The following is a 57,671-nucleotide window of genomic DNA, read 5'->3' as shown; positions in this document are numbered from 1 at the left end:
AAGAGCTAGCTACTTATTTTTATAAGATAAACAAATTCAATGGTAATAAAAATAGAGATTTTATAAAAGAAAACTATTCATGGGAAAAGTTAGCTATTGGATTAATTAATGAATAGCTTAGTAAAAATTAGAAATCTAAAAAATTATATAAATTCAGGACTGATACAAATACTATCTTTCTTAATATCTGGAATAATTCAAATATTAGTCTTGTATGTTATTGCCAAATACTTCCCTCCAAATGCAGTTGGATTAATAAGCATTATATCAATTATTAATATGTTTTGCCTAGGTCTTGCTGAGTCAGGTGTTCTAAATTATGTGTTATATAAAAAGAATATTGATAAATATATTTTTTCATCAGTACAGTTTCTGGTTTTAAGTATTTCATTTTTTTTATTTTTAACATTAACACTAATAACTTCATTCTTGAATATTGTTCTTATATATAAAATATCATTAATTATTAGTTATCTTTGTTTTCCATTATTATCTTTAGGTACTATTCAGTATTCCATACTAATTAGAGATTATAAGTTTAAAAAAATATTTTTAATAGAACTATTTTTTAGAGCTAGTCAACTTATTTCAATAATTTCTCTTATTTTAATAAAAATAGATTTCATGCTAATCTATTCTGTTTCTTTTTTTATATCCTATGTTGTAAGATTAATTAGCATAAAAACTTTTACCTTTAGAAATAACTACATTACAAGTAAGATAAAATATCTAAACATTAATATTATTAAAGAGTTTAAAAATTATTATTTCAGCCAATTCGGTAGTAATGCCATAAATACTATAAGTTCAAAAATAGATGAAATAATAGTTGGAGCTTATTTTAATCTAACATTATTGGGTAACTATTTTATAATAAAGCAATTTTCCATTCAGCTACTTTCCGCATTCTTTCAATTATGTAGAAGACTGTTAATGCCAATTTTAAGGAAACACACTGAAAGGCTAAAAAATATATTTATAAAACAATTAATGGGTATATTTATCATAATATTATTGATAAATATACTCACATTCTTCGTATATAATATCTTTGATTATTTAAATTACACTATATCCTTTATTAATATAAAATTATTCTCTGTTTTATTTTTAATCTTTTCAATAAAATCTCTTTCAGCTAATTATCAATGCGCATATTTTCAACTAATTGGAAAACCATTTAAAGAATTGAATTGGAACTTAATTCAAGTAACACTAACAACAATTTCTTTATTTTTTCTCTCGCACTATAGTTTAATCAATAATCTAAACCAGCTTATTACCTTCCTTTTTTTATTAAACTCTATACTATATTTGTATAGTAATTATTTTTTTAGAGTTGCAATTAATTTAAAATTTTTATTATTAAGTTTATTCTCTTATGCTATATTTTTATTTATCTTCATAAATTTAATCATCTTAATGTAACAGCTTATCATGAAAAAAATATTGAACTTTATTAAATTATCATTTTTATTTTATTATCATAAAGTAATTTACACCTTTAATAAAAAAAAAGGTATAAACGAAAACTCAGATTTTATTATAAGTTTAACATCATTCGATAAAAGAATAAAACACCTTCATTTAGTAGTTGAAAGCCTATTAAGACAAAATTACAAACCCAAGAAAATATACTTATGGCTTTCATCGATAGATATAAAAAACAAAAACAGTTTGAATAAATTAAGAAAGCTAGAATCAAGAGGATTATCTATTAAACTTGTTGATGAAAATATAAAATCTTACAAAAAACTTATTTATACATATGATGAAGTAATAAAAAAAGGGAAAAATATCAATTATATAATAACTGCTGATGATGATATTTTTTATCCTCCATATTGGAGTCAAAAATTAATAAATAAATCGAAAAAAGAACTATGTGTATCATGCTATAGAGGACACAACCTAAAGTATATTAATGATTCTTTTAATTATGAATATTCTATGAATAACAATACAAGTTTAAATAATCCATCATGGTCATTATTGCCTACAGGATGTTCGGGTGTGTGCTATCCAATTAATTCATTAAATGAATTTTTAATGGATTATAAATTTCTTGAGCTATCTCCAAATGGGGATGATATTTGGTTTAAAGCAGTTACTCTTAGTAGTGGATTTAAATCATGTCGTATCGAAGAAAGTAATATACACTTTCCTCCTCTCATAACAAGTTTCGGATCAGGTTTATATGAAGAAAATGTCAAACAAGGAATGAATAATTCTAAATTGAATAAAACATTTGAATACTTTATTTCTAATAAGAAAATAAAAAATTTGAGTTATTTTAAATGAAAGAGATATTTTAATATGAAAATCACCATCTCCGGTACCGGCTATGTCGGTCTATCTAACGGAATACTTCTTTCCCAACACAACAAAGTTGTTGCGTTAGATATCAATAAAGAAAAAGTTGAATTACTTAACAACAAAATCTCGCCAATTACAGACAAAGAAATTGAAGAGTTTTTAGCAACCAAAACGCTCGACTTTACAGCAACATTAAATAAAGAATTCGCTTATAAAGATGCCGAATTCGTTATCATTGCTACACCAACCGATTATGATCCTAAAACGAACTATTTCAACACCTCTTCTGTAGAGTCTGTCATTCGTGATGTTTTAGAATATAATCCAAATACCACAATGATTATTAAATCAACTATTCCTGTTGGTTTTACTAAAGAGATGAGAGAGAAATATAATACGAACAATATTATTTTCTCCCCTGAGTTCTTACGTGAAGGTCGTGCGCTTTACGATAATTTATACCCTTCTCGTATTGTGATTGGCGAACAATCAGAAAGAGCACAAAAATTTGCTGATCTTTTACAACAAGGTGCATTAAAGAAAGATATTGATGTTCTTTTTACTGATTCCACAGAAGCCGAAGCGATTAAATTATTTGCTAATACTTATCTAGCACTGCGTGTTGCTTTCTTTAATGAGCTAGATAGCTATGCCGAATCTTATGGCCTAAATGCAAAACAAATTATTGAAGGTGTCTGCTTAGATCCACGTATTGGTAATCACTATAACAATCCATCATTCGGTTACGGCGGTTACTGCTTACCAAAAGATACTAAGCAACTCTTAGCAAACTACGACTCTGTACCTAATAATATTATTAGTGCAATCGTGGAAGCAAACCGCACTCGTAAAGATTTTATTGCAGACTCTATTATTGCAAAATCGCCAAAAATCGTCGGTGTTTATCGCTTAATTATGAAATCAGGTTCTGATAATTTCCGCTCATCATCAATCCAAGGCATTATGAAACGCATTAAAGCCAAAGGGATTGAAGTGGTAATTTATGAGCCAGAAATGAAAGAAGAAACCTTCTTTAACTCAAAATTAGTTCGTGATTTAAATGAGTTTAAAGCAATGTCTGATATCATTATTACCAATAGAATGTCATCAGCACTAAACGATGTTGAAGAAAAAGTTTATACTCGTGACCTCTTTGGTAATGATTAATGAATAATGAAATTTTTTCTATTATAATGCCTGCATATAATGCAGAAAAAACTATATTTTATAGTATTGAGTCTATACTGAACCAGACTTATTCAAATTTTAAAATTTATATTATAAATGATAATTCTTGCGATAAGACTGAAAATATAATTCTTTCTTTTTCAGATGAAAGAATTATATATATTAAAAATAAAAAGAACATGGGTGTTTCTTTATCTAGAAATATTGGAATAAAATTATCTAAAGGTAAGTTTATTGCATTTTTAGATAGTGATGATCTCTGGGTTCCTAATAAGTTAGAAGAGCAATATAAGAAACTAATTAATGGCTGGGATGTTGTTTGTTCCAATTACACAACCTTTGATGAAACAAATCAAATAAAGCATAGAGTCTCTCCTGAAATAATCAATTACTCTGATATGCTTTTATCTAACTTTATTGGCAATCTTACTGGAGCTTATAATAAGGATAACATAGGAAAAGTTTATCAAAAAAATAAAGGTCACGAAGATTATATCATGTGGCTAGATATTTTAAAGAAAAGTAAAAAAGCATACTGTATCCAAAAACCACTAGCTAAATATAGAATATCTGAAAAATCCTTATCAGGAAATAAATTAAAAGCAATGCAATGGCAATGGTCTATCTATCGAAATGAATTAAATTTATCTTTTATAAAATCATCTTATTATTTTATTAATTACATTTATAATGCTTTAAAGAAGAGAAAATAGCTATGCTAACAATCATCGGTGGTTCAGGTTTTATTGGCACACGCCTTTCAGATCAATTAACTAAAGAAAATATTGAATTTAAAATTGTAGATATTGCTAAAAGTGAAAAATATCCTGAAAAATGGGTATTTGGTGATGTAACAAAACCAGAGACATTACTTGAACCATTAAAGGGTTCTGATGTTATTATCAACTTAGCAGCACAACATAAAGATAATGTTCATCCTATTAGTTTATATTATGAAGTTAATGTAGATGGAGCTAAAAATGTTTGTGATGTTGCTGAACAGTTAAATATTAAACATATCGTATTTACTTCATCTGTTGCTGTATATGGATTTGTTGAAAAAGAAACGGGTGAAGATGGTGAGTTTCATCCATTTAACGATTATGGTAAATCTAAACTTGATGCAGAACATCAATATGAAGCATGGTATAAGAAAAACCCTTCAAATACTTTAGTAGTGATCAGACCAACGGTTGTTTTTGGTGAAGGAAATAGAGGCAACGTTTATAATTTATTCCGTCAAATAGCGTCGGGTAAATTTTTAATGGTGGGTTCAGGTAATAATAAAAAATCTATGGCTTATGTAGAAAACATCGCTGCTTTCTTAAAATTTGCTACTAAAATAGAATCTGGCCATCATATATTTAATTATATTGATAAACCTGATTTTACTATGAATGAATTGACAGATATCATTTATACAGCTTTAGATAAACGACATACCCACATTAAAGTTCCTTATGCTATTGGATTACTTGGTGGATATTGTTTTGATATTCTTTCTAAAGTTACAGGTAAAGAATTCCCTGTAAGCAGTATTCGAATCAAAAAATTCTGTGCTCGCACTCAATTTAAATCAAATAGTATTACTAATACTGATTTTAAAGCGCCAGTTACTCTTGAGCAAGGTATTGCTAACACAGTTAAAAATGAATTTTTATAATAGATTAATTTTAAATAGTCTTTATATTAACAAATAATTAAAATACACCCTACACTTCTCTACTTATTTTCTAATAAAAAATTAATTTTATATTAATTTAATAAGTATATGATCCTTATGATTGCTAAATATACTATACCTTTACTAAAGAGTGAGAATTAACACTAAAATATTTATTTTTATTCTAGTATAGTGAAATTATATAAATACATATACTTTAGATAAGAGAAACCATGAAAATCACCATCTCCGGTACCGGCTATGTCGGTCTATCTAACGGAATACTTCTTTCCCAACACAACAAAGTTGTTGCGTTAGATATCAATAAAGAAAAAGTTGAATTACTTAACAAAAAAATCTCTCCAATTACAGATAAAGAAATTGAAGAGTTTTTAGCAACCAAAACGCTCGACTTTACGGCAACACTAGATAAAGAGTTCGCTTATAAAGATGCGGATTTTGTTATCATTGCCACACCAACCGATTACGACCCTAAAACAAACTACTTTAATACCTCTTCAGTAGAGTCTGTTATTCGTGATGTTTTAGAATATAATCCAAACACGACAATGATTATAAAATCAACCATTCCTGTTGGTTTTACGAAAGAAATGAGAGAGAAATATAATACAGATAATATTATTTTCTCCCCTGAATTCTTACGTGAAGGTCGTGCACTTTACGATAATTTATATCCATCTCGTATTGTGATTGGTGAACAATCAGAAAGAGCACAAAAGTTTGCAGACCTTTTACAACAAGGCGCACTGAAAAAAGATATTGATGTTCTGTTCACTGACTCCACAGAAGCAGAAGCCATCAAATTATTTGCTAATACTTATTTAGCACTACGTGTTGCTTACTTTAATGAGCTTGATAGCTATGCAGAATCTTACGGTTTGAACTCAAAACAAATCATCGAGGGCGTCTGTTTAGATCCGCGTATTGGTAACCATTATAATAATCCATCGTTTGGTTATGGTGGTTACTGCTTACCAAAAGACACTAAACAACTATTAGCAAACTATGATTCTGTTCCTAATAATATTATTAGTGCAATCGTTGAAGCTAACCGCACACGTAAAGATTTTATTGCAGACTCAATTATCGCTAGATCACCAAAAGTCGTAGGTGTTTATCGTTTAATTATGAAGTCCGGTTCTGATAACTTCCGCTCTTCGTCTATCCAAGGCATTATGAAACGCATTAAAGCCAAAGGCATTGAAGTGGTGATTTATGAGCCTGAAATGAAAGAAGAAACCTTCTTTAACTCAAGATTAGTTCGTGATTTAAATGAGTTTAAATCAATCTCTGATGTGATTATTACCAATAGAATGTCATCAGTGCTAAACGACGTAGAAGAAAAAGTTTATACTCGTGACCTCTTTGGTAACGACTAAATCTATTTCATATGCTCAATATCGTCTTATTTGAACCCGAAATTCCACCGAATACGGGTAATATTATTCGCCTGTGTGCTAACACAGGCTTTCATCTTCATCTAATCCAACCATTGGGTTTTACTTGGGATGATAAACGTCTACGCCGTGCAGGGCTTGATTACCGTGAATTTGCTGATATTAAACAGCATCACGATTACTATGCTTTTTTAGAAAGTGAAGGTTTAAACCCTGATAATGCACAATCACCAACAGGTGCACGTGTATTTGCGTTAACGACAAAAGGTACACCAGCACATAGTAATGTGAGCTATCAAGATGGAGATTATCTCCTTTTTGGACCTGAAACTCGTGGTTTACCGCCTTACGTGTTGGATAATATGCCGACTCAGCAGAAAATCAGAGTTCCAATGCTTGCTGATAGCCGTAGTATGAACCTATCAAATACTGTAGCGGTTGTGGTTTTTGAAGCATGGCGTCAACTTGGTTATCCTGGTGCATTACTAAGAGACTGAAATGCAAAAAGCGCTGATCATAAATAATGACTAGCGCTTTTTTAATTTCAAATGACTAAAAATCTAACTTATTACTCTGACAGTTGTCTGATCTCAGCAACAACTTTAGTAATATACCTACACCCTTCCCCCACATCCTTTAATACCAATGCGTGAGCACCAATCACTGCATTATCACCTATCTCTATCTCTCCGCCGATAATCGAAGAATTACAGCCAATATAAACATGGTTGCCAACTCTAATATCTGCTTTGCCATCTTTTTCTTTTACTCCAATGGTGACACCTTGCATTAACGTCACGTTCTCACCTAATTGGCAGTAATTGGTCAGTACGATCCCTATGGGATGTGGTAATGAAAGACCTTTACCTATGCGTGTTCTTAGTGAAATATCGTTGCAGTACTTGCGATTATTTTTAGCGCCAATACGAATGCCAAGTTTTTTGAGAAAACGACTTTTAGAGAAATAAAAGAATTGGGCGACACGCCACCAAAATAGATAACGTGAACGTTGGCAGAAAAAGACGCGATGAAATAGTCTCACCCAACTAAAAGGCTTGTTATCACCGATATATTCAGCATGTAAACAAGCCTTCAGCTCAGAGAGTGTAACTTCAGTTAATGCCATTAAATGCCATCACCACATTCAAAACCGGGCACCACACCATTAAAGTGTTGATCCATATCGAGTGAAGGCTTGTCACTCGTTGGCTTACCGACAATGCGGGCAGGAACTCCTGCAACAGTGGTATGAGCAGGAACTTCATGTAATACCACAGAGCCAGCACCAATTTTGGCACCACGGCCAATCTCAATATTGCCGAGTATTTTAGCACCCGCTCCAATCATTACACCTTCGCGTACTTTAGGGTGACGATCACCACAAGTTTTACCTGTACCCCCTAAAGTCACAGATTGTAAAATAGAAACATCGTTCTCAACAATCGCAGTTTCACCAATCACAATGCCCGTTGCGTGATCAAGCATAATACCGTGACCAATACGTGCAGCAGGGTGAATATCGACACCAAAGGTCACAGAAATTTGATTTTGCAGATAAACGGCAAGCGCTTTACGATCTTGGTTCCATAACCAATGGGCTATACGATAAGCTTGTAAGGCATGAAAACCTTTTAGATAAAGCAGAGGTGTAGAGTATTTATCAACAGCGGGATCGCGTAAACGAACGGCTGAAATATCATAAGCTGCTGATTCAATCATAGAGTTATCACTACGATAGGCTTCTTCAACAATCTCACGAACAGCAATCGCAGGCATAGTCTGAGTTGCCAGCTTGTTCGCCAGCATATAGCTTAAGGCACTGCCTAAGTTTTCATGCTTGAGTAATGTCGCATGGAAGAAACTCGCCAAAATCGGCTCGCAATCTGCCAAACATCTTGCTTCATCTTTAATATGATCCCAGACTCTTTTTAGTTCTTCTAGCGACATACTCACTCTCATTCTTTTTACATTGAAGCCTAAGTAAAAACTTAGGCTTCTTATGTTTAAAACAGAAATAAATAACTATCTAAAATAGACTTAGAAAAGATTGCTGTCTATCTCATCTTTCGTTGCACGGCCTAATAAAGATAATGCCGCTTCTTTGGCATCTTTATGCTGGTATAAAATTTGGTAGATCTGCTCTGTGATAGGCATTTCAACACCAACTTGTTCTGCTAATGCGCGAACTTCTTTAGTATTGCGATAACCTTCAACGACTTGCCCAATTTTTTCTTGAGCGGTATCGACATCAAAACCTTGGCCTAGCATCATACCAAATCGACGATTACGAGATTGGTTATCAGTACAGGTTAAAACTAAATCACCTAAACCCGCCATTCCCATAAACGTTGCCGCATCTGCACCTAATGCTTTACCTAAACGGCTCATTTCGGCAAGTCCACGGGTGATCAGCGCTGTACGCGCATTCGCACCAAAACCCATACCATCAGACATACCCGCACCAATCGCAATCACGTTTTTTACTGCACCACCTAATTGCACACCGATAAAATCAGGATTTTTATAAACACGGAAACTTTTGCCACAATGGAAAAGCTGTTGAAGCTCTTCAGAGAACGTATTATCCGTTGATGCCACAGAAATCGCAGTGGGTAAACCAGCGGCAAGCTCTTTAGCAAAAGTAGGGCCTGATAAAACTGCTAGCGGGATTTCATTACCTAATACTTCACGCGCTACATCTTGCAACAAGCGACCAGTATGAGCCTCAAGTCCTTTTGTCGCCCAAACAACACGTGCATCCTGACGTAAAAAGGGTTTGATCTGTTGTAATACATCACCAAAAACATGGCTTGGGATCACAACAAGAATATTACGGCTGGCTTCAATGGTTTTTTGCAAAGAAGCTTCCATGTATAAACTATCAGGAAAGGAAACATCGGGCAGAAATGCCTGATTACAGCGTGCTTGTTCTAACGCTGCAACATGCTCAGGATCATGACCCCAAAGTACGACGTCATGACCATTGCGCGCTAAGGTAATCGCTAAAGCGGTGCCGTATGAACCGGCACCGATAACTGTCATAGAAGCGTTCATTAAGCTTCTTCAGCCCCTTCATTAGCAGCATCAGTTTGTTGCTGTTGTAAATAGTTCATAAACAACGCATCAAAGTTAACAGGTGCTAAGTTCAGTTGTGGGAAAGTACCACGGCTAACTAAGTTAGTGATACATTCACGAGCGTAAGGGAACAGAACGTTAGGGCAATATGCACCTAAGCAATGTGCCAGTTGAGTGCCTTCGATACCTTCAACGGTAAAGATACCTGCTTGTTGAACTTCACACAGGAATGCAGTTTCGTTATCCATTGTTGCGGTTACAGTAACGCGCAGAATAACTTCATATACGTTTTCAGCTAAAGTATTAGAAGAAGTATCCAGATCTAATTTAACTTCTGGTTGCCACTCTTTTTGGAAAACTTGTGGGGCATTAGGCGCTTCAAAAGAGATATCTTTTGTATAGATACGTTGAATTTGAAAAGTCATCTCTTGGTTTTGCTGTTCTGACATAATAATCTTACCTTTTTATATCCTTATTAATTGAATAGCAGTAAGTATAGAACTCAATCTGCCCGCTCGTTACTTTTTACCTTTAGCCAGTGGTAAATTCTCACCACTCCAGCCTGAAAGACCATCTTTTAAGATAAAGACTTTTTCAAAACCGAGTTTAATTAGGCTTTCTGCAGGTTTTGCACCTTCAATACCTGATGGTGACACAACAATAACTGGCTGTGATTTATATTTCTCCAGCTCAGCAATATTATTATTTTTGATTTCAGAAGGCGTTAAATTGATAGAATCAATGATGTGTCCTTTACGGAATTCATCACGGCTACGGATATCAACACACACCGCATTCTCTTTGTTTATCAAAGAAATCGCTTCTGTACGGGAAATATTTTTCGTCTTAGAAAAAAGCCCTTTAAAGGTCAATACAATGACCGCCACCAGCAACGCTACCCAAACAAAGCTTAACAGGGTGTGCCGGTTGAAAAATTGCATTACTTCTTGCAGCATAGGATGCAATCACTCTCGTTGGTTAAAAATAGTATCAAAGAGCCAAAGTATACCTTTGTCATGGCTCAATTACAGCCTATTCCTGCTTTTCTCTTTCTATTTTTGCGGAAAGTTTCTCAACAATCATTTTTTTTATTGACGGATTTATGTACCATTAGTGTCGGTTCCGTGAAAAATGATGAATTGAAAAGGCCTTACCTTTTTACTCTACAGGATCCCTCTTAAGGCAAGCTATTAATAAATCAGCATCCCTAATTGGCTACTTACGTATAAAATCTCCCATATTACGTAAGATTTATACCTGTCTGAGATACAACAACTATCTGTTATTTATTTAAAAGTATTGAGAACACGAGCATGTCGCAAACAAATCAAGTGCCTAAAATTGGATTCGTTTCATTAGGTTGTCCTAAAAATTTAGTGGACTCTGAACGTATCCTAACCGAACTGCGTACAGAAGGTTATCAAGTTGTTCCTACCTATAATGATGCTGATTTAGTCATCGTCAACACCTGTGGGTTTATTGACAGCGCAGTACAAGAATCGCTAGAAGCGATTGGTGAAGCACTCGATGAAAATGGTAAAGTTATTGTTACTGGCTGTTTAGGTGCAAAAGAGAACCAAATTCGTGAAGTGCACCCTAAAGTACTTGAGATCACAGGGCCCCATAGTTATGAACAAGTTTTATCTCATATTCACCACTATGTGCCAAAACCTGATCACAACCCTTTTCTCAGCCTTGTTCCTGAACAGGGTGTAAAATTAACGCCTCGTCATTATGCGTATTTAAAAATCTCTGAAGGTTGTAATCACCGTTGTACTTTCTGCATCATCCCATCAATGCGAGGTGATTTAGACAGTCGTCCAATTGGTGAAGTCTTAGGTGAAGCTAAAAGATTAGTTAATGCAGGAGTAAAAGAGTTACTTGTTATCTCTCAAGATACTTCTGCTTATGGTGTTGATACTAAACATCAAACAGGTTTTTGGGATGGAATGCCTGTCAAAACCAGTATGGTCAGTTTATGTGAACAACTGGCAAAATTAGGTATTTGGGTTCGCTTACATTATGTTTATCCATATCCACATGTTGATGATGTCATTCCTTTAATGGCAGAAGGTAAAATTCTACCTTATTTGGATATTCCGCTTCAGCATGCCAGCCCTAAGATTTTAAAACTGATGAAACGCCCAGGTGCTGTTGAGCGTACATTAGAGCGAGTAAAACGCTGGCGTGAAATTTGCCCTGAATTAACCTTACGTTCTACCTTTATTGTTGGTTTCCCGGGTGAAACAGAAGAAGATTTCCAAATGCTATTGGATTTCCTCAGCGAAGCTCGCCTTGATCGCGTAGGTTGCTTTAAATACAGCCCTGTTGATGGTGCGAAAGCAAATGAATTAGCCGATCAAGTACCTGAAGAAGTGAAAGAAGAGCGTTATCATCGCTTTATGCAATTACAGCAGCAAATTTCGACTGAACGCCTGCAAGAGAAAATCGGCAAAGTGTTGCTTGTTATGATTGATGAAGTGGATGAGGAAGGTGCAATTGGTCGTAGTATGGCCGATGCACCTGAAATTGATGGTGCTGTTTACCTCAATGAGCAATTTGATGTAGAACCAGGACAAATCGTTCGTGTTCTTATTGAACATGCAGACGAATATGATCTTTGGGGCACTATCGTCGAATAATCTCTCTCGTGGACAGCGTGATATTCTATTGCGCTGTCACACAGGATCTCTCTTTTTTACTCTCTCCTATTATTATTGCTTTATAATCTCTTATTAATTGAATAGATTACCTGTTAGGTATTATCTGAAATTTCGGCTTTATTTCGTGTTAACTGGTCAGTTGTTTGGTGGCATGGAATAATCTTACAAACTGTTATGAAAGGTACGTTGGTCAGATGGCAAAGAAAATGGATCTTCAAAAAAAAACACATCCGTCTTATCGTGTATTTTCTTTACCGTTAATCACGTTGCTTATTAGCACCTCTCTTTTTTCTGCCCCTCCTGTTTTTGCTAACACAATAACGGATAACCGCAATCAGCTAAAAGATCTACAAACCACGATTGCAGAAAAAGAAAAACAGGTTCAAGAACAACAAAAACAACGCACGGCCCTTCTTAGTCAATTAAAAACACAAGAAACTCAAATTTCTAGTGCAGGTCGTGCTGTGCATGAAACCCAAAATCGCCTACAAACATTAGGTAAAGAGATAAAAACCATTACCGCAAATATTGCTCGCTTACAAAAACAGTATCAGTCACAACAAGAGTTATTAGCGCGTCAAATGGATGCTGCGTATCGTCAAGGTAAACACCAAGGTATTGAGCTCTTATTTCGTGGTGAAGAAGGCCAGCGTGAAGAGCGTATTTTAGCGTATTACAGCTATATTAATGATGCTCGCAAAGAAACAATGGCAGAGCTTGCTCAAACATCAAAAGAGCTTGAGGCAGAAAAAGCAGCGCAACAAGCAAAACAGAACGAGCAAAAGCAGGTTCTCACTAAACAACAGCAAGAAAAACAAAAGCTTGATAACGCATTAGCTGCTCGACAAAAAACGCTGACCCAACTTGAATCAACCTTAAAAGCAGATCAGAAAAACTTAGCCACCATGCGAGCTAATGAAGCTCAATTAAGAAATAAAATTGCTCAAGCTGAGCGAGAAGCCAAAGCACGAGCAGAGCGTGAAGCACGAGAAGCAGCACGCATTGCAGCCAAACAACGAGAAGCCCAACAGCGTGGTTCAACCTATAAACCAACAGCTGAAGAGCAGTCATTAATGTCACGTACTGGTGGTTTAGGTAAACCTGCGGGACAAGCTATTTGGCCTATTAGGGGCTCTTTATTACACCGTTTTGGTGAGTCTATTTCTGGCTCTGGCGAATTACGCTGGAAAGGAATTGTGATACCAGCAGCACAAGGTACGGAAGTAAAAGCCATTGCTGATGGCCGTGTATTATTAGCAGATTGGCTTCAAGGTTATGGCTTGGTCGTCGTGGTTGAACATGGTAAAGGTGATATGAGCCTTTATGGTTATAACCAAAGCGCTTTAGTGAATGTTGGTCAACAGGTTAAAGCAGGCCAATCTATCGCTTTAGTTGGTAACAGTGGTGGACAAGAGCGTTCAGCACTCTATTTTGAAATTAGACGTCAAGGAAAAGCAGTAAACCCTGTTCCTTGGCTTGGGAGGTAGGTTTGAAATTACTTGGCACATTACAACGCAAGCGCTCTTTTCTACTTAGTTTAATGTTGCTAAGTCTGGTTGTAAGTACACCTGCATTTGCAGCCAAATTAGCCATTGTGATTGATGATTTTGGTTATCGTAAAAAAGAAGATAACCAAATTTTACAGCTTCCTACTGCGGTTTCTATCGCTATTTTGCCTGATTCGCCTCATGGAAAAGAAGTGGCGACTAAAGCCCATGCACAAGGGCGTGAAATTCTGATCCATATGCCAATGGCGCCAATTAGTAAACAACCTCTAGAGCGCGATACCCTAAAACCGTCAATGGATCAGAACGAAATTAATCGTATTATTCAACATGCTATTAGTAATGTTCCTTACGCTGTCGGTATGAATAACCATATGGGCAGTGCGATGACATCGGATAGACAAGCAATGGATAGGGTTATTAAAGCGCTTAATCACTCTAATCTCTATTTTTTAGATAGCGTGACCATCGGTAATACACAAGCTGCTATTGCCGCTAAAGCCGCAGGAGTTCCTTCTTTGCGTCGCCATGTTTTTCTCGATAACGTACAAACTGAAGCAGAAACTCGCCAACAACTTGCCCGCGCTATTGCTTTAGCTCGGAAAAATGGCTCTGCCATTGCTATCGGACATCCTCATCCCTCAACGGTTAGAGCATTACAGCAACAGTTACCTTTACTACCTGCTGATATTCAACTAGTCGCACCAAGTGCGCTACTAAAACCACAGATAGAAAAACCAATACAACCAGAGCCGCCAAAAGTTGTCCCGCCAACAGAGCAACCGAAAGAGCCAAAACCTGCATCTTGGTTAAAGCCAGCGCAAGAAGCGATTATTTCGATGAAAAAAAGTACGCTAATTAATACATTATCCAGTGGATTTAGCTCATCAGAAAAAAAGAAATTACCCGACATATCTGATCCTAATGGAATTGGTGAAGTTGAAAACTAATGCAATAAAAAAGAGCCTTAAAAGGCTCTTTTTTACTTAAAGATCACGCATTACTGCCAATCTAAAATAACTTTACCTGATTGACCTGAACGCATGATATCAAAACCTTTTTGGAATTCATCAATTGGAAATTGATGAGTAATAATTGGAGAGAGATCAAGGCCGGACTGAATAAGTGCAGCCATTTTATACCATGTTTCAAACATCTCACGTCCATAGATACCTTTAATAAACAAACCTTTAAAGATAACTTGTCCCCAATCAATTGCCATATCAGAAGGAGGAATACCCAACAGCGCAATACGACCGCCATGATTCATGGTATTAAGCATGGTACGAAACGCAGGTGGCGCGCCTGACATTTCTAATCCCACATCAAAACCTTCTGTCATCCCCAATTCTTTCATAACATCCATTAGGTTTTCTTTGCTGACATTCACGGCTCTGGTAACACCCATTTTTTTCGCGAGATCAAGACGATATTCATTAACATCGGTGATCACCACATGACGAGCCCCAACATGTTTACAAATTGCAGCAGCCATAATCCCAATAGGGCCAGCGCCTGAAACCAGAACATCTTCACCCACTAAATCAAAAGATAACGCGGTATGCACGGCATTACCAAAGGGATCAAAAATAGCCGCTAATTCATCAGGAATATTGTCTGGGATTTTAAACGCATTAAAGGCAGGGATAACCAAATATTCAGCAAAACAGCCTGGGCGATTTACACCTACACCAATGGTATTGCGACATAAATGAGTACGACCGCCACGACAATTACGGCAATGACCGCAAGTGATATGCCCTTCACCCGAGACACGATCACCAATATTAAAGCCTTTCACTTCTTGCCCTATCGCAACAATTTCGCCGATATACTCATGGCCTACAACCATAGGAACAGGAATTGTTTTTTGTGACCACTCATCCCAGTTATAAATATGAACATCAGTGCCACAAATTGCTGTTTTGCGAATTTTGATCATCACATCGTTATGACCAAGCTCAGGCACTGGAACATCGGTCATCCAGATACCTTCTTGTGCTTTTAATTTTGACAATGCTTTCATAGAGTAACCTTATGCAATCACATTAAGTTCTTTGCCAATTTTGATAAATGCCGCCACTGCACTCTCAATTTGTTCAGTAGTGTGTGCTGCTGACATTTGTGTACGAATACGTGCTTGCCCTTGAGGTACAACAGGATAGAAAAATCCTGTGACATAAATCCCTTCATCAAGTAAGCGTGTTGCAAATTCTTGGGCTAATTTAGCCTCTCCTAACATAACGGGGATAATGGCATGATCTGCGCCCGCCAATGTAAAACCCGCCGCACTCATTTTTTCACGGAAAAGTGAAGCGTTACGCCATAAACGAGCACGAATTTCATCACCTGATTTCAGCATATCTAAAACAGCAATAGAGGCCGAAACAATCGCAGGCGCTAACGAGTTAGAGAATAAATAAGGGCGAGAACGCTGACGCAACCACTCAACCACTTCTTTACGCGCTGCGGTATACCCACCAGAAGCACCACCTAACGCCTTACCTAAGGTACCTGTGATAATGTCGACTCTGCCCATCACATCACAATACTCATGAGTTCCGCGACCTTGTGCCCCCACAAAGCCTACAGCATGAGAATCATCGACCATAACAAGGGCACCAAATTCATCGGCTAAATCACAGATAGATTTTAGGTCTGCAATCACACCATCCATTGAAAATACACCATCTGTCGCGATCATAATGTGGCGAGCATTATCTGCTTTGGCTTTTTCAAGTTGAACGCGTAGCTCTGCCATATCGTTATTGGCATAGCGATAACGTTTAGCTTTACATAAACGCACACCATCAATAATAGAGGCATGATTTAAAGCATCAGAAATAATGGCATCTTCAGGGCCCATTAATGTTTCAAATAATCCACCATTCGCATCAAAGCAAGATGAATACAGAATGGCATCTTCCATTCCTAAAAATTCAGCAATTTTATTTTCTAATGTTTTATGTGAATCTTGAGTACCACAGATAAAACGTACAGAAGCCATACCAAATCCGTGGCTGTCCATACCTGCTTTTGCAGCTTCAATTAATTTTGGATGATTAGCGAGGCCTAAATAGTTATTAGCACAGAAGTTAATAACATGGCTTCCATCAGCAACTGCGATATCTGCGCTTTGTGAAGAAGTGATGATGCGCTCATTTTTAAAGAGGCCATCTTGACGAGTTTGTTCTAGTTGTTGATTAATTTGTTGGTAAAAAGTGGGAGTAGACATACTTTCTCCTAAGACAGCAATTCGAAAAGAGACAACTTAAATAGTTTGACTATAATATAGTCAGCATTGTTTCTTATTTTATGCCTTTGTTCTATTAAAAACGACAAATGTAAATAAATAATGTTATTTGTGTAATTAAGATCACTAATACGTTCTGCTTTTTTCGAGAATTTCAGTCTGTTGTTCCATGATGAATGCTACCGTTAAGGCTGTTCAGTGTTATTATAGACCTAGAGCTAATTTTTAGATTTTATATGAAGGGGTAGCCACATGATTATCGTCACTGGCGGTGCGGGTTTTATCGGCAGCAATATTGTTAAAGCATTAAATGATGAAGGTTATACTGATATCTTAGTTGTTGATAACCTTAAAGATGGTACCAAATTTGTGAATTTGGTTGATCTAAATATCACTGATTACATGGATAAAGAAGATTTTATTGCAAGCATTGTTGCTGGTGATGATTTCGGTGATATTGATGCGGTTTTCCATGAAGGTGCTTGCTCTTCTACGACTGAGTGGGATGGCAAATATATGATGGATAACAACTATCAATATTCTAAAGAGCTACTTCATTTTTGTCTTGAACGCCAAATTCCTTTCTTATATGCCTCTTCTGCTGCAACTTATGGTGGTCGTACAGATAACTTTATCGAAGATAGAAAATATGAAGCGCCTTTAAATGTCTACGGCTATTCAAAATTCTTATTCGATGAATATGTACGCCAGATTTTACCTGAAGCAGATTCAATGATTTGTGGCTTCCGTTATTTTAATGTTTATGGCCCCCGTGAAGGACATAAAGGTGGTATGGCGAGTGTTGCATTCCATTTAAATAACCAAGTCAATGCGGGTCAAAATCCAAAATTATTTGAAGGTAGCGAAACCTTCCAACGCGACTTTATTTACGTTGGAGATGTGGCTGCGGTTAATTTATGGTTCTGGCGCAATAATGTATCAGGTATTTTTAACTGTGGTACAGGTCGAGCTGAATCATTCCAAGCTGTTGCCGATGCTGTTATTGCTCATCATAAAGATAAAGATCTCTCTATCGAACATATTGAGTTCCCTGAGAAATTGAAAGGTCGTTACCAAGCCTTTACTCAAGCTGACCTGACAAATTTACGTAAAGCAGGTTATTCCGCACCTTTTAAAACAGTTGCTGAAGGCGTAGAGCTTTATATGCAATGGTTAAATCAAGGTAAGTAATCACTGTTTATGAAAATCTTTGTGGTAGGGCCTTCATGGGTCGGGGATATGATGATGTCCCAAAGTCTTTATCGTACATTGAAAGCATTACATCCTGCGGCAACGATTGATGTGATGGCACCTGCTTGGTGCCGTCCATTACTCGAAAAAATGCCAGAAGTTGATAATGCAATCCCGATGCCATTAGGTCATGGGGCTTTAGCCATTGGTGAACGTCGCCGTTTAGGAAAACAATTAAAAGAGAATGGTTACACACACGCTTACGTATTACCTAACTCGTTAAAATCTGCCTTAGTCCCTTTCTTTGCAGATATTCCTAAGCGCACTGGTTGGCGTGGAGAGATGCGTTATGGTCTATTAAATGATTTGCGACCTTTAAATAAAGATGCATTTCCTTTGATGGTTGAACGCTATGTTGCGCTCGCTTATGACAAGCAAAAAGTCCAAAAAGCGACTGATTTACCGCAACCTTTGTTATGGCCTAAGTTATCAGTTACCGAAAATGATATTGCTACCACATTAAGTCAATTTTCATTATCGACTCAACGCCCTGCTATTGGTTTTTGCCCTGGAGCTGAATTTGGCCCCGCAAAACGTTGGCCTCATTATCATTACGCCGCTTTAGCACAGAAACTGATTGAGCAAGGTTATCAGATCTTCTTGTTTGGCTCTAAAAAAGATAAAGAAGCAGGCGAAGAGATAAAACAAACCTTAACGCCAGAAGCACGTGAAGCCTGTTTTAATCTTGCTGGCGAAACCAGTCTTGAGCAGGCAGTTAATTTGATTGCATCTTGTAAAGCTGTGGTCAGTAATGACTCTGGTTTAATGCATGTTGCTGCCGCGTTAGAGCGTCCGTTAGTGGCGCTTTATGGCCCAAGTAGCCCTGACTTTACACCACCGTTATCACATAAAGCACGCGTGATCCGTTTAATTACGGGTTATCACAAAGTGCGTAAAGGGGATGCTGAACAAGGCTATCACCAAAGCTTAATCGATATTCAGCCAGAGAAGGTTTTTGCTGAATTAGCAAATTTACTGTCAACGGAGCCATCAGCGTGAAGCGGGTATTAATTGTTAAAACCTCTTCTATGGGCGATGTGTTACATACATTGCCAGCATTAACTGATGCAATAAATGTTTATCCTGATATTCGTTTTGATTGGGCCGTCGAAGAAGGTTTTGCACAGATCCCAAGCTGGCATCAAGCCGTTGATAGAGTTATTCCTGTAGCAATACGCCGTTGGCGAAAAAACTGGTTTAGTGCACCTATTCGTGCTGAGCGCGCACAATTTCGTCACGCTATTCAAAACCATCACTATGATGCCGTTATTGATGCACAAGGTTTACTAAAAAGTGCATTTTTGGTTACTCGATACGCCAAAGGCACTAAGCACGGTTATTCTCGTCAATGTTCCCGAGAGCCTTTAGCGAGTTTCTTTTACGATATTCGCCACAATGTCAGTAAAGAGATGCACGCCGTTGAGCGAATTCGTCAACTGTTTGCTTTAAGCTTAAATTATCCGACCCCACAATCTCAGGGTGATTATGGAATTGCACAGCATTTCCTCTCACTGCCATCCTTTGATAAACGCCCTTATTTAGTCTTTTTACACGCAACTACGCGTGATGAGAAACATTGGCCAGAATCCCATTGGCGAGAGTTAATTGCACTGCTTGCAGATTCCGGAGTACGCATTAAATTACCTTGGGGTGCAGAGCATGAGCATCAACGTGCAATACGTTTAGCAAGAGATTTTGACTATGTTGATGTGTTACCGAAGATGTCACTAGCCCAAGTGGCTCAGGTTATTGCTGGAGCTAAAAGCGTCGTTTCTGTGGATACGGGATTAAGCCATTTAACGGCTGCATTAGATAAACCCAATATCACTTTATTTGGCCCTACCGATCCCGGCTTAATTGGCGGTTACGGTAAAGCCCAAACGGCTGTAAAAGCAGAAGGTGGGGATATTGGGGAGATAAGCGCGCAAAAAATACTCAACATTCTCGATATTTAGCCTTATTAAACCCTAAAAGTTATTAGTCTTTTAGGGTTTGATTAACCGCACTAAAGACTTCATCAACCGAAATAAGATCCATTGATGCTTGTATTCCCTCATCTGGGTTAGGTCTCTTATTGATAATGGTATGCAAATGAAGATCTTGATAAGGCCCTGTCCATTTAGGGTTTGCTGTCGCAAATAAACTTACTGTCGGGCGTTGTAGTGTGATCGCTAAATGTAGAGGCCCTGTATCCCCTGTGACTAATACATCCATTATCTTTATTTGACTTAACAAATCAGGCAATGAAGTTTTACCCACTAGATTTTCAATATTGTTATGATATTTTTTTGGCAACAATACAAAAAACTCTTCTGGTAATTCTAATTCTCTGGGTGAACCAATTAACTTAATCTGTATTGATGGTTTACTCTCAATAAGCTTTTGCGCTAATTCAACAAAATATTTTACTGGCCATCTACGTTCTTGCGTTGATGCCCCCATCTGAAATCCAACAATATGATAGTGTCCTTTATCTAATTGTTCTATTTCACAAGGAATTTCCATTCTTGTATCAGAACTATCTATTCCTAAATAACGAATAATATTAAGTTTACTTTGGACAACATGACAATTAGGAGGTTGATACTCAGCAATAATCCATTTCTGAAACCATTTAGGAATAACATGAAAAGTATTACGCAATATATACTGACAACCTGCCACTACTGCAAACAGCACATCATAAGGAAGATGAGAATGGAGAATAACCGCTAATTCAGGTTTATATTTTTTAGCCTGTAAAGCAATAGGAAGTAGATTTTTTATCTTATTATCCCAATAAACTACGCTATCTATTTGGTCATAGTTTTCAACTAATAACCTATTCTTCTCACTTGAAACCAATGTAATATGTGCATCAGGATAGTGAGCTCGGATCGCTCTTATTGCTGGGGTATTAAACATAAAATCTCCCAGCGCGGTCGTAGAAAAAATAAGAATACTGTTAAATTGAATATCAGATGAAAATGTATCCGTTTTTTTCATCTTGCCAAAAAGTGGGTTATAAATATTTAGGAAGTTATGTACCCATTTTAATTTCTTCAACTTCATCTTATTTTGCCTGTACTTGATTTTGATAATACTCAGCTAACGTCATTCCATGCACTTTATCTGATAAGAAGCTAAATAAAGTTTCTAAGTCGTTATATAACCCTTCAATATCTTTTTCGGTACGAAAGGTTGGACTACCACCCGGCATAAATTCAGAGGAGTGCAACATAAATTCAATATGAGAGTGACCTTGAGCTAAAGATTTTTCAGCAACATCAATCATCTGTTGAGCATTGCCACCTTTAGGGCGGAGCCAATTCACTGAAGGCGCACGTTGCTTACCTCTCAATTTATCGTAGCCTTGCTTAATTTTATTCATAAAAGGTGAGTGCTTATATTGGATACTCATTGGCACTTCTAGCAACGAAGAATTACCTGGTTTAGTGATATCCTGCAAGTCCATAAAATAAGCATGACTTGGAAAATCGGTGTAATTTGTTCCACCGGATTGTGCGGGATCACCTTTAGTAAATCGCCAATCCACTTTAGGTGTCACAGAACAATCGACTTGGTAACCAAACTCAACCAAAAGTTGTGCATAAGTTTCGTTAAAAGCCCAACGACCCGCACGATGACTTAACATTTTGGTTTGCAGTTTATCTTCAAGTAACTGTGTCATTAATGCGATTTTCTCTCGCATTTGATCTTTGGGATATTCAATTAAATAAGGCTGATAATGTAAATCGTTGTCCGTTAAAGGTGTAATTGGTGGGCTATTCCAAGCATGTAAGTGCATACCAATTTCGCCCGTATTACGTGCAATAACATCACGAGCAAACTCAATATAGGCATCATCCATAACCATTTCATAGTTTGTTAACCAAACAGGTTTAAAATTAAAGCGCTCACAAAGTTGCTGAAAACGGGGAAGAAAGTGCGTATTTCGAGTGGTAATATCACGTTCATTTTCCCAAAGATTATCGCCTTCGGTATCTAATGTGATAATAAATGCTGGTTTAGTCATGCATTCCCCGCCAACTGATGGATTATAGGTTCATAATTGAATAAATTATTCTATGTTACGCAGTAGGAAACATCTATTCAATCAATATAAATACAGTATGGTAGATGCATTCCGTGGATTTGTTTACAATTAGAGTATCTCATTCAAGCTAAAGTAATTATGACAAATATAAATCAATCATTTAATAGAATACTGGTTATTAAACTCCAACATCATGGAGATATGTTATTAACGACACCCGTTATATGCTCATTAAAATCAGCTTATCCTAATGCGATGATTGATGTTTTATTATACAAAGAAACATTACCTATGCTTGAGCACAACCCATTAATCAATAATATTTTTTATCTTGATCGTAATTGGAAACATCAAGGTAAGTTGACTCGATTAAAAAAAGAGTGGGAACTTGGCCGAACATTACAAAAACAGCAGTACGACTTAGTGGTAAACTTAGCTGATCAATGGAAAGCAGCCATTTTTGCTTTACTTACCAAAGCAAAAACACGTTTAGGCTTTGAATTTGAAAAGCGTAAAGACAGCCAATTTTGGCAAACGTGCCATAACATCATTATTTCTACAGCAGATCATGGACAACTGCACACTGTTGAACAAAATCTGAGTATCCTGACACCACTTAATATTCCTATTATTTCGGATGTTATGATGGCTTATAGCGAAGCAGACAAACAGTGGTTAACTGAGACTATTGAAAAATATCATCTCCCTAAAAACTATATCGTTATACAACCAACATCTCGCTGGTTTTTCAAATGCTGGAATGAGGATAAAATGGCGACTTTGATTACACAACTTCAGCAAAGCCATTATTCTGTTGTTTTAACCTCAGGCCCAGAGAAAAAAGAATTGGAGATGATAGAAACTATTTTGGCACAATGTCCAAATAAAGAAGCTATAACGGTCTTAGCAGGCCAAACCTCTTTATCTCAATTAGCGGTATTAATTGATAATGCAGGGCTTTTTATTGGTGTTGATTCTGTTGCAATGCATATGGCTGCAGCATTAAAAACCCCTTTAGTTGCTCTTTTTGGTCCTTCTAAACTTGAGCATTGGCATCCTTGGCAAGCGATAGGCGAAACAATATGGGCTGGTGATTATGACGATATTCCACACCCAGATCATATAAAAACAGACACTCAACAACGCTATCTTTCCGCTATTCCTGTTGATGTAGTTTACAACACAGCTATAAGGCACTTATCTTAATGAATCACCCATTACGACTCGCCATTGTTCGACAAAAGTATCGTCCTGATGGTGGTGCTGAGCGCTTTATTGCCCGTGCATTAGATGCATTATCAAACGATGATCTTGAACTCAATGTGATCACTCGAGAATGGCAAGGTGATACCAATCCAGATTGGCATATTCACTTATGTAACCCACGAAAGTTAGGCAGAATTAGTCGAGAGTCAGGCTTCGCTAAGGCGGCAAGAGCGTGTTGGCAAGAAAATCATTTTGATATTGTTCAAAGTCATGAACGTATCGCAGGTTGTGATATTTTTCGGGCAGGTGATGGTGTGCACCGCCGATGGTTATTACAACGTCAACGAATATTGCCAAATTGGAAAGGTCGCTGGTTATTTTATGATAGATACCATCGCTATGTTATGAATGCAGAAAAGCAAATGTATGCTGATCCTGCATTAAAACAAGTTATTTGTAACTCACAGATGGTTAAAAATGAAATTATTGAGGATTTTGGCCTATCTGCCGATAAAATATCTGTTATTTATAACGCAATTGATCATAATGCTTTCGTACCTGCGACAAATTCTCAAAAATACGCATTAAAAACACAATATAATATTCCACAAGATGTGCCTTGCTTTATTTATGTAGGATCTGGCTTTGAACGTAAAGGATTAGCAGCTGCTATTTCAGCAATAGCAAAAACATCGGCTATATTGTTAGTTGTTGGAAGTGATAAAAATCAGCGAAGATACGAACAATTCGCGACACAATTAGGTTGTGAGCAACGTATTTTCTTTTTAGGTATGCAGAAAAAAACACTCGATTTTTATCAAATAGCGGATGCATTGTTGCTTCCTACTCTTTACGATCCTTTCCCTAATGTTATTCTTGAGGCATTATCGTGCGGTTTACCGGTGATCACCTCAACAACTTGTGGTGGCGCGGAATTTATTCAAAATGGTAAAAATGGATTTGTTTGTGATGCATTAGATATTTCAGCATTAACTGATGCAATTGTGCAGATCCCCCAAAATACAGCGTGGACTGAAATGTCACAGGTAGCGAGAGAGACTATCCTTCCCTATACGCCACAACGATTATCAGGCGAGCTTATTTCACTTTATAAACGGATATTAGCCTTGTGAGTCAACAACATATACTTTTTATTATTGATGGATTACCCGGTGGTGGCGCTGAAAATGTTACACTCAGGCTAGCCAACGGTTTTCATCAGGCTGGATACCAAGTCACATTGTTATCCTTACATAATAAATTAGCGTATGAACTACCTGATTTTATTGATTATATTGTTGATCATGATGACTATCGTGGTATCTTCAGAAAATTAACCGAAATACCTCGTAGAGCAAAATCACTTGATAATGTACTTATAAAGCTTTTTGCTAAGAAAGGACGTCCTGCGCTTGTTCTTTCTAATCTACACAAAACAGACCGTATTGTTTGCCGATCCAAACAACTAAAAAGCTGTAATGTTTGGTACTGTATTCATGGCATTTACTCTCAATCTTATCTTGGGAATAAATCTGGCTTTTCATATTGGTTGAAAAAAACCAAAATTCAGCGTGTTTATAAAGATAAAAATCTCGTTTGTGTATCTAACGCTGTTAAAGATGACTTAATAAATACAATTGACATTCGTGCTCACCAACTAAAGACCATCTATAACCCTTTTAATATTGAAGAAATACAGCAAAGAGCCACCCTTCCGAATGTATTTACTCAGCAAGAGTATATTTTACATGTTGGACGATTACATGAAGTTAAAAGGCAAGACAGATTAATTGAAGCCTTTGCGAAAGCGGATTTGCCTTGCCAATTAATCCTTTTAGGTGAAGGAACACCTGCCATTAAACAAAAATTAGAAGCACAAATAAAACAACTCAATCTAACACAGAAGGTTGTACTTGCTGGCTTTATCTCTAATCCGCTCCCTGCCATCAAAGATGCGAAGGTAGTCGCATTAAGTTCTGATAGCGAAGGACTTCCTACTGTATTAATTGAAGCTTTAATTTGTGGAACTCCTATCGTCAGTACTCAATGCCCAGGTGGAGTCAGCGAAATTATGACTGACGCGCTTTCTGATTATCTTTCTACAATGGATAGTGATTCTCTCGCTGAGAAACTTCGTTTCGCGTATTATTCACCACCTCAAATATTGCCATCATCCTATGCAAAATTTGAACTAAACCATATTTTAAAGCAGTATATCGCTTTAATTCCTTAATCCGCGCCTACTTGTTTTACACACTTTCTACCACACAGTGTGATACTATAAGCGTTCGTCCAGATAAGTGAATTTGATAGCATGTTGTTGCGTTTATATCAGGTACTTCTTTACCTTATTCAACCTCTGATTTGGTTACGTCTTTTATTACGTAGCCGTAAAGCACCCGCCTACCGTAAACGGTGGGGAGAGCGCTATGGCTTTTGCAAAGGCAAAGTTGTGCCTCAAGGGATATTATTACATTCCGTTTCTGTCGGTGAAACACTCGCCGCCGTGCCACTTGTTCGCGCCCTTCGCCATCACTATCCCGATTTGCCTATAACAGTCACAACCATGACACCAACAGGCTCAGAACGTGTACGTTCTGCATTTGGTGATGATGTTTACCATGTCTATCTTCCTTATGATTTACCGGGTTCAGTTAATCGTTTTCTTAAAGCGGTTGATCCGAAATTGGTGATCATTATGGAAACCGAACTATGGCCTAATCTGATTTCAAAACTGCATCAACGAAAAATCCCATTGATTATCGCCAATGCACGTTTATCAGAACGCTCTGCGGCGGGTTATCAGAAATTAGGTAGTTTCGTTAAAACAATGCTCCAAAAAATCACCTTAATTGCGGCTCAAAACCAAGAAGATGGTGAGCGTTTTATTGAATTAGGGCTTAAACGTTCACATTTACATGTAACAGGCAGTCTAAAATTTGATATTTCTGTCACCCCTGAGTTAGCAGCAAGAGCCGTTGCTTTGCGTCGCCAATGGGCTGCTCATCGCCCCGTTTGGATTGCAACCAGTACCCATGAAGGTGAAGAAACCATTATCTTAGAGACACATAAAAAGCTACTGACACAATTTCCACAGCTTTTGTTAATTTTAGTTCCTCGACACCCAGAGCGTTTCCCTAAAGCGGAGCAATTAACACGCGAAGCAGCGTTAAAGTATACCTTACGCAGTACTGATGCTGTTCCTGATGCACAGACCCAAGTCGTGATAGGTGATACCATGGGCGAATTGATGTTGCTCTATGGTATTGCTGATCTGGCTTTTGTAGGGGGAAGTTTAGTCGAACGTGGTGGTCATAATCCTTTAGAGGCCGCAGCTCATGCTATCCCGGTTATTATGGGGCCTCATACTTTTAATTTTAAAAATATCTGTGCCAAGCTCGATCAAGCTGAAGGGTTAATTACTGTTACAGACAGTGAATCGATGGCAACTGCTATTGCTTCATTGCTTAATGATGAAGATTATCGCCGTTACTATGGTCGTCATGCTGTTGAAGTGCTTCATGAAAACCAAGGTGCATTGTTGCGTTTACTCACCCTACTTTCACCTTACCTTCCCCCTCGGAGTCACTGATGAGCCAATGCAAGCGCCTTTCTGTCGTGATGATCAGTAAAAATGCTGCTGATGTCATTGGTGAATGTTTAGACTCCGTACAATGGGCTGATGAAATCATTGTATTAGATTCAGGTAGCCAAGATAACACCTGTCGTATTGCGGCAGAAAAAGGGGCAAAAGTCTTTGTAAATAGTGAATGGCCGGGATTTGGTAAACAACGCCAATTGGCACAGCAATATGCCACGGGTGATTATATTTTTATGATTGATAGTGATGAACGTATCACACCTGAACTCAAAACTAGTATCCTGGCGGTATTGCAACAACCTGAAGAAAATGTGGTCTATAACTGTGCTCGCCGTAACTTATTTATGGGCCGATTTATGAAACACAGTGGTTGGTATCCCGATAAAGTGACCCGTTTATATGCTCGTGAACGTTATCAATATAACAATAATTTAGTTCATGAATCGTTAGAAACACAGGGCGCAACAGTCAAAACATTGCAAGGCGATCTCTTGCATCTTACCTGTCGTGATTTAATGGAATTTCAGCAAAAACAGCTAAAATATGCCACCGAATGGGCTAAAGAGCGCCATCAACAAGGTAAAAAAACCAGTTATGGCTCCATCTTAACTCATACGTTAGGTGCCTTTTTTAAGACTTGGTTGTTAAGAATGGGCTTTTTAGACGGGAAACAGGGATTAGTACTGGCATTTGTTAATGCACAGTATACCTTTAATAAATACGCTTCTTTATGGGAACTCAGCCAGAAGACGACCAATCATGAAAAATAAAGCTATCTACCCCGGAACCTTTGATCCTATCACTTATGGCCATATTGATATATTAACTCGTGCAGCAGGTATGTTTGATACCGTTTTATTAGCCATTGCTGATAGTGCCCGTAAAAATCCGATGTTTACCTTAGAAGAGAGAGTTAATTTAGCCAGAGAGGTGACGAGCCATTTACCGAATGTTGAAGTGGTGGGTTTTAGTGAGCTGATGGCAAATTTTGCCAAACAGCAACAAGCCACTATTTTAATTCGTGGCGTTCGTAGCGTTTCTGACTTTGAATATGAATGGCAACTTGCCAATATGAACCGTCACTTTGCACCTGATCTTGATAGTGTTTTTTTACTGCCTTCTCAAAATCTTTCCTTTGTTTCTTCATCTTTAATTAAAGATGTGGCGCGCCATGACGGTGATGTTTCTACATTTTTACCTGAAGTGGTAACCGCAGCAATGCTGAAAAAGTTAGGTAAAATTTAGCTCTCATTCTCACTATGTTGGCAATGTCGGCAGAAAAAGGTGCTACGTTGCCCTTGTTTAATACTTTCAATCAGTTGTCCGCAAATCAAACAAGGTTTATCTTTACGCCCATAAACAAAGAGTTCTTGAGCAAAATATCCCGGCTTGCCATCAGACTGTAAGAAGTCTTTTAGTGTTGTACCACCTTGCTCAATGGAGCGCATCAATACTCGTTTAATCGCAGTCACCAGTACCGTACACTCTTCTTGCGTTAAGCTATTGGCTTTTCTATCAGGCATAATGCCCGATGAAAATAGCGCCTCGTTAGCATAAATATTACCAACACCAACAACTAATTTATTATCCATTAACCACGGTTTAATGGCTGTTTTTTTATTTTTTGACTGCTGATATAGATATTCTGCGTTAAATTCATCAGAAAGTGGCTCTGGCCCTAAATGGGCTAATACAGAACTAGTTGCTAAATCTTCACACCACAGCCAAGCACCAAAGCGTCGTGGATCGGTATAACGCAATACTTTGCCATCACGAAAAATTAAATCGATATGATCATGTTTCTCTTCAGGTTGTTCTTCTAATAGAATACGAACACTCCCTGACATTCCTAAATGGATAATAATCCACCCTGTATTAAGTTCTATTAACAAGTACTTAGCGCGACGCTTTACACTTAAAATAGGCTCATCCAGTAAAGTCTTTATTTTCTCTGACACAGGCCAACGTAATTTACTATTGCGCACAATGGCATAGTGCAACACATTGCCCACAAGATGAGGTTCAATACCTCGGCGACTGGTTTCAACTTCTGGCAATTCAGGCACAGGTGGCTCCATTATTATCAGATAAGAGATACAGCGATAACATCATTTTTATTGTATGATCAGCATCCCCAAAAGTAGAAAGGACGATAGCAGATTATTATGATGTTGTTTAAAGACTATAGTAAAAAATCCCTTTGGAATTTATCCATTATTGGGCTTTACATTATATTGATCTACTTACCGGATATCACCCGTTATAAAAATATTGTGATGGGACTAATCGGTGCAACAGCACTGTGGTATCTGGTACGTGATTTTAAAACTATCTGTAAAATTTTTAAAAATAATCTGGCCTTCTCGCTACTGTTTTTATTACTGACTATTGGTTATTCCATACTAATCTCAGTTGATCCAAATATCAGCATCAAAGAGATTAATAAACCCATTTTAAATGGCTTACTGCTTTTTGCTATTACCTTTCCGATTGTATTATATAAAGAAAAACCAACTGATATTGCCAAAATGGTGATGGTAGCTTTTGTGATTGGGTTGTTGGTAATTATGGCTAAGGAACTGGTGCAGTATTATTTAGAATATTCAAAAGGGATCTCACCATTTACAACTACTAGTCAGAAAATACATCGAGAAATATCTTATTCTTTACTATTTTATTTCTCTATCATTTTAAGTTTATGGTCATTGAAAAGTACTCATATTACATTAAATTTATTTTTTACTTTTATTCTTATTTTATTCCTATTTCTAATACTTGGAACTTTGGCTAGAGGAGCATGGATCACATTTATTTTTATAACAGGAATAATATTAATAACAAATAAACAATGGTGTATTATAACACTAAGTCTTATCACCTGTATTTCAGGTTTTTTTATTATAACTAAAATAGAGCCAAACAAATTTATAGATAAAAAACTACAATATAAATTAACACAAACTAATAGCGGATTTCGTTTTGATAATGGCACCCAAGGCTCAGCGTTAGATCTTATTTTTGAACAACCGATAAAAGGCTATGGCTATGGTAATCAGCTTTACCATAATGTCTATAATGAGCGCGTTAAAGATTATCCAAAATGGAAATTTAAAAAATCCATTGGTCCCCATAACGTCTTTTTAGCTTTTTGGTTTGCTGGCGGTATTTTGGGGTTATTTAGTATTCTTTATTTTTGCTCTTCGATAATTGCCCAAGGTATCCAATTAATAAGAAAAAACCAAGGGGTTATTCGTCAAGCTTCTCTGGTATTACTGATGTCATTTTTAGGAGTCTATGTACTGCGAGGATTATTTGAGAATGCCTATATCAATCAGGTGGGTATTTTAGTGGGATTAATGTTGGCATTACGCCACTCACTACTAAATTATCAATCAATAACGTCATTAGATAAACAATAATAGGTTACTTAATTAACTTTTCTATTGTTTTCAATATAATCTCTGCCCGCTTATCCCAGTTATAATAGTTTTCAACCAGAGAGCGGGCATGGGTTGTTTTTTCTTTGGCTCGCTGCGGGTTTTCTCTTAGCTGTATTATCTGTTTTGCAAAACTCTGCGCATCACCACTATCGGCAAAACTCACCGCTTTCTCATCCACAACATCACGAATTGAAGGAAAATCTGAAATTACTACAGGCTTTTCCATCGCCATATATTCAAATAACTTAAGTGGTGAAGTGTAACGACTTCCAATACTCGTTAATGTAAGCGGAAGTACACAGATATCGTGTTGACCAATTGCTTCAAAGCGTTTTTTGGGATCAATAAACCCCAAGAAATTTACTTTATCTTTTACATCCATTTCTTGAGCTAATAAGGTTAACCCTTCAATCTGTTCAGGTGTACCACCCGCAATATTAAGCCTTGCATTATCAAGGTATTTCATTGCTCGCATCATGGTTGGGATACCTTTCCATTTATGCAAGCTCCCTAAATACAATACCTCAGTAAAGCTTTTCTCAGATATTGGTGATTTAACTTGGTAATCAGCCACTGCATGTAAATCCACACCATCAGGAACGACAGTTATTGGTGTAACAACTTGATACTGTGAAACAATATCATCTCTTAATAATGAAGTAAGAACAAAAATCCCAGTCGCTTGGCTATAAACTAATTTCTCCATTTTTAATAGCTTATGGTATTTTGCACGATTCTTTTTTTTCTCAAATGAATGAGACTCAGCAAAAGATTGAGCAAAAATTTCATGGCTTTCAAAAAAGAGGGGGATTTCTGGATAATTTTCACAAAGATAACACGCTAGCTTTAAGTTACGGGTAAACAACGCATCCACATCATTTTGCTTTATCCAACGAGCAATTTGTAATGAGAAAAGTTTTTGTGAATTAAATGGAAAATACCATTTACGTCGAATATCTCTTAAAGCAACTAAACTCGCATTAGTGTGAATTGAACGACCTAATATATCGCTATCTTGATATTGTCCTTTTGGTGTGACTAAAGTGACTTCTGCACCCGCTCGAGCAAATGCATCCACATTTTGCAAGATTTGCAAGGAAGCAACACGTAAGTCAGGCACCGGGTAAGGATCAAGATAGGCAATCTTCATTATTATGACGCCAATGCCTGTAATAAACGTTGCGCAGAATGTTGCCAAGTATAACGCGTCTCTATACGCAAACGTGCATTCTCACCCATGGCTTTTCCTCTATCGGGTAATTGGCGAAGATGATTAATCGCCATTACAATTTCATCTGCATTGCCAGGGGCTACCAACAATCCCGCAGTGCCTTCATTACCGACAACTTCAGGGATCCCCCCGATATGGCTCGCAATCACTGGTTTGGCGCATGCCATCGCTTCTGCAATCGTAATACCGAAGGCTTCATCTCCAGTACTCGGGAAAATACCCACATCACTTGCCGCATAAAATTCCGGTAATACGTTATGCTCGACAGGCTGATGAAAAATGACTTGCTCTGCAACACCTTTAGAAATCGCTTTCTTTTTTAATCGTTCAAGATCATCACCTGCACCGATAATCAGAAGTTTAACATCTTCACCTTTTAACTGCTCTATGGCATCAATTGCGACACTCAAGCCTTTCCAACCCACTAACCGCCCAGCAAATGAGAGTAAAAAAGTAGACTCATTGATCCCTAATTGCTCACGCAACGAGGTAGTCATAGGTTTAAATTTTTCAATATCCACACCATTATAAATCACACTAGGGAATTGTTTAAAATGATGTTGGATTTGCCAAGCATTAAAGTGACTACATGCAACCCATGCCGAAATCTTTTTACCTAACCTACGATCGCCTTTGAAAAAACTGGTGCCCCCACTCATATAACAAAAACGCGTTGGAGATGATTTAGGCATCATAGATGGCCAAAAAAAGTCAAAAGGCTTCGTTAAAATAACCCAATCAAAATTTTGACTGATAACATCTTTTTTAGCGTGTCGTGCAAAAGTGTAGCGCTCAACAATACGACGAAAACGTCCACCAAGATCAATCACTTTATCTCTTGGTGTATAAGGGTAAGTGTGAATTTGTATTTGGCGTCCTGCCAGATTGTGTCGGATATCGCCATTGCCACCATAAAGATGAACTTCATGCCCAGCATCATGCAATTGCTTAGCCAGTTCCCAAACCGCTGTTTGGATCCCGCCATAAGACATGGTGATTGTGACATCAATTATACCGATCTTCATGGATTACTTTTTCACCTTCATTCCATTCATGATATTACTCACTGCATTCCACACATTCTCAACTGAGATTTCAGCCATATTATCTTCACGGCGTGCTTTTTCTAATGGTGTAGGGTGTTGGATAACCTGACAACAAGAATGTTGTATAGGGGCTAAATAGCACCCGGGATGATAGCTATGATATAGCGCCACCATCGGGATATCTAAAGCACCGGCTAAATGTGTAGGACCAGTATCAACACCAACATAAAGCGATAAATTTGCCATAATTGCCGCATTTTGACGCATTGAAACACGCCCTGCTAAGGCTAAACATCGCTCTTCACCTATTTTTTTAGCTAAATCAACAGATAATTGCGCACTTTCCTTACCACCTAATAGCAAAAAATACGTACTCGCGTCATGGGTAATAATCTGCTTTGCTAATTGCAGAAAGTTCTCCACTGGCCAATCTCGATAGGCTTTAGCGGGAAAGCTTTGTAACTGAAAACCAATAATATTCTTATTAATTAATGAATTACCTTTCAAAAACTGTTGTGCAAAAGTCACTTCTTCCTCACTGATAAAGTAACGTAATTGCCAACAACTCGGATAAATCCCTAATGCATTAATTAATAAGGCACGCTCTTTTTGTGCAACCATCGGCGACTTGGGGCGCGCAACCCAAGTCGTATTGCCTTGCTGCTCAGATATGTCAGCAAAAGCAACGGTATGATGAGATTGGCGACGAGCATAGTTCACTAATTCACGATCATTACCGTATACCAAAGCCAAATCATAAGGTTTGTTCGGTAACCAACCTGACCAAACAGCGCGCTTTTTAGAAAAATGTCTAACACTATTAATATCAGGATTATGCTCAAGAATGCATGCACTACGCTTATGTGCAAATACATCAATATGAGCATTGGGCCAACGCTGTTTTAAGGCATGAATAACGGGGGTGATAAGTAATGTATCACCAAAACGCGCTACCGCTATAACCAATATATTTTTTGGATCCATATGCTTTTTATTTGGCTTAAATGATACATTTACTTCTCAGACTATACACTAAAAAGTATTACAAATATTCATCAATAAGATGAATACACCAAGTTGATAATAGAGATAATCGTTTCAAAACTTTATTATCAGCATTAATCATACTGACTTATTTTTATCGTTGATTGCCTGAATAAAGATCCTTTCCATCTTATCTAACATATTATCCAAACCAAATCGTGAAACAGCGTGTTCAAGCGCTGCTTTTCCCATCTGCTCACGTAATTCATCTGAGCGCATTAATTTGGCTAAATGACTTGTTAATGTTTCTTGTACCTGTGGTACTAATGTAAATCCTGTTTTACCATCAATAACGGCTTCGCTAATCGCGCCAACCGTAGTCGATACAACAGGCAAACCACACGCCATTGCCTGCATAATACCTTGCGGCACACCTTCATTACCAAAAGATGGTAACGCAAAGAGATCCATTGCATTTAAACAATCAGGCACATCATTACGATTACCAAGGAAGAAAATGCTTTGTTCTAATTCTGCCTCTTTAACCATCGGTTCTAAATTTTTACGTTGAGGCCCATCACCAACAAAAATTAATTGCCAATCAGGAAACCGCTGATGTAATGATTTCCATGCTTCTACTAAATATTTATGTCCTTTCCACACTCGCATAGTTGCAACAATACCTAATGTCGGTTTATTCGGTATTCCAATTTTTTCTCTAGCTTGTTGTTTGTTTTGTGGATAAAAACGTTGCAGATCAATTCCCGTAGGCACTGATGTCATTTTTTCTAATGGAAATTTATTATGCTGATGGAGAGTCTGGCGTAATTTTTCCCCTGTTGTCACAACATGGGTACTGGACGAAAGATAAAGCCATCGAGTTGGTAATGAACGTGAAACATCTGTAGAAACATGGCGAGTTCGAACGACCACAGGAGAATGACGTAATGTGGCACAAGAAGCAGCGACTAACCATGCATCAGTGGAACTATGAGTATTGATAACATCAAATTGGTGGCGATGTAATTTCAGCCATTGGCGAAGTGCTTTTAATGCTGAACCACGTTTTTTTTCAATGGGTAAAGTGAAAACCTCAATACCATAATCAGGCGCGGCCTTGGCAATTTTGGATGTAGGGCAACACACTAATGCAACTCGATGCCCTCTGCGGATCATACCTTGAGATTCCGTCAGTATACGGATTTCCTGACCACCCCATCCACAAGATGATTCTGTATGTAATATTGATAATACTGACTTACTCATCCGCAATCCATTTATCTGATGATTTAAAAAGAGCCATAGTATAACTAAAGAGTAAGCTAAGATCACAATAGCTTTACTTTGTTATACTTAGCAGGCTCCAGATAACAAAAAACCCGACACTAAGGTCGGGTTTTTTAAGAAAACTAAAATTATTTAATTTTAGCTTCTTTATAAAGCACATGTTGACGAACAACTGGATCGAATTTTTTCATTTCCAGTTTTTCTGGCATAGTGCGTTTGTTCTTCGTAGTGGTATAGAAGTGACCTGTACCAGCAGAAGAAACGAGTTTAATTTTCTCGCGAATACCTTTAGCCATTTTTCAGCTCCTTAGAACTTCTCACCACGGGCACGTAAATCTGCTAATACAGATTCGATGCCTTTCTTATCAATCACACGCATACCTTTAGCAGATACACGCAGAGTTACGAAACGTTTCTCAGACTCAACCCAGAAACGGTGAGAGTGCAGGTTTGGCAGAAAACGGCGTTTAGTCGCGTTTAATGCGTGAGAGCGGTTGTTTCCACTCACAGGACGCTTGCCGGTAACTTGGCAGACTCGGGACATGTCTATTCTCCAAAAATCTAATCAGCTCGAGCTTTAATATCAGGTTTGACCGCCTCGTCAGGCTTTGGAGCCCATCTCAGCAACTTTTAACGATTGAAAAACTGTGTAAACACCTCAGAAAAAACTTGCTGAGATAGGCTCTTCTCGCCAAACCCAAGATCCTCAAAGGTGGCGTAGTATACGCCCAATGGCCTCAACGCTCAAGACCCGTACAAATAAAGATTGACAATAATTACAAAAATATTTGCTACAACCAACCTCGTTCTGCGAAAGAAACACAATTATCATGCCCTATCACAAGGTGATCGAGTACATTTACACCCACTAATTGGCAAGCAGTAAAAATTTTTTCTGTTATTACTTTATCTGCGAGACTTGGTTCGCAAATACCAGAAGGGTGATTATGAGCAAGAATGATAGATGTTGCATTCTTTTTTATTGATTGACGGACAATTTCTCTAGGATGAACCTCTACTCTGTTAATTGTTCCTTTAAACATCTCTTCAAATGCAATCAATTGATTTTGATTATCGAGAAACAGTACCACAAACACTTCTCTGTCTCGCCAATGCAATAATTTTTGTAAGTAATACTTTGTATCTTCTGAAGAAGATAATACATTTTTATACATAAATTGTGTTGTAGAAAAGCGCTGTGCCATTTCATTAATCGCTTGTAGCTGGGTAAACTTTCCTACACCAACACCTTTAAAACGCCCTAAGGTTTCATAATCAGCATTAATAACATGATAAAGAGAACCACACTCTTTCAGTAAAAACGCTGCCAGTTCTAATACAGATTTTTCATAAGTGCCTGTGCGTAAAAAGAGCGCCAATAACTCAATATCAGTGAGTGATTCAACGCCATAAAGTAATAATTTTTCTCTAGGTAAAAGTTCACTAACCGATTGATTTTCCATCCGTGGACTCCTTAATTAAGTAAAGGCAGTGGTATTAATGATCTATTTTATCTATTTACATAAACATTAGGATTTAGGTGAAACATCACTCATCATTAAATGCTAATCGTAAAACAACTGTTGTTTTATACAGTTAATTTACTATAAACTGCTAATCTTGTATAAAAAAGACACATATAAAATTTATGCGAGATGAATCGCAAAAATTTAATCTATAAAACATGAAGTTACATAGAATTCCGAATTCACAATGACCTTGTGGTAAAATTACGGGCAATTATTTATGTACTTAGGCATTTCATCATGACTACACTTCACGACAAAAAGATTATTCTTGGTATCAGTGGTGGTATTGCGGCCTATAAAGCACCTGAACTTGTACGCCGTTTACGTGAGAAAGGGGCAATTGTGCGAGTTGTAATGACACCCGCAGCTCATGCATTTGTGACACCTTTATCACTACAAGCTGTTTCTGGTTTTCCTGTTGCGGATGATTTACTTGATCCAGCTGCAGAAGCCGCTATGGGGCATATTGAATTAGGTAAATGGGCTGATTTAATTCTACTTGCACCTGCTACTGCCGATCTTATTGCGCGTTTACGAGTGGGTATGGCAAATGATTTACTTACCACACTCTGTTTAGCGAGTAGTGCACCTATCGCTATTGCGCCAGCAATGAATCAGCAAATGTACAGAGCCACGATTACACAAGAAAATTTATCCGCTTTAGAACAACGAGGCTGTTTAATTTGGGGGCCTGACTCAGGTAGCCAAGCTTGTGGTGATGTAGGACCGGGACGAATGTTAGATCCTTTAGCTCTTGTCGCATTAGCTGAAAAACAACTTGCTTTACAGCCACAAGATTTTGCAGGTAAAAAAATTACGATAACCGCAGGTCCGACTCGTGAAGCCTTAGATCCAGTGCGTTTTATCAGTAATCATAGCTCCGGGAAAATGGGATTTGCGATTGCACAAGCGGCCGCATTACGTGGAGCTGATGTCACACTTATCGCAGGGCCTGTCACATTACCGACACCCGCTTGTGTTAAACGTATTGACGTTGAAAGCGCACAAGAAATGTATGAACAAGTGATGCTAATCGCACCTTCACAAGATATTTTTATTGGTTGTGCGGCGGTTGCAGATTACCGCGCTAAACTTATCGCGACTGAAAAAATAAAAAAACAAGGTGATGAAGTCACCATCACTATGGTAAAAAACCCCGACATTGTCGCGAGTGTCGGAAAAATGATTGAACACCGTCCTTTTGTTGTTGGATTTGCAGCCGAAACCCAGAATGTGGAAGAATATGCCCGCAAAAAACGAGAACAAAAGCAACTCGATTTAATCTGTGCCAATGATGTTTCAATAGAAAATCAAGGCTTTAACAGTGACAATAATGCATTACACCTTATTTGGGCTAATGGAGAAGTGCGCTTACCACACAGTAGTAAAGCACAACTTAGCCATCGCCTACTTGACGAGATAGCCAAACATTATGATGAAAAAAATTGATGTTAAAATCCTTGATGCACGTATTGGTCAAGAATATCCACTTCCTGCTTATGCCACGACAGGCTCTGCTGGTTTAGATTTACGCGCTTGCCTTGATGCACCATTAGTTCTTGAACCAGGGCAAACCGAATTATTACCTACAGGTCTTGCTGTACATATTGCCGATGAAGGATTAGCAGCAATGGTACTTCCTCGCTCAGGTTTAGGCCATAAACACGGTGTTGTATTAGGTAACTTAGTTGGGCTGATTGATTCCGATTACCAAGGTCAACTGATGGTATCTGTTTGGAATCGTGGTCAAACAGCATTTACCATCGAACCGGGTGAGCGTATTGCTCAAATGATTATCGTACCCGTCGTTCAAGCTGAATTTAATATTGTTGAAGATTTTACCGCAACGGAACGTGGTAGCGGTGGCTTTGGTCACTCCGGCCGCCAATAATAAATACGTCTTGCATTAATTATATCAATGACGATATCACTCCCTTTGCACTAAAAAACCTTAGTGCAAAGGTTTACTGATTTGTTTTGCTTTTAGCAGGGGCCTTATCAGTCATGGCAGAAGAAAAAGAAACCAAAAAGAAAAGAAATAGACGGGATGAAATCTTACAGTCACTTGCCCAAATGTTGGAATCAAGTGATGGTAGTCAGCGCATCACAACGGCAAAACTTGCCGCTACTGTTGGTGTATCTGAAGCCGCACTCTATCGACATTTTCCCAGTAAAACCAAAATGTTTGATAGCTTGATTGAGTTTATCGAAGATAGCTTAGTCTCCCGTATTAATTTGATTTTAAAAGACGAAAAAGAGGCTGTTGCAAGAATTCGCTTAATTCTTATCTTGATCCTCGGTTTTGCTGAGAAAAACCCGGGGCTATCTCGTATTTTGACTGGTCATGCATTGATGTTTGAACAAGACAGATTACAAGGGCGAATAAACCAGCTTTATGAGCGTATTGAGGTTCAACTACGACAAGTCATTAAAGAGCGTAAAATTCGTGAAGGTAGTGCTTTCTTGCATGATGAAGCATTACTTGCTTCACAACTACTCGCTTTTTGTGAAGGTATGTTAGCGCGCTTTGTACGCACAGAATTTCGCTATCAACCCACTCAAGAATTTGAAGCTCGCTGGCCATTAATTTTGGCACAGTTACAATGAAATGATGGACTCGTGATTTAACTCAACAATTTGAAATTTACAGCTATGCCGTTTTTTTCTTATTTGTGTTAACATGCGTCCTCTGGTACACAGTTACCTAAATGTATTTATCAGGAATGGCACTCGTGCACTTCCTACATTGTGGCATTAGCGACTCGCTTTGCCCCTGCTGTAAAAGTCCTTTTTATATTTCAATATCTGTGATAATTGTCGCAGAAGATTCATTGTACTACTCACCCCGCCCATAATTGGGCGAGGGCTTTTTTTTATCTCTAATCGACCAATTCGTTTATCGCGTATTCACTTTATTAATTCACGCCATAGCGCTCTCGATAAGCTTTAACCGCAGGTAAATGCTCAGACAATGTTTTATTCTCACTTAGATAACTAATTAAATCATCCAAGGTAATAATCGAATACACTTGGCATTGATAATCACGTTTTAACTCTTGTATTGCGGAAAGTTCTTCTCGCCCTTTCTCTTGTCTATCCAAACTTAATAACACAGCAGAAAGCGTTGCATCATGCTGTTTTATGATTTCCATTGATTCCCGAATTGCAGTACCTGCTGTAATGACATCATCGACAATCACAACATTACCTTTCAATGGGCTTCCTACTAATGTTCCTCCTTCACCATGATCTTTAGCCTCTTTACGATTAAAACAGTAAGGGATATCGATATCATGATGTTCAACCAATGCGACTGCCGTTGTGGTTGCAATAGGTATCCCTTTATAAGCGGGCCCAAACAGCACATCACAAGACACATTATTATCTAATAATGTTTGCGCATAGAACTGCCCCAGTAAAGCCAAATCACGCCCTGTATTAAATAAACCGGCATTAAAAAAGTAAGGACTCACCCTTCCTGATTTCAGTGTAAACTCACCAAATTTCAGGACATTTTTTGCTAATGCTAGTTCGATAAAGCGGCGTTGGTAGGCTTTCATTTCTTTCTCCTCTCTACGTTACTTGATGACAAATTTTAGGCATAAAAAAGGCGACTTCTCAGTCGCCTTAAAAATATAATTTATTGCTTAAGCGCCTCTTTTTGCGCTTCAAATATTTTCTCTAACCCCCCCTTTGCAAGGGCGAGTAAAGCAAGTAATTCTTCATGGCTAAATGGTGCGCCTTCTGCCGTACCTTGAACTTCAATCATACGACCATCATCAATCATCACCACATTCATATCTGTTTCTGCGGCAGAATCTTCAACATATTCGAGATCGCATAATGGTTCACCATCAACAATTCCCACAGATACAGCGGCGACCATTGATTTAAGAGGGCTCTTTTTCAGTTTACCTTCTTCAACCATTTTATTTAAAGCATCAACTAATGCGACGCAAGCACCAGAGATAGAGGCCGTACGTGTACCTCCATCAGCTTGAATAACATCACAATCAACAGTGATAGTGAATTCACCTAATGCTTTTAAATCAACAGCAGCACGTAATGAGCGTGCAATTAAGCGTTGAATTTCCATAGTACGGCCGGTTTGTTTACCACGAGCCGCTTCACGTGCATTACGACTATTTGTTGCGCGAGGAAGCATACCGTATTCTGCGGTTACCCAACCTTGCCCTTGCCCTTTAAGAAAACGTGGTACACCCTCTTCTACAGTGGCGTTACACAAGACTTTAGTATCACCAAATTCGACTAATACAGAACCCTCAGCGTGTTTTGTATAATGGCGAGTGATGGTAATAGGACGTACTTGGTCTGCTTGTCTGTCTGCTGGACGCATGGTGTTATCTCCGCTTTCTCTGACATATTGGGGGCGCATTATACGACCTAAAATGGCTTATGCCTATCCTGTATCGATGCCTAGGGTTATAATCGTATCATCTTTTACACTATTGAGACCTTATTATGATCCGTAGCATGACCGCTTTTGCTCGCCGAGACATCAAAAAAGACTGGGGTAGCGCTGCATGGGAACTACGTTCCGTCAACCAACGCTACCTTGAAACTTATATTCGTTTACCTGAGCAATTACGTAGTTTAGAACCTGTTATTCGTGAACGTCTACGTAATCGCTTAACGCGCGGTAAAATTGAATGTAACTTACGTTTTGATCTTAATGCTCGCTTTCAAGGCGAACTTAATCTTGATGAAAATTTAGCAAAACAACTGATTGTTTCTGCCAACTGGGTAAAAAGCCACAGCCATGAAGGGACTATCAGCCCATTTGATATTTTACGTTGGCCGGGTGTTATTTCCGCACAAGAGCAAGATTTAGATGCCATTGGTACTGAGCTTTTAGCTGAATTAGATTTAGCGATCGACGCCTTCATCGCAAGCCGTGAAGCAGAAGGGCAATCACTGAAAGTACTTATCGAACAGCGTTTAGATGCTGTTTGCGAAGAAGTTGTTAAGGTGAGAGCACAGATGCCAGAAGTTTTACAATGGCAACGTGAACGCTTAACAAGCAAATTAGAAGAAGCTCAAGTTCAAATTGATAATAATCGTTTAGAGCAAGAGTTAGTGATGTTAGCGCAACGTTTAGATGTTGCTGAAGAGCTTGATAGATTAGAAGCTCACGTTAAAGAAACACGAAAAATTCTTGTAAAAAAAGAAGCCGTAGGTCGCCGTCTTGATTTTATGATGCAAGAATTTAACCGTGAATCCAATACATTAGCATCGAAATCAATTAATACTGAAGTCACTAATTCAGCCATTGAATTAAAAGTTTTAATTGAACAAATGCGTGAGCAAATTCAAAATATTGAGTAAGATTTCTTAGCGGTTTACAGCCTATCATTAAGCCAGTAGATACCTTGTATTTGCTGGCTTTTTTATAATAAGTTTCTAATTTTTATTGGCTTCATTTTTATAAATTATACATTAAATCACTCACCCAACGCCTTTCTAATAAATCCTTTGTTTTGATTAAGCATCTGTGTGGCCTGCTGTGCATCTACATTTGCTAAGATCATAAGAATTGCCGTTTTACACTGACGATGACATTGTGATAACGCTTCTTCAGCGATAGCTCTTTCACACTCGGTTGCTTGCATTACAATGCGAATTTGGCGTTCAACCAATTTGGCATTAGTCGCTTCAACATCCACCATTAAATTACCAAAAACTTTGCCGATTTTTATCATCGCACCTGTTGTTATCATATTTAAGATAAGTTTTTGTGCTGTGCCGGCTTTCATACGTGATGAACCTGTTACCACTTCAGCACCCACAATCGGTGTAATGGCAATATCAGCAAGTTTGGCAATCGGGCTTTCTGGATTGCAACTTATCGCCCCTGTTGTTGCACCTAATGATTTTGCATACTGCAGAGCGCTTATCACATACGGTGTTCTACCACTTGCAGTAATACCCACTAAAATATCTTGCTCATTAAAATTAAGTTGGCGTAAATCTTGTTCGCCTAATTGAGTATTATCTTCTGCATTCTCGACCGCTTGTAAAATAGCCTTGTGTCCACCAGCAATTAATCCAATCACCATTTCATGAGGTGTACCATAAGTTGGAGGGCATTCACTGGCATCTAAAATCCCTAATCGCCCCGATGTACCAGCGCCACAATAAATAAGACGACCACCTTGAGAAAAAGCAATCGCAACTTTATCAACTAATTGAGTAATTTCAGGTAACGTTTTTTCGACTGCTAATGGCACTTTTTTATCTTCATTATTAATGACTTTTAGCATATCGAAGGTTGAAAGCGTGTCTATATTTTCACTGTTATGATTTCTACTTTCTGTGACAAGATTGCTAAGGTCAATCGCCATTATCGCACTCCCAATATTATTATTTGTTTGATTAAGTCGAAGAAATAAACTGCTTTTATACCATTATTATTGGTAAGATTTTCAAAATCATTACAAACGGTACCTTACATGACATTTATTAAATATATTTCGACCTTTATCAGCCTAATTACACTTTTTTTCTCGTTTTCTTTACATGCTAATTTTGAAGAGCAAGACAAAAGAAAATTTGAAGATACTCGCAAAGAAGCACTAAATCACAATGCACCAGCTCAATATCAATTAGCTGAAATGTATTTAATGGGAACCGGTGTCGAAAAAAATATTCTTAATGCTCAATTATGGGCAAATGAGGCAATAAAAAACGACTATGCCGATGCCTATGCATTACTTGCTGATCTCTATTTATTTAATGCGGATCCTTACTTTAAAAATTATTATGTTGAAGCGAGAAAATTAGCAACAATCGCAGCAAATAAAGGAAGCATAAGAGGAAAAATAAGTTTAGCAACGGCTCTTATGGCACCTTTATCTGGTGAAACAGATTACAAAAAAGCAATTATATTATTAGAAGAAGCCGCAGCAACTCATCAACCAGAGCTTGTTTACGCTCCGATTTGGCTAGGTGTTCTTTATAGCGGAGTGGGTAATGTACCTGTAGATACTGAAAAAGCGAATATGTGGTTTGCAAAAGCTAATGAAATGACTTTTGAAGGATTTGCTCAAGCAATGGCTTCTTTTATGTTCTCTGGTCAATATTATATTATCGAGCCAAACAAGCAAAAAGCAGATGAATTAATGCAACAAGCTTGTGAAGAAGCAAAAAAAGTTGGCAATGAGTTTTATTGCCAACAAGCGTTTAATTAACCCAAAATCGAATAAATAACCCTAACTCAGAAAAGAGATGATAAATATCGCCATCTCTTTTATACCCTGTCTGTCCTACCTAACGTTCTTTTATAGCGCCATACGGTATTCAATCACACCCGGTTTTTCTGCTACCCAATTATATAAGCGCTGACCACGTAAATTGGTTTCCTGTGTATGCCAATATAAACGAGCACAATTACGCTGTTTTGCTTGTTGATTAACAAACTCAATAAGTTGCTTACCTACATGGCGACCACGTGTATCTGGTGAAACAAATAAATCTTCTAAATAACAAAAATCACTTTCAGCCCATGTTGAACGATGAAAAAGGTAATGTACAAAGCCTAATACTTTTTCACCTTCCATCACTACAGCACAATAAACAGGTTCTTTTTCATCAAAAAAACGTGCCCATGTTTTTAATGTTGTCTCTTCTGATAACTCAACTTTATAAAATGCTTGATAACTTAACCAATGTGGCAACCATTGAACATAATGCTCTTGTTCAACAAACTGAATTGAAACAGTTATTGGTGTTGTGCTCATCTCTTCACTTCCTTCTACTTTCATAAATGCTATAAAAAGGTATCACCTGCCTTTAATCGTGGTCATGGTACGTTTAATTTTGGTTCTCAATAAGGTACACTTTTTGTGTTTTTATAGGGTCCACTTTATGAAACAGAAAAAAACAGCTTATTTCCCTAACCTTGTTTTAGAAGAAGGACCTATTGGTTCTCAGATTTATCACGCGATTAGAAAAGCGATTTTAGATGGACGCTTAACATCAGGTAGTCGTCTACCATCAAGCCGTACCTTAGCTGAAATGATGTCAATTTCCCGCAATTCTGTTATTGCAGGATTTGAACGTTTAATTGATGAAGGCTATTTATTTACTCGACGCGGTGCAGGTACTTTTGTTGCAAGCACAATCCCTGATGCCATTATTTCAGATAAGTGGATCAAAACAACCCACTCTATTTCATCACCATCAATCGAAAGTCCATTAGAAACGCTAAATCCCAATATGCAAAAAGCACAAGCGTTTTGGCAACAATCACAACCCAATATCAATAATAATCCGATTTTTCATGTCGGTGTTGGATGTGTTGATCTGTTTCCACATGAGCTTTGGGGAAGATTATTAGGGCGAGTTTGGCGACAATCGAAAAAAGCACTCGCAACATTTAATTCGCCAACAGGTTACACGCCTTTAAAAGAGATGATATGCCAATATATGCAATCAACTCGTGGGCTTTTTTGCCAACCTGAGCAAATCATTATTGTGAATGGAACACAACAAGCGATTAATCTCACCACCAGAGTATTATTAAAAGAAGGTGATGCAGTTTGGTTAGATGATCCTGGTTATGACAGTGCTCGGGGGATCTTCACATCTTATGGTATTCAATCATACCCAATAAATTCAGATATTGACGGAATGGATATTTCTCAAGGAATAGAAAAGTGTCCTGAAGCAAAACTTGTTTTTACGACACCTTCACATCAATTCCCTTTGGGTAATACGCTCTCACTTTCACGTCGTATTGCGTTATTAGAGTGGGCATCATCTAATAATCTGTGGATCTTTGAAGATGACTACAATAGTGAGTTTCGCTATCACTCTAAACCCATTCAATCTCTCCAAGGATTAGATAAATACCAGCGCGTTATTTATGCCGGTACATTCTCAAAAATGATGTATCCCGGATTTCGTTTAGGCTTTTTAGTGGTCCCTTTACCTTTAGTTGATACTTTTAAAGCTGCTAAATACTATACCGATTCACATTCTGGCTTTTTAGAGCAAGCCACATTGGCGCTATTTATTTCTCAAGGGCATTATGCACGCCATGTTAGGCGAATACGAAAAGCCTGTTATGAACGTTATCAAGTGTTAACTAATGCCATAAAAACACATCTATCTCATGTTTTCTGTGTTGAACCGACAGATTCAGGTATCCATATTGTCTGCTGGTTACAGGTTGGCTATACAGAAGAATATATTGTGAAAAAATCACGAGAGATTGGCTTAGCGATACAGCCTTTATCACGTTACTGTATTCAAACCTATCCAAGACAAGGCGTATTATTAGGGTACGCAGCTCATGATCCTATTGAAATTGAAAAGAGTATTATTTTGCTTGCTCAAATATTATCTGAATAAATAACATTTATTCTTATTTGTTATTTTCAATATAAACGTCGAGCAAGTTTTGCATTTACCCTATTTTATTTTTTGGTGTGCAATAATAAACCCAAGCAGGAGGAACATTCAGCATTACCAATTTTTTTTCTAAATGAAAATAACGAGATAACGTTTTTTCATATCGAGTTGTATATTGAAATAATACAAAACAACCTTGTGTTTTTAATAACTCTTTATGCACTCGTTTTAAAACTCTTAAACCTGTTTTTTTAGGAATAGATAAAAAAGGTAGCCCTGAGATAATCATATTATAATGACTATTTAACTTCTCTGCTGATGCAGTATAAACCCTTAATCGTTTATCATTAATCTTATCTAACTCTGTCGCAAAACTGGGTTCTATTTCAAAAACATCTAATGATGAATTCAACGACATTCTTTTTAAGATCTGTTGAGTAATAACCCCTGTGCCAGCACCTAACTCAGCAACTTGAAGATCCTGTTGCCAATTGAGTTTATCTAACATTTCATAGCATAACCAACGAGATGAAGGCGCGATAGTACCCATCGTAGTTGGTGAGATCACAAACCGTTTTACATATGAGTAGTATGTAGATAATGGAATGAATGTGGATATATCCATCTTCGCCTCCTAGTGCCTTTTAATTAAGGTAAAATAAAAACTAGATTAAATGAAGAACATTCATCATTATTTTTATTTATGAAAATACATCATCTATTAAATAATGACTTTCAGTATAAAGCTTGGAGTCATCTCTAAGTAAATACGTTTTTCTTATATATTACACTATTTTACATTTTTCTATTTTTACTCTATTTTCTTAAACAAGAATATATTTTTATTTATTCTAAAAAAGAAAATAAGATATAGCAGATTATTCTTACATTTTTATGGTTACTTCATTTTCTTTTTTAACAACTCATTGATATTTGTTCGTTCTGAGGCTTTCCTTTGTTAACTCTACGAAGACTATAAGAAACACTTCTAATTCTTTGGTAAATAATCAATAAATTAACTTGCACCTATCTCTATATTTTGTCAGGTTAGTGTGAGGTCTCTCACTATTCCTACAGATAAAGACAGGGTAATTACAATGAAAAATGTTGGTTTTGTGGGCTGGCGTGGTATGGTCGGCTCCGTTTTAATGCAAAGAATGGTTGAAGAACGTGATTTTGATGGGATAAACCCTGTTTTCTTCACCACATCTCAATTAGGTGAAGCAGCACCCGCTTATGGTAATCACCGTAGCACTCTGCAAGATGCTTATGATATTGATACCTTAGCATCACTCGATATTATCATTAGTTGCCAAGGTGGTGACTACACCAATGAAATCTATCCAAAACTGCGTCAAGCAGGCTGGCAAGGTTACTGGATTGATGCAGCATCGGCACTTCGTATGAATGATGATGCCGTGATTATTCTCGATCCTGTTAATGGACAGCATATTCAAGACAGCTTAAATAAAGGTATCAAAGCCTTTGTTGGCGGTAACTGCACCGTCAGTTTAATGCTGATGTCATTAGGTGGCCTATTTGCTAACAATTTAGTGGAATGGGCAAGTGTATCCACTTATCAAGCAGCTTCTGGGGCTGGTGCTCGCCATATGAGAGAGTTACTGTCACAGATGGGCTCTTTACATAATCAAGTGGTTAAAGAGCTAGAAAACCCAGCATCAGCAATCTTAGATATTGAACGCAAAGTCACTAACTTTACGCGCAGTGGTGCGATGCCTACTGAGCAATTTGGTGTTCCTCTAGCAGGTAGCTTGATCCCTTGGATTGATAAACAATTAGAAAATGGCCAAAGCCGCGAAGAGTGGAAAGGACAAGCAGAAACTAACAAGATCCTCAATACAGGTTCAAATATCATTCCCGTGGATGGTCTTTGCGTTCGTATTGGCGCATTACGTTGCCATAGCCAAGCATTTACCTTAAAACTGAAGAAAGACTTACCTGTTGCTGAGATTGAACAGTTACTCGCAAGCCATAATGATTGGGTAAAAGTCATTCCTAATGACCGTGAATTAACTATACGTGAATTAACACCTGCCGCAGTTACAGGTACATTGAGCACACCAGTAGGCCGTATTCGTAAACTGAATATGGGCCCTGAATTTATTTCAGCCTTTACAGTCGGTGACCAACTGTTATGGGGTGCTGCAGAGCCTCTACGTCGTATGCTAAATATTCTGCGTTAATATTAATAATTTAGAATATCGGCCATTTTTAGAAAATAGAAATGGTTGATATTCTTATTCTCAATAACTATTAACTTCATTTCTTATTCCCCCTCTTCTTTTTTCTCACAAAACTATTTTTTAAATTTTCATATTTTATTTATTTTTAATTTTATGGCGCTTTATAAAATACGTTTCCTAAAATAGTTTCAAAAATAACTCTAAAGAATTCAGATGGATTATTTAGCATAATCCACCTATTTTTATTCAAAATAGAGTGTAAAAATAAATAAAGCATTTTTTAACAACTGAAAAGTAATGATGAAGAAAATCTAAATATAACTATTTCTAATATATTAGCTCTCTTCTCTTCATTAAATAGAAATCGCGGTAACTACTTATTATTTAAAAATAAATTTACTTTGCATTGTCATTTATTTATGGTGATTTTTATTACTTTTATAAAAAGATGCATTATAAATATGACAACACAAACACAACCCAATAAAAAAGGTTTTTTAAACCGAGTAGAACGTATTGGTAATATCATGCCTGATGTTACGATGCTGTTCGTTTACGCCCTAGTGATCTGCTGGGTATTTTCATTTTTCCTCTCTTTTGTACATTTTGATTATTTCCATCCAGTGACTAAAGAGAAAATTGCCGTTATTAATATGTTTCAATATGAAGAAATCATATTATTTGTGACAAGTGCAGTGAAAAATTTCATTAGCTTTCCTCCACTCGGAATAACGATTGTTGCAACATTAGGGATTGGTATTGCAGAAAGCAGTGGTTTTATTAAAACAGCTTTAAAGAAGATGCTTTCGTTTATTTCCCCTAAAATGCTAACACCAACGGTTGTATTTGTTGGTATTGTTGCGCACTTAGCGTCTGACTCAGCTTACGTTATTCTTATGCCTGTCTCCGCGATGATGTTCTATGCCAGTGGTCGTCATCCTTTAGCCGGTATCGCAGCCTCATTTGCAGGTTTGGCAGGTGGATTTACAGCAAGTTATACACCGTCAATCATTGACCCAATAATGCAAAGCTTTACTCAAGAAGCGGCGCAAATTATGGCTCCGGGATATAGCGTTAACGTTTTATGTAACTACTTTTTTAGTGTAGGCGGTACATTTGGTGTTATTTTAACTTGTTGGTATATCACTGAAAAAATTGTAGAGCCTTGGTTAAACAAAAACTGCCCTGTCTCTTCGGGGATTGATACCAAGGATGCGGAGTTGGGTGAAATCACACCAATAGAAAAACGCGCGTTCCGCTTTGCTGGTTGGGCCGTTGTGTTGATGGGAATTGGTTTATTTGCTCTGTTATTACCAGAAACTTCGCCATTACGTTCGCCAGAAGGTAGCTTAACCAGCCCTAAAGCACCAATTATGCAAATTGTGGTGCCTTTACTATTTATTTTCTTCTCTGTACCCGGCTTAATCTATGGCTATATGACCAAGTCTTTTGCTTCCACAAAAGATATCGTCAAAGCGATGGAAAATATCACTAAATCGCTGATCCCATTTATCGTTTTTGCCTTTTTTGCGGCTCAGTTCCTTTACTCTTTCCAACACTCGAATTTAGGAACTTTATTAGCGTTATCGGGTGCAGAGTTGCTGCGTACGCTTAATATGCCTTCAGGTATGACGGTATTAGGTGTGATTTTGCTGACTGCTATTTTAAATATCATGATCACCTCAGCAACATCAAAATGGGCTGTTATTGCACCGGTATTAGTGCCAATGTTAATGGCTGTCGGAATTTCACCTGAATTAACGCAAGCCGCGTTCCGTGTCAGTGATTCCGCAATGAATGTGAGTACACCGATGTTCCCATTCTACCCACTAATTTTGATGTATTGCCAAAAATACTATAAAGGGGCAGGTATCGGTACACTATGCTCAATGATGATCCCTTTTACTATTGGCTTGCTTATTGTATTAACGACGACACTGTTTGTCTTCTGGGGACTCGATATTCCTCTTGGCTTTGACAGTGGATATACATGGCAACCGGCATCATAACTCGCGCTTATAAAAACAACTGTATTAGGAACAACATTATAATGAACACCCTAGGTCAAAAGTTAGAACAGCGTTTCTTCCGTTATCTGGCTATTGAAAGCCAAAGTGATGCATCTGCTTCTGTGGTACCCAGCACACAAGGGCAACTTGAGTTAGCAAAGTTACTGGCTAAAGAGCTAGAAACTTATGGACTAAAAGATATCTATATCGATTCTCATGCCATTTTATATGCAATGAGACCGGGTACTAAACCCAATGCCCCTAAAGTTGGGTTTGTTGCCCATCTTGATACTGTTGATGTGGGTATTTCGCCTGATATTTACCCTCAAACACTGCGTTATGAAGGGAAAGATCTCTGCTTAAATAAAGAGAAGGATGTCTGGTTTAAAGCCCAAGAACACCCTGAAGCAGAACCTTATATTGGTGAAGATATTATCTTTAGTGATGGTACAAGCGTATTAGGTGCTGATAACAAAGCAGCGATCACTGTGGTTATGGAGTTAATGGATAAACTTCAACATGCTGATTTTGATTATGGCGATATCTATGTTGCGTTTGTACCTGATGAAGAGATTGGATTACGCGGTTCTAAACTGATGGATTTATCTCGCTTCAACGTTGATTTTGCTTACACCATAGATTGCTGCGCATTAGGTGAAGTAGTGTATGAAACCTTTAATGCGGCATCAATTAAAGTGTCTGTGAAAGGTATTACTGCGCACCCAATGTCAGCGAAAAACGTATTATTAAACCCAATTCGTGTTGCTCATGATTTTATTGGCTGTTTTGACCGCTTTGATACACCAGAGCACACCGAACATCGCGAAGGTTATTTCTACGTCACTGATTTAATCGCCAACCCTGATAATGCGGTGATTAAAATGGCTATTCGTGATTTCGATAAAAAAAGCTATGAAGCACGTAAACAATATATTGCCCAATCTGTTGAACTAATACGTGCTCGTCATCCTCGCGCACAGATAGACTATGAAATTGTTGATGTATATAGCAATATTAGTGATTCGATTGGGGAAGATCGCACTGCTATCGAACTTATTTTTGAGGCGCTAAAACAGTTAGAGATCCAGCCTAACGTGATCCCAATGCGAGGCGGTACAGATGGCTCAGCACTTTCTGCAAGAGGATTACTCACACCAAACTATTTTACTGGTGCACTGAATTTCCACTCTCGTTTTGAGTTTTTACCTGTTAGCTCATTTGAAAAGAGCTATTTAGTAACAGAAATGCTGTGTCGTTTGGCTGGGCAACGCGGATAAGTGTTATTGTTTTAGCCAACAAAAAAGCGGAACCATTTTCATGGCTCCGCTTTTTTATCTAACTTAATCTAAACTAGATATCGATATTTGCAGCTTTCAGCGCATTCTCTTCGATAAAGGCACGACGAGGTTCAACCGCATCACCCATTAAGGTGGTAAATAATTCATCGGTTGCAATCGCATCTTTCACGGTAACTTGCATCATACGGCGTGTATCTGGATTCATGGTGGTTTCCCATAATTGCTCTGGGTTCATTTCACCAAGACCTTTATAACGCTGTACAGCAAGGCCACGACGTGATTCTTTTGTTAACCATTCAAGTGCTTCTTCAAAGCTTGAAATTGGCTGACGACGCTCTCCACGCTCAATAAACGCACCCTCTTCAATTAGGTTACCGATAATATCACCTAAATGAGTAATACGTTGATATTCGCTACTGTGGATAAAGTCATAATCCAGTTTGTAGTCTGTATCCACACCATAAGTACGAATACGTAACACAGGCTCAAACAGACGATTTTCATCGTTTTGAACGATAGTGTAGCTATAAGTACTGCCTTGCTCTTCCGCTTCATTTAGACGGTTAACTAAGCCACTCATCCACTCTTCAACTTTAGCTTTATCGGATAACGCATCTTCTGTTAGCGTTGAGTGATATACCAAGCTGTTTAACATGCTAAGTGGATAGATACGCTCCATACGACGAATAATCTTGTGCGCTGCATGGTAATCAACAACCAGTTTTTCAAGTTGCTCACCGTGCATTGCTGGTGCGTGTTCACTCACATAAAGTGCTGCTCCATCAAGCGCGATCGACATCAGATATTCGTCCATTGCGTCGTCATCTTTGATGTATTGCTCTTGTTTACCTTTCTTCACTTTGTAAAGTGGTGGCTGAGCAATAAAGATATGACCACGTTCGATAATTTCTGGCATTTGACGATAGAAGAATGTCAGTAGCAGAGTACGAATGTGAGAACCATCGACGTCCGCATCCGTCATGATGATAATGCTGTGATAACGCAGTTTATCTGGGTTATATTCATCACGACCGATACCACAACCTAATGCTGTAATTAACGTTGCCACTTCTTGAGAAGCCAACATTTTATCAAAGCGCGCTTTCTCAACGTTTAGGATTTTACCTTTTAACGGAAGAATAGCCTGTGTCTTACGGTTCCGCCCTTGTTTTGCAGAGCCCCCCGCAGAGTCCCCTTCCACTAAATACAGTTCAGAGAAAGCAGGATCACGTTCAGAACAGTCCGCTAATTTACCCGGTAAACCACCTAAATCTAATGCGCCTTTACGACGTGTCATCTCACGTGCTTTACGCGCTGCTTCACGAGCACGAGCGGCGTCAATGATTTTACCAACAACAATTTTCGCGTCGTTTGGATTTTCTAACAGATATTCCACCAGCTTCTCATTCATCAGCGTTTCTACCGCTGTTTTCACTTCTGAAGAAACCAGTTTATCTTTTGTTTGTGATGAGAATTTAGGATCGGGTACTTTAACAGAAACAACCGCAATCAAGCCTTCACGAGCATCATCACCCGTTGCACTGATTTTCGATTTCTTATTATACCCTTCTTTATCCATATAGTTGTTTAATGTACGCGTCATTGCAGTACGGAAACCAACTAAGTGTGTACCACCATCACGTTGTGGAATATTGTTGGTAAAGCAATAAACATTTTCTTGGAAACCATCATTCCACAGCATTCCCACTTCAACACCAATACCATCTTTTTCAGTAGAGAAATAGAATACATTTTGGTGAATTGGCGTTTTATTACGGCTTAAGTATTCAACGAATGCTTTAATACCGCCTTCATAGTGGAAATGATCTTCACGGTTATCACGTTTATCAATTAAACGGATAGAAACGCCTGAGTTCAAGAATGACAACTCGCGAAGACGTTTTGCTAAAATGTCATACTGGAATTCTGTTTCACCTTTAAAGGTTTCAAGACTTGGCCAGAAGCGAACAAATGTCCCTGATTTTTCAGTATCGCCCATCACTTTTAAGCGATCATCAGGCACACCGTGACGATAAATTTGCTGATGGATTTTTCCATCACGATGGATTGTCAGTTCGAGTTTTTCAGACAACGCATTAACAACAGAAACCCCTACACCATGAAGTCCACCAGAGACTTTATAGGAGTTATCATCGAATTTACCCCCTGCATGCAGAACGGTCATAATAACCTCTGCCGCTGAGACCCCCTCTTCTGGGTGAATGCCGGTTGGAATTCCACGACCATCATCTCGAACAGAGACGGAGTTATCTGAATGGATAGTGACAATTATCTCATCACAGAAACCCGCGAGGGCTTCGTCGATTGCGTTGTCGACCACCTCGAAGACCATGTGATGCAGACCGGTTCCATCATCTGTATCCCCGATATACATCCCCGGGCGCTTACGCACCGCATCCAGCCCTTTTAATACTTTGATACTTGAGGAGTCATATGTATTCGACATCAACGTTTCTCGCTTTATTCCTATGGTTTAACCTCTATTTTGCCACGTTCTACGCTAAATAGCCTGCTATTTACATCTAGCATATCTTTCACTTGCCCTTGTGTTATCGCACTAACAAACACTTGAGCTTGCGTAGACTTTAGACGCTCGGCTAACAACTGACGCCGACTTGCATCTAATTCGGAAGCAAAATCATCGAGCAGATACAGGCATCTTTGCCCATTCTTACGAGTGAAATATTCACCTTGTGCCAGCCTCAAAGCACACATCAACAACTTGAGCTGGCCTCGTGATAACATATCTTCTACTGGCGTGCCGTTTGCTCTAATACGTAAATCTGCTTTATGAGCACCAAGTGAGGTATACGCTAGCATTTTATCACGTTCAAATTGACGTGCTAGCAACTCACCATAATCTGTTTCTTTATCCCATCCCCGTTGAAAACTCACTTTCAACGAAAACTCAGGCAAAAACAGACGACACGTTTCTTCAATATCTTTAGTGATATCTTCGGTATATTGAGCTCGCCATTCACTTATCTGTTCTGTTAATGAGATAAGTTCTTTATCCCAAGGTATCAGTTGTCGATAAGACGTTGCTTGCCTCAGTGCTGCATTACGTTGTTTTAATACACGTTTTAAATCTGACCATGCAACAAAAAATCGAGGTTCATTATGAAAACAACCCCAATCAATAAAAGCGCGACGATATTTAGGCCCACCATTCAGTAGTGTAAAGCCTTCAGGTGTTATTAATTGCATGGGTAACAATTTTGCTAACTCTGCAATTTTATGACCATCGCTGCCATCAATACGAACTGTACTATTGCCTTCGCGATCTTTACTTAATCCAATCGCATAGCCACGGCTCTCTTCATTCAGTCCACTTAAGCGGCCATGAAGAATAAATTCATTTTCATCATGCTGGATCACGCGATTAGCTTGAGAGCTACGAAATGCGCGTCCATGACCTAGAGTGTAAATCGCTTCAAGTATACTTGTTTTACCACTCCCGTTAGGCCCAACAAGAAAATTAAAGCCATCCGCTAATGGCAGATCCGCCTGTTCAATATTTCTAAAATGACGGATCAATAAACGGGATAAAATCATGTTAGTGACTATTATAAACGCATTGGCATAACAACATAAGCAGCCGCAGAACTTGCCACATTCTCCACCTGAACACTTGAAACAGCATCTGTTAGCAATAGCTTAACTTCTTCACATTTCAATGTATTAAGTACATCAAGGAGATAACTGACATTAAAGCCAATTTCCATTTCTTCACCTTGATATTGAACATCAACAATTTCTTCTGCTTCTTCTTGCTCAGGATTATTTGCTGTAATTTTCAATTGACCATTGGTGAGGTTTATACGCACACCTCGGAATTTTTCATTGGATAAAATTGCAGCACGAGAAAATGCCTGTTTAAGAATATCACAACCCGTAGTCACTGTTTTCGTTGGGTTTTTCGGTAATACACGACGATAGTCAGGGAAACGACCATCAACCAACTTCGAGGTGAAAATAAAATCACCTACATGGGCACGTATATTGTTACTACCGATTTGCAGTTGCAGTGAACTTTCACCACCGCCATCAAGTAAACGCATCAATTCAATGACACCTTTACGAGGAACAATAACAGAATGTCCCGGTAAAGATTGTCCAATATCCATTGAACATACCGCTAAACGGTGTCCATCTGTTGCAACTGTGCGTAACTCTGTATTTTCAGTTTCAAACAACATACCATTGAGGTAATAACGCACATCTTGATGTGCCATTGAAAACTGAGTGGACTCAATCAAACGTTTTAATGTTGCTTGAGGCAAAGTAAATTCAACTTCACTTTGCCAGTCATCTAAATTAGGAAAATCAGACGCAGGTAATGTTGATAAAGAAAAACGGCTACGACCTGAACGCACTAAAAGGCGATCACCGTCGAGCTCAACACTGATTTCAGCACCTTCTGGTAGCCCACGCCAAATATCAAAAAACTTACGCGCAGGAACAGTTGTGGCGCCAATTTCATGAGATTGGCTAAGATTAACTCTTGCCACCATTTCCATTTCAAGGTCGGTCCCCGTTAGCGATAAGGTGTTTTCCGTTACCTTAAGCAATAGGTTACCTAAAATAGGTAATGTTGGACGACCACCTAAAGGGCCACTTACTTGTTGTAGCGGCTTAAGAAGCTGTTCACGTTCAATGATAAATTTCATAGCGCTAGGATGATAATGTTCTGATTAAGTTGGAAAAATCTTCTTTGATGTCATGACTCTCTTCACGCAATTGCTCTATTTTTCGGCACGCATGAAGTACAGTTGTATGATCACGACCCCCAAAGGCATCCCCGATTTCAGGCAAGCTGTGGTTTGTTAATTCCTTCGCCAGCGCCATTGCCATTTGCCTCGGACGGGCAACCGATCGAGATCTCCGCTTTGACAGTAAATCAGCGACTTTAATTTTATAATATTCAGCAACCGTTTTTTGAATATTATCAATTGTGACTAATTTTTCCTGCAAGGCGAGCAGATCACGCAATGCTTCACGTACGAAGTCGATAGTAATCGCACGACCTGTAAAGTTTGCGTTAGCAATCACTCGGTTTAATGCACCTTCAAGCTCACGGACGTTAGAACGAAGTCTTTTGGCAATAAAAAAGGCCACTTCGTCAGGTAACTGAATTTGGTTTTCATCCGCTTTTTTCATCAAAATCGCCACTCGGGTTTCAAGTTCAGGCGGCTCAATGGCAACCGTTAATCCCCAACCAAAGCGTGATTTTAATCTATCTTCAACACCATTTATCTCTTTAGGATAACGGTCTGACGTTAAAATGATTTGCTGATTACCCTCTAACAATGCGTTAAAGGTATGAAAAAATTCTTCTTGTGAACGCTCTTTATTGGCAAAAAATTGAATATCATCAATTAATAGCGCATCCACTGAACGGTAATAGCGTTTAAAGTCTTCTATCGCATTATTTTGTAACGCTTTTACCATATCTTGTACGAAACGTTCAGAATGCATATAAACGACTTTTGCATTCGCTTTACGTTCCATAATGCTGTTACCTACCGCATGTAATAAGTGCGTTTTACCAAGCCCTGTTCCACCATATAAAAAGAGTGGGTTATAAGCACCACCAGGGTTATCAGCAACTTGTCTTGCTGCAGCTCTTGCTAACTGGTTTGATTTACCTTCAACGAAGTTATCAAATTTATGTTTAGGGTTAACGTTAGAACGATAATTAAGCTCAGGCAATTGAGAAGCGGGTTGATTATCCCAACTTGGCCGAATAGGCTGACTATGCGTTGGAGCCGTATTCACCGTTGGATGTACAACCGCTTTAGGAATACTTTCCGTAGTACGTGTTGATGCGGGTTTATTACCGACTTCAAAACGTAAAGAAGGGACTTCAGAGCCACAAAAATCCACTAATAATGCGTTGATATTATTAATGTATTTTTCTCTCACCCAATCTAAAACAAAACGATTAGGTGCATACAGCGCCAGCGTATTATCGCTTAGTTCTGCCTGCAAGGGACGTATCCACATACTAAATTCAGTGGCAGGTAACTCATCCTGCAATCGGGCAAGACAATGCTGCCAAAGCGAAAGTGACAC

The 57,671-nt window shown here is 38.0% G+C and carries 56 protein-coding genes (1 of these 56 running past the window's edge); 30 read left to right on the top strand and 26 right to left on the bottom strand.

All coding sequences use genetic code 11. The annotated features are described in order from the left end of the window. The 8 genes from GTH25_RS00285 to trmL form a co-directional block, all read left to right on the top strand. A protein-coding gene (locus tag GTH25_RS00285; RefSeq protein ID WP_164530250.1) for a glycosyltransferase crosses the window boundary here: on the top strand, positions 1-116 show its 3' end. It extends 1,018 nt beyond the left edge of the window; 116 of the gene's 1,134 nt are visible here — the last part of the coding sequence; the start codon falls outside the window, past its left edge; it ends in the stop codon at positions 114-116. Then, on the top strand, positions 109-1,428 hold the full coding sequence (locus tag GTH25_RS00280; RefSeq protein WP_164530249.1) for an oligosaccharide flippase family protein: 1,320 nt from the start codon (positions 109-111) through the stop codon (positions 1,426-1,428). The genes GTH25_RS00285 and GTH25_RS00280 overlap by 8 nt, the downstream gene beginning before the upstream one ends. Positions 1,429-1,437: 9 nt before the next feature. Continuing rightward, complete coding sequence (locus GTH25_RS00275; protein ID WP_164530248.1) at positions 1,438-2,301, top strand: hypothetical protein; 864 nt, start codon at positions 1,438-1,440, stop codon at positions 2,299-2,301. A gap of 15 nt (positions 2,302-2,316) precedes the next feature. After that, positions 2,317-3,483, top strand: coding sequence for a nucleotide sugar dehydrogenase (locus GTH25_RS00270; RefSeq protein ID WP_164530247.1), 1,167 nt, complete (start codon positions 2,317-2,319; stop codon positions 3,481-3,483). Further along, entirely contained in the window at positions 3,483-4,217 is a 735-nt protein-coding gene (locus GTH25_RS00265) for a glycosyltransferase family 2 protein (RefSeq protein ID WP_238795299.1), read from the top strand. The genes GTH25_RS00270 and GTH25_RS00265 overlap by 1 nt, the downstream gene beginning before the upstream one ends. A 2-nt stretch (positions 4,218-4,219) precedes the next feature. Beyond that, a complete protein-coding gene (locus GTH25_RS00260) occupies positions 4,220-5,167 on the top strand; it encodes an NAD-dependent epimerase/dehydratase family protein (RefSeq protein ID WP_109406991.1) in 948 nt (315 codons plus the stop codon). Positions 5,168-5,400: 233 nt separating this feature from the next. Further along, a complete protein-coding gene (locus tag GTH25_RS00255; protein ID WP_164530246.1) occupies positions 5,401-6,567 on the top strand; it encodes a nucleotide sugar dehydrogenase in 1,167 nt (388 codons plus the stop codon). An 11-nt stretch (positions 6,568-6,578) separates the two neighbouring features. Next, positions 6,579-7,082, top strand: a complete 504-nt coding sequence (gene trmL, locus GTH25_RS00250; protein WP_036933349.1) for a tRNA (uridine(34)/cytosine(34)/5-carboxymethylaminomethyluridine(34)-2'-O)-methyltransferase TrmL — start codon at positions 6,579-6,581, stop codon at positions 7,080-7,082. Between the two features lie 71 nt (positions 7,083-7,153). Here the strand turns inward: trmL and GTH25_RS00245 are convergent, their stop codons facing one another. From GTH25_RS00245 to GTH25_RS00225, 5 genes are all read right to left on the bottom strand, one after another. Next, a complete protein-coding gene (locus GTH25_RS00245) occupies positions 7,154-7,711 on the bottom strand; it encodes a serine acetyltransferase (protein WP_099659485.1) in 558 nt (185 codons plus the stop codon). Beyond that, complete coding sequence (gene cysE, locus GTH25_RS00240) at positions 7,711-8,532, bottom strand: serine O-acetyltransferase (RefSeq protein WP_075674083.1); 822 nt, start codon at positions 8,530-8,532, stop codon at positions 7,711-7,713. The genes GTH25_RS00245 and cysE overlap by 1 nt, the downstream gene beginning before the upstream one ends. 90 nt (positions 8,533-8,622) lie before the next feature. After that, positions 8,623-9,639: an NAD(P)H-dependent glycerol-3-phosphate dehydrogenase gene (gene gpsA / locus GTH25_RS00235; protein ID WP_164530245.1), complete on the bottom strand. Its 1,017-nt coding sequence runs from the start codon at positions 9,637-9,639 to the stop codon at positions 8,623-8,625. Next, a complete protein-coding gene (secB, locus tag GTH25_RS00230) occupies positions 9,639-10,109 on the bottom strand; it encodes a protein-export chaperone SecB (protein ID WP_006534205.1) in 471 nt (156 codons plus the stop codon). Before secB ends, gpsA begins: the two co-directional genes overlap by 1 nt. Before the next feature lie 69 nt (positions 10,110-10,178). After that, positions 10,179-10,616, bottom strand: coding sequence for a rhodanese-like domain-containing protein (locus tag GTH25_RS00225; protein ID WP_023583406.1), 438 nt, complete (start codon positions 10,614-10,616; stop codon positions 10,179-10,181). Between the two features lie 357 nt (positions 10,617-10,973). On the opposite strand from GTH25_RS00225, the gene rimO reads away from it, so the two are divergent. The 3 genes from rimO to GTH25_RS00210 all read left to right on the top strand — a co-directional run bounded on the left by rimO (position 10,974) and on the right by GTH25_RS00210 (position 14,778). Then, the gene (gene rimO, locus GTH25_RS00220) at positions 10,974-12,302 is read left to right on the top strand and encodes a 30S ribosomal protein S12 methylthiotransferase RimO (RefSeq protein ID WP_099659486.1); all 1,329 of its coding nucleotides are present in this window, start codon (positions 10,974-10,976) and stop codon (positions 12,300-12,302) included. A gap of 215 nt (positions 12,303-12,517) precedes the next feature. Continuing rightward, positions 12,518-13,810 carry a murein hydrolase activator EnvC gene (envC, locus tag GTH25_RS00215; RefSeq protein ID WP_099659487.1) on the top strand — a complete coding sequence of 431 codons (1,293 nt, stop codon included), beginning with the start codon at positions 12,518-12,520 and terminating at the stop codon, positions 13,808-13,810. A gap of 53 nt (positions 13,811-13,863) precedes the next feature. After that, the gene (locus tag GTH25_RS00210; protein WP_231039570.1) at positions 13,864-14,778 is read left to right on the top strand and encodes a divergent polysaccharide deacetylase family protein; all 915 of its coding nucleotides are present in this window, start codon (positions 13,864-13,866) and stop codon (positions 14,776-14,778) included. Between the two features lie 50 nt (positions 14,779-14,828). On the opposite strand, the gene tdh is transcribed toward GTH25_RS00210, so the two are convergent. Together tdh and GTH25_RS00200 are read right to left on the bottom strand one after the other, a co-directional pair. Continuing rightward, entirely contained in the window at positions 14,829-15,854 is a 1,026-nt protein-coding gene (gene tdh, locus GTH25_RS00205; RefSeq protein ID WP_075674078.1) for an L-threonine 3-dehydrogenase, read from the bottom strand. Positions 15,855-15,863: 9 nt separating this feature from the next. After that, positions 15,864-17,063, bottom strand: coding sequence for a glycine C-acetyltransferase (locus tag GTH25_RS00200; protein ID WP_164530244.1), 1,200 nt, complete (start codon positions 17,061-17,063; stop codon positions 15,864-15,866). A gap of 270 nt (positions 17,064-17,333) precedes the next feature. Here GTH25_RS00200 and rfaD point away from each other — a divergent pair, with 270 nt between their 5' ends. The 3 genes from rfaD to rfaC are packed head-to-tail and all read left to right on the top strand — an operon-like array spanning position 17,334 to position 20,287. Further along, the gene (gene rfaD / locus GTH25_RS00195) at positions 17,334-18,272 is read left to right on the top strand and encodes an ADP-glyceromanno-heptose 6-epimerase (protein ID WP_099659491.1); all 939 of its coding nucleotides are present in this window, start codon (positions 17,334-17,336) and stop codon (positions 18,270-18,272) included. Positions 18,273-18,281: 9 nt separating this feature from the next. Next, entirely contained in the window at positions 18,282-19,331 is a 1,050-nt protein-coding gene (gene rfaF, locus GTH25_RS00190) for an ADP-heptose--LPS heptosyltransferase RfaF (RefSeq protein ID WP_164530243.1), read from the top strand. Beyond that, positions 19,328-20,287: a lipopolysaccharide heptosyltransferase RfaC gene (gene rfaC / locus GTH25_RS00185; protein ID WP_164530242.1), complete on the top strand. Its 960-nt coding sequence runs from the start codon at positions 19,328-19,330 to the stop codon at positions 20,285-20,287. The genes rfaF and rfaC overlap by 4 nt, the downstream gene beginning before the upstream one ends. Positions 20,288-20,309: 22 nt before the next feature. Here rfaC and GTH25_RS00180 read toward each other — a convergent pair whose 3' ends face one another. Both GTH25_RS00180 and GTH25_RS00175 read right to left on the bottom strand, forming a co-directional pair. After that, complete coding sequence (locus GTH25_RS00180; protein ID WP_238795297.1) at positions 20,310-21,236, bottom strand: glycosyltransferase family 9 protein; 927 nt, start codon at positions 21,234-21,236, stop codon at positions 20,310-20,312. A gap of 148 nt (positions 21,237-21,384) precedes the next feature. Next, positions 21,385-22,347, bottom strand: a complete 963-nt coding sequence (locus GTH25_RS00175; RefSeq protein WP_164530240.1) for a polysaccharide deacetylase family protein — start codon at positions 22,345-22,347, stop codon at positions 21,385-21,387. Between the two features lie 159 nt (positions 22,348-22,506). Between GTH25_RS00175 and rfaQ the strand changes: the two genes are divergently transcribed. The 6 genes from rfaQ to coaD all read left to right on the top strand — a co-directional run bounded on the left by rfaQ (position 22,507) and on the right by coaD (position 28,420). After that, positions 22,507-23,574 carry a putative lipopolysaccharide heptosyltransferase III gene (gene rfaQ, locus GTH25_RS00170; protein ID WP_159363666.1) on the top strand — a complete coding sequence of 356 codons (1,068 nt, stop codon included), beginning with the start codon at positions 22,507-22,509 and terminating at the stop codon, positions 23,572-23,574. Next, complete coding sequence (locus GTH25_RS00165) at positions 23,574-24,707, top strand: glycosyltransferase family 4 protein (protein WP_164530239.1); 1,134 nt, start codon at positions 23,574-23,576, stop codon at positions 24,705-24,707. The genes rfaQ and GTH25_RS00165 overlap by 1 nt, the downstream gene beginning before the upstream one ends. Continuing rightward, entirely contained in the window at positions 24,704-25,807 is a 1,104-nt protein-coding gene (locus GTH25_RS00160; RefSeq protein WP_164530238.1) for a glycosyltransferase, read from the top strand. Before GTH25_RS00165 ends, GTH25_RS00160 begins: the two co-directional genes overlap by 4 nt. Before the next feature lie 81 nt (positions 25,808-25,888). Continuing rightward, a complete protein-coding gene (gene waaA / locus GTH25_RS00155) occupies positions 25,889-27,166 on the top strand; it encodes a lipid IV(A) 3-deoxy-D-manno-octulosonic acid transferase (RefSeq protein ID WP_164530237.1) in 1,278 nt (425 codons plus the stop codon). After that, positions 27,166-27,945 carry a glycosyltransferase family 2 protein gene (locus tag GTH25_RS00150; RefSeq protein ID WP_164530236.1) on the top strand — a complete coding sequence of 260 codons (780 nt, stop codon included), beginning with the start codon at positions 27,166-27,168 and terminating at the stop codon, positions 27,943-27,945. The genes waaA and GTH25_RS00150 overlap by 1 nt, the downstream gene beginning before the upstream one ends. Beyond that, entirely contained in the window at positions 27,935-28,420 is a 486-nt protein-coding gene (coaD, locus tag GTH25_RS00145) for a pantetheine-phosphate adenylyltransferase (RefSeq protein WP_164530235.1), read from the top strand. The genes GTH25_RS00150 and coaD overlap by 11 nt, the downstream gene beginning before the upstream one ends. Here the strand turns inward: coaD and mutM are convergent. Further along, entirely contained in the window at positions 28,417-29,241 is an 825-nt protein-coding gene (gene mutM / locus GTH25_RS00140) for a bifunctional DNA-formamidopyrimidine glycosylase/DNA-(apurinic or apyrimidinic site) lyase (RefSeq protein WP_156732946.1), read from the bottom strand. The genes coaD and mutM overlap by 4 nt on opposite strands. A gap of 99 nt (positions 29,242-29,340) precedes the next feature. On the opposite strand from mutM, the gene rfaL reads away from it, so the two are divergent. Next, a complete protein-coding gene (gene rfaL / locus GTH25_RS00135; protein ID WP_164530234.1) occupies positions 29,341-30,594 on the top strand; it encodes an O-antigen ligase RfaL in 1,254 nt (417 codons plus the stop codon). A gap of 4 nt (positions 30,595-30,598) precedes the next feature. On the opposite strand, the gene GTH25_RS00130 is transcribed toward rfaL, so the two are convergent. From GTH25_RS00130 to radC, 7 genes are all read right to left on the bottom strand, one after another. Further along, positions 30,599-31,768, bottom strand: coding sequence for a glycosyltransferase family 4 protein (locus GTH25_RS00130; protein WP_099659564.1), 1,170 nt, complete (start codon positions 31,766-31,768; stop codon positions 30,599-30,601). After that, positions 31,768-32,871, bottom strand: coding sequence for a glycosyltransferase family 4 protein (locus tag GTH25_RS00125; RefSeq protein WP_164530232.1), 1,104 nt, complete (start codon positions 32,869-32,871; stop codon positions 31,768-31,770). Before GTH25_RS00125 ends, GTH25_RS00130 begins: the two co-directional genes overlap by 1 nt. 3 nt (positions 32,872-32,874) lie before the next feature. Beyond that, positions 32,875-33,876, bottom strand: a complete 1,002-nt coding sequence (locus GTH25_RS00120; RefSeq protein ID WP_164530231.1) for a glycosyltransferase family 9 protein — start codon at positions 33,874-33,876, stop codon at positions 32,875-32,877. A gap of 138 nt (positions 33,877-34,014) precedes the next feature. Beyond that, positions 34,015-35,142 (bottom strand): glycosyltransferase family 4 protein, encoded by a 1,128-nt coding sequence (locus GTH25_RS00115; RefSeq protein WP_164530230.1) that lies wholly within the window; start codon positions 35,140-35,142, stop codon positions 34,015-34,017. 149 nt (positions 35,143-35,291) lie between these two features. Then, a complete protein-coding gene (rpmG, locus tag GTH25_RS00110; protein ID WP_006534250.1) occupies positions 35,292-35,459 on the bottom strand; it encodes a 50S ribosomal protein L33 in 168 nt (55 codons plus the stop codon). 11 nt (positions 35,460-35,470) lie between these two features. After that, complete coding sequence (gene rpmB / locus GTH25_RS00105; RefSeq protein WP_036914542.1) at positions 35,471-35,707, bottom strand: 50S ribosomal protein L28; 237 nt, start codon at positions 35,705-35,707, stop codon at positions 35,471-35,473. Between the two features lie 247 nt (positions 35,708-35,954). Beyond that, the gene (gene radC, locus GTH25_RS00095; RefSeq protein ID WP_075673253.1) at positions 35,955-36,626 is read right to left on the bottom strand and encodes a RadC family protein; all 672 of its coding nucleotides are present in this window, start codon (positions 36,624-36,626) and stop codon (positions 35,955-35,957) included. Between the two features lie 303 nt (positions 36,627-36,929). Between radC and coaBC the strand changes: the two genes are divergently transcribed. The 3 genes from coaBC (at position 36,930) to slmA (ending at position 39,299) form a co-directional block, all read left to right on the top strand. After that, positions 36,930-38,141, top strand: coding sequence for a bifunctional phosphopantothenoylcysteine decarboxylase/phosphopantothenate--cysteine ligase CoaBC (coaBC, locus tag GTH25_RS00090; RefSeq protein ID WP_164530229.1), 1,212 nt, complete (start codon positions 36,930-36,932; stop codon positions 38,139-38,141). Beyond that, on the top strand, positions 38,125-38,583 hold the full coding sequence (gene dut / locus GTH25_RS00085; protein WP_006534255.1) for a dUTP diphosphatase: 459 nt from the start codon (positions 38,125-38,127) through the stop codon (positions 38,581-38,583). Before coaBC ends, dut begins: the two co-directional genes overlap by 17 nt. 113 nt (positions 38,584-38,696) lie before the next feature. After that, on the top strand, positions 38,697-39,299 hold the full coding sequence (gene slmA, locus GTH25_RS00080) for a nucleoid occlusion factor SlmA (RefSeq protein ID WP_075673256.1): 603 nt from the start codon (positions 38,697-38,699) through the stop codon (positions 39,297-39,299). Positions 39,300-39,607: 308 nt separating this feature from the next. Here the strand turns inward: slmA and pyrE are convergent, their stop codons facing one another. Together pyrE and rph are read right to left on the bottom strand one after the other, a co-directional pair. Then, complete coding sequence (gene pyrE / locus GTH25_RS00075; protein ID WP_075673257.1) at positions 39,608-40,252, bottom strand: orotate phosphoribosyltransferase; 645 nt, start codon at positions 40,250-40,252, stop codon at positions 39,608-39,610. Between the two features lie 80 nt (positions 40,253-40,332). Next, positions 40,333-41,049, bottom strand: coding sequence for a ribonuclease PH (rph, locus tag GTH25_RS00070; protein ID WP_069366895.1), 717 nt, complete (start codon positions 41,047-41,049; stop codon positions 40,333-40,335). Between the two features lie 125 nt (positions 41,050-41,174). Between rph and GTH25_RS00065 the strand changes: the two genes are divergently transcribed. Beyond that, positions 41,175-42,038 (top strand): YicC/YloC family endoribonuclease, encoded by an 864-nt coding sequence (locus tag GTH25_RS00065; RefSeq protein WP_075673259.1) that lies wholly within the window; start codon positions 41,175-41,177, stop codon positions 42,036-42,038. A gap of 116 nt (positions 42,039-42,154) precedes the next feature. On the opposite strand, the gene murQ is transcribed toward GTH25_RS00065, so the two are convergent. Beyond that, entirely contained in the window at positions 42,155-43,054 is a 900-nt protein-coding gene (gene murQ, locus GTH25_RS00060; protein ID WP_164530228.1) for an N-acetylmuramic acid 6-phosphate etherase, read from the bottom strand. Between the two features lie 108 nt (positions 43,055-43,162). Between murQ and GTH25_RS00055 the strand changes: the two genes are divergently transcribed. Then, a complete protein-coding gene (locus GTH25_RS00055; protein WP_075673261.1) occupies positions 43,163-43,900 on the top strand; it encodes a tetratricopeptide repeat protein in 738 nt (245 codons plus the stop codon). Positions 43,901-43,990: 90 nt separating this feature from the next. Here GTH25_RS00055 and GTH25_RS00050 read toward each other — a convergent pair whose 3' ends face one another. Beyond that, on the bottom strand, positions 43,991-44,449 hold the full coding sequence (locus GTH25_RS00050; RefSeq protein WP_164530227.1) for a GNAT family N-acetyltransferase: 459 nt from the start codon (positions 44,447-44,449) through the stop codon (positions 43,991-43,993). Positions 44,450-44,576: 127 nt separating this feature from the next. On the opposite strand from GTH25_RS00050, the gene pdxR reads away from it, so the two are divergent. Then, on the top strand, positions 44,577-46,064 hold the full coding sequence (gene pdxR, locus GTH25_RS00045; protein WP_164530226.1) for a MocR-like pyridoxine biosynthesis transcription factor PdxR: 1,488 nt from the start codon (positions 44,577-44,579) through the stop codon (positions 46,062-46,064). A 55-nt stretch (positions 46,065-46,119) separates the two neighbouring features. On the opposite strand, the gene GTH25_RS00040 is transcribed toward pdxR, so the two are convergent. Beyond that, positions 46,120-46,689, bottom strand: coding sequence for a class I SAM-dependent methyltransferase (locus GTH25_RS00040; protein WP_075673264.1), 570 nt, complete (start codon positions 46,687-46,689; stop codon positions 46,120-46,122). A gap of 472 nt (positions 46,690-47,161) precedes the next feature. Here GTH25_RS00040 and asd point away from each other — a divergent pair, with 472 nt between their 5' ends. From asd to pepT, 3 genes are all read left to right on the top strand, one after another. Further along, entirely contained in the window at positions 47,162-48,268 is a 1,107-nt protein-coding gene (asd, locus tag GTH25_RS00035) for an aspartate-semialdehyde dehydrogenase (RefSeq protein WP_088494138.1), read from the top strand. A gap of 461 nt (positions 48,269-48,729) precedes the next feature. After that, complete coding sequence (locus GTH25_RS00030; protein WP_075673266.1) at positions 48,730-50,277, top strand: AbgT family transporter; 1,548 nt, start codon at positions 48,730-48,732, stop codon at positions 50,275-50,277. A 41-nt stretch (positions 50,278-50,318) separates the two neighbouring features. After that, the gene (pepT, locus tag GTH25_RS00025; protein WP_164530225.1) at positions 50,319-51,554 is read left to right on the top strand and encodes a peptidase T; all 1,236 of its coding nucleotides are present in this window, start codon (positions 50,319-50,321) and stop codon (positions 51,552-51,554) included. A gap of 73 nt (positions 51,555-51,627) precedes the next feature. On the opposite strand, the gene gyrB is transcribed toward pepT, so the two are convergent. From gyrB to dnaA, 4 genes are read right to left on the bottom strand one after another with little or no spacing between them, the layout of a single operon-like run. Continuing rightward, entirely contained in the window at positions 51,628-54,042 is a 2,415-nt protein-coding gene (gene gyrB / locus GTH25_RS00020; protein WP_075673268.1) for a DNA topoisomerase (ATP-hydrolyzing) subunit B, read from the bottom strand. Positions 54,043-54,062: 20 nt separating this feature from the next. Next, positions 54,063-55,151 (bottom strand): DNA replication/repair protein RecF, encoded by a 1,089-nt coding sequence (gene recF, locus GTH25_RS00015; RefSeq protein WP_164530224.1) that lies wholly within the window; start codon positions 55,149-55,151, stop codon positions 54,063-54,065. An 11-nt stretch (positions 55,152-55,162) separates the two neighbouring features. Beyond that, on the bottom strand, positions 55,163-56,266 hold the full coding sequence (gene dnaN, locus GTH25_RS00010) for a DNA polymerase III subunit beta (RefSeq protein ID WP_164530223.1): 1,104 nt from the start codon (positions 56,264-56,266) through the stop codon (positions 55,163-55,165). Positions 56,267-56,270: 4 nt separating this feature from the next. Further along, positions 56,271-57,671, bottom strand: coding sequence for a chromosomal replication initiator protein DnaA (gene dnaA / locus GTH25_RS00005; protein ID WP_075673271.1), 1,401 nt, complete (start codon positions 57,669-57,671; stop codon positions 56,271-56,273).

Source organism: Proteus terrae subsp. cibarius (assembly GCF_011045835.1).
Classification (GTDB): Bacteria; Pseudomonadota; Gammaproteobacteria; order Enterobacterales; family Enterobacteriaceae; genus Proteus; species Proteus cibarius.
This window is presented reverse-complemented; position numbering and strand designations above follow the sequence as displayed.

Bases quoted from the DNA above. Each gene is read 5' to 3' on its own strand.
- rph (WP_069366895.1), bottom strand. From the start codon at position 41,049: ATGCGTCCAGCAGACAGACAAGCAGACCAAGTACGTCCTATTACCATC.
- GTH25_RS00030 (WP_075673266.1), top strand. From the start codon at position 48,730: ATGACAACACAAACACAACCCAATAAAAAAGGTTTTTTAAACCGAGTA.
- GTH25_RS00120 (WP_164530231.1), bottom strand. From the start codon at position 33,876: ATGGATCCAAAAAATATATTGGTTATAGCGGTAGCGCGTTTTGGTGAT.
- GTH25_RS00270 (WP_164530247.1), top strand. From the start codon at position 2,317: ATGAAAATCACCATCTCCGGTACCGGCTATGTCGGTCTATCTAACGGA.
- rfaQ (WP_159363666.1), top strand. From the start codon at position 22,507: ATGACAAATATAAATCAATCATTTAATAGAATACTGGTTATTAAACTC.
- GTH25_RS00255 (WP_164530246.1), top strand. From the start codon at position 5,401: ATGAAAATCACCATCTCCGGTACCGGCTATGTCGGTCTATCTAACGGA.
- GTH25_RS00055 (WP_075673261.1), top strand. From the start codon at position 43,163: ATGACATTTATTAAATATATTTCGACCTTTATCAGCCTAATTACACTT.
- gpsA (WP_164530245.1), bottom strand. From the start codon at position 9,639: ATGAACGCTTCTATGACAGTTATCGGTGCCGGTTCATACGGCACCGCT.
- GTH25_RS00225 (WP_023583406.1), bottom strand. From the start codon at position 10,616: ATGCTGCAAGAAGTAATGCAATTTTTCAACCGGCACACCCTGTTAAGC.
- dut (WP_006534255.1), top strand. From the start codon at position 38,125: ATGATGAAAAAAATTGATGTTAAAATCCTTGATGCACGTATTGGTCAA.
- recF (WP_164530224.1), bottom strand. From the start codon at position 55,151: ATGATTTTATCCCGTTTATTGATCCGTCATTTTAGAAATATTGAACAG.
- GTH25_RS00050 (WP_164530227.1), bottom strand. From the start codon at position 44,449: ATGAGCACAACACCAATAACTGTTTCAATTCAGTTTGTTGAACAAGAG.
- GTH25_RS00275 (WP_164530248.1), top strand. From the start codon at position 1,438: ATGAAAAAAATATTGAACTTTATTAAATTATCATTTTTATTTTATTAT.
- rfaF (WP_164530243.1), top strand. From the start codon at position 18,282: ATGAAAATCTTTGTGGTAGGGCCTTCATGGGTCGGGGATATGATGATG.
- waaA (WP_164530237.1), top strand. From the start codon at position 25,889: ATGTTGTTGCGTTTATATCAGGTACTTCTTTACCTTATTCAACCTCTG.
- GTH25_RS00265 (WP_238795299.1), top strand. From the start codon at position 3,483: ATGAATAATGAAATTTTTTCTATTATAATGCCTGCATATAATGCAGAA.
- GTH25_RS00200 (WP_164530244.1), bottom strand. From the start codon at position 17,063: ATGTCTACTCCCACTTTTTACCAACAAATTAATCAACAACTAGAACAA.
- asd (WP_088494138.1), top strand. From the start codon at position 47,162: ATGAAAAATGTTGGTTTTGTGGGCTGGCGTGGTATGGTCGGCTCCGTT.
- tdh (WP_075674078.1), bottom strand. From the start codon at position 15,854: ATGAAAGCATTGTCAAAATTAAAAGCACAAGAAGGTATCTGGATGACC.
- rpmB (WP_036914542.1), bottom strand. From the start codon at position 35,707: ATGTCCCGAGTCTGCCAAGTTACCGGCAAGCGTCCTGTGAGTGGAAAC.
- GTH25_RS00260 (WP_109406991.1), top strand. From the start codon at position 4,220: ATGCTAACAATCATCGGTGGTTCAGGTTTTATTGGCACACGCCTTTCA.
- GTH25_RS00180 (WP_238795297.1), bottom strand. From the start codon at position 21,236: ATGTTTAATACCCCAGCAATAAGAGCGATCCGAGCTCACTATCCTGAT.
- GTH25_RS00245 (WP_099659485.1), bottom strand. From the start codon at position 7,711: ATGGCATTAACTGAAGTTACACTCTCTGAGCTGAAGGCTTGTTTACAT.
- gyrB (WP_075673268.1), bottom strand. From the start codon at position 54,042: ATGTCGAATACATATGACTCCTCAAGTATCAAAGTATTAAAAGGGCTG.
- trmL (WP_036933349.1), top strand. From the start codon at position 6,579: ATGCTCAATATCGTCTTATTTGAACCCGAAATTCCACCGAATACGGGT.
- radC (WP_075673253.1), bottom strand. From the start codon at position 36,626: ATGGAAAATCAATCGGTTAGTGAACTTTTACCTAGAGAAAAATTATTA.
- pdxR (WP_164530226.1), top strand. From the start codon at position 44,577: ATGAAACAGAAAAAAACAGCTTATTTCCCTAACCTTGTTTTAGAAGAA.
- rpmG (WP_006534250.1), bottom strand. From the start codon at position 35,459: ATGGCTAAAGGTATTCGCGAGAAAATTAAACTCGTTTCTTCTGCTGGT.
- murQ (WP_164530228.1), bottom strand. From the start codon at position 43,054: ATGGCGATTGACCTTAGCAATCTTGTCACAGAAAGTAGAAATCATAAC.
- GTH25_RS00040 (WP_075673264.1), bottom strand. From the start codon at position 46,689: ATGGATATATCCACATTCATTCCATTATCTACATACTACTCATATGTA.
- GTH25_RS00065 (WP_075673259.1), top strand. From the start codon at position 41,175: ATGATCCGTAGCATGACCGCTTTTGCTCGCCGAGACATCAAAAAAGAC.
- secB (WP_006534205.1), bottom strand. From the start codon at position 10,109: ATGTCAGAACAGCAAAACCAAGAGATGACTTTTCAAATTCAACGTATC.
- GTH25_RS00165 (WP_164530239.1), top strand. From the start codon at position 23,574: ATGAATCACCCATTACGACTCGCCATTGTTCGACAAAAGTATCGTCCT.
- GTH25_RS00125 (WP_164530232.1), bottom strand. From the start codon at position 32,871: ATGAAGATCGGTATAATTGATGTCACAATCACCATGTCTTATGGCGGG.
- GTH25_RS00210 (WP_231039570.1), top strand. From the start codon at position 13,864: ATGTTGCTAAGTCTGGTTGTAAGTACACCTGCATTTGCAGCCAAATTA.
- dnaN (WP_164530223.1), bottom strand. From the start codon at position 56,266: ATGAAATTTATCATTGAACGTGAACAGCTTCTTAAGCCGCTACAACAA.
- slmA (WP_075673256.1), top strand. From the start codon at position 38,697: ATGGCAGAAGAAAAAGAAACCAAAAAGAAAAGAAATAGACGGGATGAA.
- rfaL (WP_164530234.1), top strand. From the start codon at position 29,341: ATGATGTTGTTTAAAGACTATAGTAAAAAATCCCTTTGGAATTTATCC.
- rimO (WP_099659486.1), top strand. From the start codon at position 10,974: ATGTCGCAAACAAATCAAGTGCCTAAAATTGGATTCGTTTCATTAGGT.
- cysE (WP_075674083.1), bottom strand. From the start codon at position 8,532: ATGTCGCTAGAAGAACTAAAAAGAGTCTGGGATCATATTAAAGATGAA.
- coaD (WP_164530235.1), top strand. From the start codon at position 27,935: ATGAAAAATAAAGCTATCTACCCCGGAACCTTTGATCCTATCACTTAT.
- envC (WP_099659487.1), top strand. From the start codon at position 12,518: ATGGCAAAGAAAATGGATCTTCAAAAAAAAACACATCCGTCTTATCGT.
- GTH25_RS00280 (WP_164530249.1), top strand. From the start codon at position 109: ATGAATAGCTTAGTAAAAATTAGAAATCTAAAAAATTATATAAATTCA.
- pepT (WP_164530225.1), top strand. From the start codon at position 50,319: ATGAACACCCTAGGTCAAAAGTTAGAACAGCGTTTCTTCCGTTATCTG.
- GTH25_RS00175 (WP_164530240.1), bottom strand. From the start codon at position 22,347: ATGACTAAACCAGCATTTATTATCACATTAGATACCGAAGGCGATAAT.
- coaBC (WP_164530229.1), top strand. From the start codon at position 36,930: ATGACTACACTTCACGACAAAAAGATTATTCTTGGTATCAGTGGTGGT.
- pyrE (WP_075673257.1), bottom strand. From the start codon at position 40,252: ATGAAAGCCTACCAACGCCGCTTTATCGAACTAGCATTAGCAAAAAAT.
- GTH25_RS00115 (WP_164530230.1), bottom strand. From the start codon at position 35,142: ATGAGTAAGTCAGTATTATCAATATTACATACAGAATCATCTTGTGGA.
- GTH25_RS00150 (WP_164530236.1), top strand. From the start codon at position 27,166: ATGAGCCAATGCAAGCGCCTTTCTGTCGTGATGATCAGTAAAAATGCT.
- rfaD (WP_099659491.1), top strand. From the start codon at position 17,334: ATGATTATCGTCACTGGCGGTGCGGGTTTTATCGGCAGCAATATTGTT.